This is a genomic window from Terrimonas alba, assembly GCF_042434975.1.
Taxonomy (GTDB): Bacteria; Bacteroidota; Bacteroidia; order Chitinophagales; family Chitinophagaceae; genus Terrimonas_B; species Terrimonas_B alba.
The window spans coordinates 779,338-837,008 of the sequence record NZ_JBHMQM010000001.1; the positions used below are offsets into that span (position 1 = coordinate 779,338).

The window sequence follows — 57,671 nt, forward strand, 5'->3', positions numbered from 1 at the left end:
CAGCTGCCGGCAGCCCTTCTTCCATATCCCTGATGATTTGCGCCGGATCCTCACTTCTTGGATTATCACTGGTGAAAATCACCCGGTCACTATGCTCGCAGGCCGCTTCACCCATAATAGGTCGTTTGGTTTTATCCCTATCGCCACCGCAACCCACTACCGTTATCACCTGCTCATATCCTTTTTTTAACTTCTTAATCGTTGCCAGCACATTCAACAAAGCGTCGGGAGTATGAGCATAATCAACAATAGCAATGATCCTTTCTTTAGGTGATACCATATAATCGAATCTTCCCTCAGCGCCGGTTAACAGGCTCAGGCATCTCAACACTTCCTGTTTCTCTTCACCCAGGCATATTGCCACCGCATAGGTGGCGAGCAAATTGTAGGCATTGAACTCACCGATCAACCTGAAGTGAACTTCCTGGTCATTTACCGTCATCACCAGCCCGGTCAAACTATTTTCAATGATCTTTCCTTTAAAATCAGTCAGCGTCTTCAAACTGTACAAATACTTTCGGGCATTTGTATTTTGCAACATCACAATTCCTCTTTTGTCGTCTGCATTGCTGATCGCAAATGCGGATGAAGGCAGCGAATCAAAAAAAGATTTTTTAACCCTGATGTATTCATCAAATGTCTGATGGTAATCCAGGTGATCATGCGTGATATTGCTAAAAACTCCGCCGGCAAAATTTAAACCCGTAATGCGATGCTGGTGCACTGCATGTGAACTGACTTCCATGAAAACATGTGAACATCCCTCATCCGCCATCTGCCTCATTAGTTGATTCAAACTGATAGCATCGGGAGTCGTATGCGTTGCCGGCACGATCTTATCACCGACATGATTTTCAACGGTACTCAACAAGCCACATTTATAACCCAATCCTGAAAAGAGCTTGAACAACAAGGTGGCAATCGTCGTCTTACCATTTGTGCCGGTTACACCAATCACTTTTAGGCTATCGGATGGCTGCCCAAAAAAATTGTGTGCTATCCATCCGGCTGCCACCGCACTGTTTTCCGCCTGTACATATACAATACCTTCTTTCAACGAAGAAGGTAACATTTCACACAGCACTGCTACAGCACCGTTTTCTATTGCCTTGTCAATGAACTGGTGACCATCTGCCCCTGATCCTTTTACCGCTATAAATAATGATCCTTGTTTTACTTTTCTTGAATCAACCTGCACATCATTCACCGTTATCGCAGTACTCCCTGCAACTGACCTGATCGAAACTTTATATAGAACATCCTGCAATAACACGGTCAACTTTTTAAACCTTTAACTTCAAACTTTTAATCAGCTCAATTCCAAAACCACAGTCATTCCCTTTGACAGGGCACTCCCAGCTTCAACAGATTGATTCGCTACTTTACCCTTTCCTTTCACCGAAACTTTTACTCCCATATTTTCCAACAGGTACAACGCATCTTTCAATCCCATTCCTTTCACATTGGGCATTACCTGCTTCCTGATCACACTTGTTTTTACCACCGGCTGGTAATCCACTGCAAACACGTTACTCCAATCGCCCTGCGTTGCCGAATCCCTGTACCCGATATTTAATGTTTGGAACACATTTTTTATGTCTGCATTATTCCCGGCATAGAAATAACCTGTACTATCTTTTTTCGCTGCATACATATGCGGTGCTTTTTTCTCCACATACATCGCATACAATTTTGTAGCTACTTCTTTAAACACCGGGCCTGCCAATGTCCCACCATAGTGCAAGGCTGCGTATGGCTTGGATCTGATTACTACTATACAGGTAAACTGGGGATCATTTGCCGGAAAATAGCCTACAAACGATGCCTGGTATACACCCGCACTGTATTTAATATTTCCATCTGCAACGTGTGCGGTTCCGGTTTTTCCTGCTACGGCAAAAGGCATGTCTTTAAAAGCAACTCTGCCGGTACCTTCGGTTACCACCGCTTCCATACTTTCTTTCGCCGCCTGTATTACTTCTGGCTTCGCAATACTTTCTTCCAACACAGTCGGCCCAAATTGTTTTATCACGATGCCATCCTGCTGAATGCTATTGACCAAATAAGGTTTCATCATTTTACCATTATTGGCGATAGCATTGTATAAGGTAAGGGTATGCATTGGGCTGACCTGGGCAGCATAACCAAAACTCATCGTGATCATATTCATTACGCCACCCTTATTTTTATCCAATGGCGCCAGTTGTGGCCTGGGGATATTTGAAAGATCGATGGGTGAACGAACATCCATGTGATACTTGTGTAAATAATCCCTATACTCCTTAGGGTTTTGAGCAAATGCTTTGTACGCCAATTTGCTCATTCCCACATTAGAACTATGTGCAAAACATTCCTTTACCGTCAATACGGGTTTGGGCGAACGTTCAGCATCATTTACATTTCGCGGGCCAACTACCATTTGTCCAGCACTGCCAACTTCTACCAGGTCATTCAATTTTGAAGTACCTTTTTCCAGCACTGCTAATAATGTCACCAGCTTAATCGTGGATCCGGGTTCTGTCACCCGTAGGGCATAGTTATCATCCTCCCAATAAGTTCCATCCGGCCTGCGGCCAAGATTGGCAATCGCTTTGATCTTACCGGTTTTTGTTTCCATCACTATACAGGTGCCATACAACGATTCGCTTGTGTCCATTTGTTTCAACAAAGCATTTTCTGCTATGTCCTGTATGTTCACATCCAGTGTAGTGAAAATATCTTTCCCGTTTTCAGGTTCTATTTGAAAACCTTCCACCGGGATAGCTCCGCCCGAAGCATATCTTACCAGCCGCTGGCCTTTTTGACCAGTCAGCAACGTATCATAACTTTTTTCAAGACCTACATTTTGCTTTTTCACTTTGCCATTGCTCGCAATATGTTCACGGGAAAGACCGATGGTCCTGTTAGCCAATAATCCAAATGGCGATAACCGTTTGCTGTTTTCCTCTACAATTACACCACTTTTATTTCTTCCTAATTTTACCAATGGAAACTGGCGGAAATTCTTATACTCTTCAAACGACAATTTCTTCTTCAGCAAATAATAGCGGCTTTTTTTCCTATACCCCTCCTGCAATTCTTTTTTATACTGTGCCGTGGTTTTATCACCAAAATATTTTGCCATGGCTATGGCAAATGAGTCTACGTTTTCTCTAAACACCTTTCCATTCTTATCACGTAAACCATCGGCCTGGAAATCAAGATAGATGTCAAATTCAGGCAAAGAGGTACTCAACATCTGGCCATCTTCACTATAGATGGTTCCCCTGTCGGCGTCTAGCTCAACAATGCGCTGGTGCATACTATCACTCATGTTCCGCCAGTGCTCACCCTGGAAACGCTGTATATAAAATGCTTTGCCAAGAATAAAGACACATAAGAGCACCATGCCGATAAAGCATAAATAAACCCGCCATAATATGTCACGCCTAACTTCCAACTCGCTATGATTGTTATTTATTTCTAATTGTCACTCTTACCCTCTGATTTTAGCACAATTGGTGACTCCATTAATTCCTTTAGGCCCAACGGCTCAACTGCTTTTACCAGTTCACTTTGCTTGCTCCGAAACATCACTTCACCCTTCACCGTTTTATATTCATGCTGCAACTCTCGTACCTCTCTTGTTGTCCTGCTGATATTCCGAACGGTTTTATCAGCTAAATGCCCATTATAGATATACAGCACCGCAAGAAAAGTCAGAAACGAAAAAAATGGGATCTGCCTTACTACCGACTGGTAATTAAGAAGCTTCTTCCAATTTGTTTTTGTTTCTTTTCCCTTATTTATTTCCTGCTCCTGCATTGTGTATAATAAACTTTAAACTTCAGTATCATTTATTTATCATTCATCATTCGCTACCCACCTCATTACACCATCATTATTTTTTCTGCCACCCTCAATCTTGCACTTCTTGATCTTGGGTTCTCTTTCATTTCCTTTTCAGTTGGCTGTATCGATTTTTTGGTGATAATTTTTAATTCATTCACCGGCTCGTCATTGATAAAAGGATTTGTTTCCGGTTCATCAAATGAACCACGACGAAAAAAAACTTTAACCAGCCTGTCTTCTAAAGAATGAAAAGTGATGATAGCCACCCGGCCACCGGGCTTCAGCAGTTTTGGGATTTGCTGCAGCATTTCTTTCAATGCTCCTATTTCATCATTCACTTCAATGCGCAACGCCTGGAAAACCTGGGCAAAATATTTATTGGGATTTCCTTTTACCACCTCACGGAGAGCATTTTTGAAAGCATTGATGGTTTTCAATGAAACGTGATTGCGAACATTGACAATCGTTCTCGCTAATGTTTTGGCATTCGTTACTTCGCCATACTGCTCAAACAGCTTGTGGAGTTGCTGCTCAGTGTAGGTATTCACAACATCAAAGGCAGTCAGGGTTTGGCGCTGGTCCATTCGCATATCCAGTGCTGCATCAAAGCGGGTCGAGAACCCTCTTGCTGCTTCATCAAACTGGTGACTGCTGACACCCAGGTCCGCCATGATGCCATCAACAGCGTTTATTTGGTGAAGCTTCAGGAACCGTTGCAGATGACGAAAATTATGCGGCACGAAAATGACACGATCATCGTCAGGCAGATTTCGTTTCGCATCCTCGTCCTGGTCGAAGGCAATCAGTTTTCCCTTGGTACTCAATTGCTCAAGAATAGCTCTCGAGTGACCGCCACCACCAAACGTACAATCGACATAGATGCCTTCCGGTTGAATAGCTAACCCTGCTATTGTCTCCTGTAGAAGAACAGGTATGTGATAGGCTTCAGTTGACGGCTTGGCTGGTTGATTAGTTAATAGCGGTTCTTCTTTTTTCAACTTTTTCTTCATGTCAACTATTTAACAATTTAACCTGCCAATCCGTTCCCTCCCCCTAATACTTTATGTACCATTTTGCTTAATGCTTCCGGTGAGATTGAATCAAAGAGCTGTTTGTACTTATTACTATCCCAGATTTCTAATTTATCGTCCGCCCAATGCATCACGAGGTCCTTTTGCAAACCGGCATGCTCCTTCAAATGTGGTGGTACCAGCAATCTTCCTGCACTATCCGGTTCTACGTAAGCGGCGCCATTTAAAAAAAATCGGCGGACCGGTCTTTCCTCCTCATTAAAATCATTCAAAGTCCTGATCTTCGCCGAAAAAGCTTCCCAATTTTTTAATGTGAATAACGTGACACAATTGTCCAAACCCCTGTTCATAACAAAGCGGGTACCCTCTTCTTCGGAGAGCTGCTTTTTGAAGGCAGCCGGCAGAAGAAAGCGACCTTTTGAGTCTAAAGTCGCCTGGTATTCGCCGAGAATATCTATCATTATCAGGTTCTTGGGTCAATTTTGTACTAATTAACACAAAATAACACTTTTTCCCACTTACCATCCAAATTTTGGTATTTTTATTTTGTCCACAGAGTCCTAATGCCTGAAAGGCCTTACTGTAGTGCATTTGCTCGGATTCTATCCGCTACTGATCAAAAAAGGCGTGGATTATTTGTGAATTGCGGTGGAAAAACGGTGAATGAAGCCATCACAATTGTGAATACGGATCGGCTACTGCGCATAATTTAAACCGGCATTCGTATTTTGGCACTATGGCAACTGCAGGCTATTCAGGCACACCCCTGACCAAAAAACTGGGTATCAAACCGGGCATGAAGATCCGGTTGATCAATACACCTTCGAACTATTTTGAATTGTTGGAAGCAGATATTAGTGATCAGCTATGCTCCAAAAATGAATTGCCGGACCTTATTCATTTATTTGCAGAAAGCTACAAAGTCTTTGAATCAGCAATAAAAAAACTACAGCCCTTGCTTTCAAAAAATCCTGCAATCGTTATCTGGGTCTCGTGGTATAAAAAATCGGCAAAAATTCCCACTGATATTACCGAAGACGCTATCAGAAATTATGCGTTGAAAAATGATCTCATAGATGTAAAAGTTTGTGCAGTGAGTGAGATCTGGAGCGGATTAAAACTCGTCGTGCCACTTGCGAAACGTTAGTATTTTTGCAACTCATCAAACTGCGACAGTTGGTCGCAATTGTTATGCACCCAAAGGATATTGCTATTGCTGATTTTACCTATTCACTTCCCGGGGATCGGATAGCCAGCTACCCCCTTCAAAAAAGAGATTCATCCAAATTACTTGTTTATAGAAACGGGGATATACAGGATGATATCTATGAAAATATTGCTTCGCATATTCCGACAGGTTCGTTGCTGATTTTTAATAACACCAAGGTTGTGGAAGCAAGGTTGTTGTTCCAAAAACCGACTGGCGGTGTAATAGAAATATTTTGTCTCGAGCCGCATGAGCAGTATGCGGATATTACGACTGCCATGCTACAACGCGGAAAAGTATATTGGCTATGCCTGGTTGGCGGCGCATCAAAATGGAAACATGGGCAGATACTTCAAAAAATAATTTATGCTTTCAATAAGGAGATAATTCTGGAGGCCATTTACCAGGAAAAGAGAATAGACTCTTTTGTAATCGAACTTTCCTGGAATGATCCTGAAATGAGTTTTGCGGAATTATTGCATCATGCAGGCGCTATTCCTCTGCCGCCATATATAAAACGAAAGGCAGAATCAAGTGACGCCGAAAGGTACCAAACTATTTATGCCCGTTACGATGGATCAGTGGCAGCGCCAACAGCGGGTCTTCATTTTACGGATTCTATCTTTAGAAGTCTGGATCGAAAAAATATTCAAAAAGAGTTTGTAACGCTTCATGTTGGCGCCGGAACATTTAAACCTGTGAAAAGTGAAACTATGCAACAGCATGAAATGCATGCGGAGTTTATCGATGTATCCGGTGAAGCAATTGAAAACATCATTCGACATCTTGACAAGACCATTATACCCGTAGGTACCACATCAATGCGAACAATTGAAAGTCTCTATTGGCTCGGAGTAAAGCTGTTAACAGCCAACGATCAATCATCTATTCCGGAACTAAATCAATGGGAGGCTTATGATATGCCTTCCCGGGATGTACAAGCGAAAGATGCATTAGCGTCTTTGCTAGGCTGGATGAAAAAAAATAAATTGAAAAAACTGGTCACCAGGACACGCATCATAATAGCACCGGGATACAAACTTCGGATTGCAAAAGGCTTGATCACCAATTTTCATCAACCACAATCTACCTTATTACTATTGATTGCTGCAATTATTGGTGAGGACTGGCGAAAAGTGTACGATCATGCCCTTCAAAATGGATTTAGATTTTTAAGCTACGGCGATGGTTGTCTTCTATACCCGCAGGTGCAGGAATAGGTGGAGAGGCATTTTAACCGTTTTTCTTCAATGGAAGATCTAGAATAAAGGTGCTGCCGCGACCCAACATACTGTCAATTTTAATTTCACCGCCCTGCGCCTGCACAATTGTTTTTACATAACTCAATCCTAACCCAAATCCTTTAACATTATGCAGGTTGCCGGTATGAGCCCTGTAAAAGCGTTCAAAAACCCGCTTCACTGTTTCTTTACTCATTCCAATGCCATTGTCTTCTACTTTCACTGTCAAATTTTTTCCATTGGATTGAGTAGTGACCCTGACAAGCAAGGGAACGTTATCTTTTGAATACTTGACAGCATTATCAATAAGGTTGTTAATCATATTGGAGAAATGAACCTCATCTGCCATCACAAGGTCATTGATTGCATTTAATACCAACTCAGCCCTTCCACCTTTTTCCTGTAATTGCAAAGCAAAATTATCTACCACGTCTTTAATCACTTCATGTACATGTAAGGGCTGCATATTCAATTCAATCTCCTGTTTTTCCAATTGAGATGCTTTAAGAATCGTTTCAACCTGGCGGTTCATGCGTTGGTTCTCTTCTTTGATGATAGCACTGAAATAACCCATCTTCTCCCTGTCCTGTAAAACTTTTTCGTTCTTCAGGGCATCAACAGCCAGTGAAATAGTAGCAATGGGGGTTTTAAATTCATGCGTCATATTATTGATGAAATCATTTTTGATCTCACCTAACTTCTTTTGACGAAGCATAGTACGAACTGTGAGATAGAAAGCTGTAATAATGATAATGGTAAAAAGAATAGAAGTAGCAATGCGTAAACGTAATTCTTTTAGTGCCGCAACCTTCCAGTCAAGAGCTACAATTATAAGACTTTCATCGGCAGCAAGGTTTTCTGCCGCCGAACCGCTCGGTGCAAACAAGGCGTAGCCTTTCGAGTAGTTGTTTATTGTGTCCTCATACTCTTCCGGAAAATTCTTTGACCGCTGTTCAATTGCGCCTATCGCTCCTGTCCTGGGACTTACAGTCGCCAGCATGAATTCAAATTTTAAATTATCGAGCTCCAGTGATTTAAAAGCTTTCTTTATTTTATCCTGTAATTCGGTAGCCGTAAACCGTTTGCCCACAGTAACAGGTCTTAGAAACTCCATCGTAAACTCATCCTGGAAAATTGTATTAGGTGAACTTATCTTGCTACTTAAATAATTTCCTTTGTATTGAGACAGCTCATTTCCCACCATTATTACCGCCTGCTCCACCTTTCCTTTAATTTGTTCTTCTTTCAGCAAGATCATATTCTTTAACCATGAAATCTGAATGATGATGATGCCGATTAAAGAAATTGTTATGAGTAAAGTAATTACGGTAAAAATGCGTTTCACAAAGAGAAAAATTATTTGTACTGAAAGATAAAGGGTTTTACCAACCCATCCTGCAAAAATACTACGTGTTGTTCTTTCATCTTTAATTTGACAGGTAAGACATGGATTTTTAACGCCTCTTTAAGGCCATTATTCTAACCAATTTTTTGGTGAAAGTATTTGAAACAAGATTTTTTTAAAAAAGATTTAATGTCCTAACTTGAAGTATGATTGAACCCGGACCAGGCATACTTTTAATAGCAGATCCTTTCCTGAAAGACCCTAACTTTCTGCGCACGGTAGTTTTTCTTTGCGAGCATAATGAAGATGGAAGTTTTGGTTTTGTGTTAAATCGAAAATATGAAAATACGCTGGATGAATTAATCCCTGATCTGGAGGGGTTTAAACTCCCGGTTTTTTATGGAGGTCCCGTACAAATGGATACTATTCATTTCCTGCATCAGTATCCTGAAGAAATTCCCGGCGGTGAAGAAGTGATGAAAGGCGTATTTTGGGGTGGCGATTTTAGTAAAACGGTTGAACTTATACAGAATGGCAAACTGGATGAAAACAAGATCCGCTTTTTTATCGGGTATTCCGGCTGGAGCAAAGACCAACTGGCCGAGGAAATAAAGGAGAAATCATGGCTCACTGTAAAGTCAAACCGAAAACTGATCTTCCAAACCAAACCGGAAGAAATATGGAAAGAGTCGCTTAAGCACCTTGGCGGCGATTATGAAATGATGATCCATTTTCCAACAGATCCCCAGCTTAATTAAATCGGAAAACTTCCTTTCTTTGCAACGCACTATGCCCAATTCTCATCCCTGAAAAAACAACACTATGAAACGTTTTTATCTTAGCTTAATTCTATGCAGTTCTATTTTTCTTTCTTCCTGTGATACATTGAAGCAAGTAGCATCACAACTAGGCATTACTGAATTTGAAATGGCAGCAGGTTTAAAAGATGCTTTGTCGCAGGGCCTTTTCAGGGGATTTGATGCTTTTGCAAATCCGGGCGGCAACCCGTTGGTTCGATTTGCGTTCCCCGGCGATGCGGCGAAAATTGAAAAAACTTTAAAGGATGTGGGAATGGATAAGGTGGTGGACCAGGTGACAGCAAAATTTACCCGGGCCATGTCTTCTGCTGTTGTTGCCGCTAAGCCCATTTTTTTAAATTCCGTCAAGCAAATGTCGATCAGGGATGCGGCAAGCATTTTAGTGACGGATGACATGCATGCTGCCACTGACTATTTCAAATCCACCATGTCGCCTGAATTGATGGTAGCCTTTCGGCCCATTGTAGACAGCACCATAAAAACGGAAGGAGCAAACAAAGAATGGAACAACCTTGTCACTATTTACAACAAGATCCCTTTTATCAATAAACCACTGGAAACTAATCTTACCGATTTTATTGCTGCCCGGGCTATCGATGCAATGTTTGTATCAGTCGCCAATGAAGAAGAAAATATCCGGACCAAATACGAATTTCGAAAAACAGATATGATGAAAAAGGCGTTTGCCTACGCAGACGAACAACTAAAGAAAAGAAAACAACAACAAAACTAGCTATGTAAAAGAGTAACAAAAAGAAGCCGGCTTAATTAAGCCGGTTTCTTTTTGCTTTAGCGTAGATTAAGTTTATAGACAATACAGCAATCAGTATAACCAATCCAAAAAACTCCCGGGTTTCTTCGATCCAGGGCTTGGTGGCTTTCATAGTAGCAGCTATATTTTCAGCATCATGTTTTTGAATCCAATCCAGGACGCCATCCCCGGTAAAAAAATAATACAATGCATAAGCGGCAAATGCGACGATTCCCAGAATATAAGCTTTAGGGTAAAACTTATTTCTAAATGCCAGCCAGCACAGGACTGCCCCATATAAATAAATGGGTATCCAAACATATGGATCGGGATCATTGTATTGCAGGCCGGCTGATACAAGGAAAAGAATACAAAATATGATATTGAAAATTTTCACCTGTTAAATCTTATGATTAAAAAATAATTGACCTTACTCTTTACTTCGTGGCAATATAACAATGTCTGGTGCTTGGGAAAAAACCGGGCACCATGGCCCCTGGCTGGCCGGTGGAAAATTCCTGGTAATAAGGCCAGTATTTGAAAGAAGAGAAATATCGGCTTACAAATCCATCCGTTTCTTTTTTAGTATAGCTATAGCAAAATCCGAACTCCGTTTTCATGATTCCGATTTGCTTTAACGGATTATGCCACCAGTTGTGAAAATCAAAAATGGCCTGGCCACCTTCCTTTAATGATTGTTGCATGCCATTCAGCAGCAAGCCTTCATGATAAGGCGAATAGATCAGCGTATCACCACAAATGATCAGGTCGAGAGTAGAATTAAACGGCGGCTTGGTATAATCAGCTCTTATAAAAATAAGATTGTCGATATGTTGAGCCTCCGCTCTTTTTTTTGCAAATAACAACGATTCAATACTGAGATCGCAATGAAAAACCCATTTGAACATTTTTCTCAGTTCGAATGTGTAATAGCCCGAACTTCCGGTGAAATCGCAAAGAACTTCTCTTCCGGGAATATTCTTTTCAATTATATTTTTTATAAACCCTACATGTTCATTTTTTTTCTTTAGCCATTTAGCCGGCACTTTGTCCGGGTTGGCCCAGGATGTCTCCGGGTCAACCTCCTCACGTTTAGCAGAAAAAAGCTGGTTGTAAACTTTCTCATGATAGCCGCTGCGTACATCAAAGGCATATTTGGAAGGTGTCTTTGGCAGTATTTCTAAAATGGCATTATCATAAAAAGGAAATTGACGTTGGCAATTATCACACCTAAAATGTGAGCCTTCGTACCTGATGCTTGTCTGGCAGTCAGGGCAGCAAACATGCTTTTTTATCAGTTCAATTTTATCGTTTGTATTTTCCATGAAGGATATTTTTATCCATAGTTTATTTTCTCTAAATGAGGTCGCCTGAAAACCTGGTCGTTCTGATCTGAAAACATACTCATTTTATTTTTTTTCTCAAAGCTTTTTGCTTGTTTGTTGGTCATCTAATATGAGCAGAAAAAAGGGAGAAAACAAAAGACTGGAATTGCCGGTTGCTCGTGTGTAATAAAAAACCCTCCCGAAATAAATCAGGAGGGCCAAGTAAGAACAGTTTTCACAATCCGGACAGGCTGGTTTTTCGCCAGTCTATTCTACCTCTCATGAATAAAGCCATTCAGTGGAGGAGGCGTCAGGTCTCAGGTAGTTTCCACCGGCACTGCCCCTTCAGCCAACACAGTCACTTTGTTGTTAAGCACTTCTACAAATCCACCTTGTATGTCGAAGTAAGCAAAATGATTTTGCCTGTCTTTTAATATTTTCATCCGGCCGGTTTTTAACGCACTCACCAGCGGAGCATGCTTGTCCAGCACTTCAAAACTCCCGCTGATACCCGGCATTTGCACGCCGTATACCTCGCCGCTGTATATTTTTTTTTCTGGTGTAAGTATTTCTAAGTTCATAAAACCCCGGCCTCCCTAAATCCCTTCGCCGCGGCGGAGGGACTTTGCCACTCACAGCCCTAAGAGCAGTAAGTGAACTATTTTTAATTGTTGAGTAAAGAACAGAACGTTGAAGAGTGCGATGCTTCGGCTTCGCTCAGCATAGGCTGCACGAAGATGGCATTAAAAACAAATGCTCGTTACATAGCAACCAACGAACTCGTATAAAGAACTACCAGTACAAATAATGACTAATCAACCTAAGTTCTCCGCCAACTGGCGGAGACAGAGGGTTCTATCCCTGCGCCTGCGCCGTTAGTTTCTTACCCTTTTCAATAGCATCATCAATAGTACCTACCAGGTTGAATGCTGCTTCCGGCAAATCATCAACTTCACCGTCCATGATCATGTTAAAACCACGGATCGTTTCTTCAATCGGAACCAACACCCCTTTCAATCCGGTAAAGGCTTCAGCCACATGGAAGGGCTGAGAAAGGAAACGTTGCACTTTCCGTGCACGGGCAACGATCATTTTATCTTCATCGCTCAACTCGTCCAAACCAAGGATGGCAATGATATCCTGTAATTCTTTATAACGCTGTAAGATCAGTTTCACACGGTTGGCACAATCATAATGCAGATCACCTACGATTTTCGGTGTAAGGATACGAGAGGTTGAATCAAGAGGATCTACAGCCGGATAAATACCAAGGTCGGCAATTTTACGACTCAAAACGGTGGTTGCATCCAGGTGTGCAAAAGTTGTGGCCGGAGCGGGGTCAGTCAGGTCATCCGCAGGTACATATACTGCCTGAACGGAAGTGATTGAACCATTTTTAGTAGACGTGATACGCTCCTGCATCAATCCCATCTCTGTTGCCAGGGTAGGCTGGTAACCTACGGCCGAAGGCATACGACCCAACAGGGCTGATACTTCGGAACCTGCCTGGGTGAAACGGAAGATATTGTCAACGAAGAAAAGGATATCACGACCCTTGCCCTCGCCATCACCATCACGATAATACTCAGCGATTGTTAAACCAGACAGCGCCACCCTTGCACGGGCGCCGGGAGGTTCATTCATCTGGCCGAATACGAAAGTCGCTTTGGATTCAGCCAATTCTTTCATATCTACTTTGCTCAGGTCCCATCCGCCTTCTTCCATGCTATGTTTAAAGGCATCACCATATTTCATGATGCCGGCTTCGATCATCTCACGCATCAGGTCATTTCCTTCACGGGTTCTCTCTCCTACTCCCGCAAATACGGATAAACCAGAATACGCTTTCGCAATATTATTAATCAGTTCCTGGATCAATACAGTTTTACCCACACCGGCGCCACCAAACAAACCGATCTTACCACCTTTTGCATAAGGCTCGATAAGGTCAATTACCTTGATACCGGTAAAAAGCACTTCAGAAGCTGTGCTCAGATTTTCGAACATGGGTGGTTTGGCGTGAATAGGACGTCCACCCTGCTTTGATACGGCTGGCAATCCATCGATAGGATCACCTGTTACATTAAATAAACGACCTTTTATAGCCTCACCGGTTGGCATGGCTATCCCTTTTCCTGTGTCAACTACTTCAGTACCACGAACTAAACCTTCTGTTCCATCCATGGCAATGGCACGAATACTATCCTCACCAAGATGCTGCTGTACTTCCAAAACCAGCGTTTCACCGTTTTCTCTTTTCAGTTCCAGGGCGTTATAGATATCGGGAAGGGTGCCATCGAATTGTACATCGATGACCGCACCAATGACTTGCTTTACTTTACCAACGTTAGCCATATATAAGGAGGGGTTTATTTCGGCCGCAAAGGTAAGGGAGCGGGGTGAATGTGCAAATACGAAAATCGGCAATTTTGAAAATGGATAAAAACTCACCCTCAACAGCCTGGCCAATGGTTTAAAGCCTAATCGTCAGAAATTTATAAGTCGTGCCTACGGGTATATATATTTAGTCATTCAACCTAATAAATGACCACTCCTCCATTAAAAAACCTTTTAGTCACCTCGTTTCAATTGCTTTGACCAATAACCTTTACCTTTCATATCAACCAAATAAGCCATTTATGAAACGATTTCTTCCGGCCTTACCGGTCATTTTCCTTTTTTCCTGTGCCAATAGCGATACCAAAGAGGAGACGCCAAAAGAAGTAAAGCAATACACCATTGAGCAATTTTACAAAAGTACCCAGGTAGGTGGCGGCGCCATTTCCTCAGATGATACCAAACTGCTGGTGAGCAGCAATGAAAGTGGTATCTACAACGCCTATGAAATAGATATTGCCAGCGACCAGAAAAAAGCACTGACCAATTCGACCAAGGAATCTGTTTTTGCCAACGACTATGTACCCGGCTCGGCAAATTTTATTTACAATGCTGATAAAGGAGGAAATGAAAACGATCACCTGTTTTTGCAAAAAACGGATGGAACGGTGAAAGACCTTACTCCCGGCGAAAAAGAGAAAGCCGGTTTTTGGGGATGGAGCAGGGACAACAAATTTCTTTATTATACCTCCAATAAAAGGGATCCACGTTTTTTTGATCTCTATAAAATGGATACCAGCACCTGGACACCCGTTATCGTATATAAAAACGAAAGTGGTTTCGATGTCGGCGCTATCTCTGATAATGAACAATATCTTGCCCTGGTGCAACCGGTAACAACGTCTTCCTCCAATCTTTTCCTGCTTGATCAGCAAACCAGGCAAATGAAAAAAATTAACGCTGACAGCATTGAGAGCAATAACGGTCCTTTGCAGTTTTCCATGGACAATAAAACACTTTTTTATACCACCGATGAGGGCAGCGAATACCAGCACGTAATGAAATATAATATACCCTCGGGCAATAAAGAAAAATTTTATGCCACCAATTGGGATGTCATGTATATGTACACCTCGCTGAATGAAAAATACAGGGTAGTAGGCGTGAACGAAGACGGCAGAAATAAACTTTACATCTTTGATCACAAAACCGGGGCGGCTATCGACTTTCCCAAAATTGAAAATGGCGACGTGCAGGCAGTAAACATTTCCCGCAGCGAAAACAAAATGCGCCTCACAATTGGTGATGGCAAATCTCCCACCAATATTTATGTATATGATTTTGGTACCAAAGAATTGAAAAAACTAACCAAAACACTTAATCCTGAAATCAATGGTGATGAATTGGTATCGGCGGAAGTAGTACGGTATAAATCCTTTGACGGTCTTGAGATTCCCGCCATTTATTACAAGCCCCATCAGGCTGGTAAAAAAAATAAAGTGCCTGCTTTGGTTTGGGTGCATGGCGGTCCTGGCGGTCAATCGAGAGTAGGTTATTTTTCACTGATTCAATACCTGGTTAATCATGGTTATGCAATCCTGGCCGTCAATAATCGTGGAAGCAGCGGCTATGGAAAAACATTTCATAAAATGGATAACCGCAATCATGGTGATAAAGATCTCAACGATTGTGTATGGGGTAAAAAATGGCTGGCCAACCAGGATTATATCGACTCGACCAAAATTGGGATTATCGGCGGATCATATGGAGGATATATGACATTGGCCGCTCTTGCTTTTAAGCCAGATGAATTCAATGTAGGCGTAGACATTTTCGGTGTAGCCAATTGGCTGCGTACGTTAAAAGAAATCCCTCCATATTGGGAGTCATTTAAGAAAGCACTATATGAGGAAATCGGCGACCCCAACACTACAGATACCATTCGGCTCAAACAATATTCGCCTTTATTGCATGCATCTAATATCAAAAAACCATTGATGGTATTACAGGGCGCCAATGATCCCAGGGTATTGCAGGTAGAGAGTGATGAAGTGGTAGCTGCTGTAAAGAAAAATAACGTCCCGGTAGAATATACGATCTTCCCCGATGAGGGGCATGGGTTTGTAAAGAAAGAAAATGAAATAAAAGGTTATGGCCAAATTCTGCAGTTTTTAGATAAACATTTGAAAGGCCAGCCTGGCAACCCTAAAAAGGATTAACAACTATTTTTTGTCTTGCAGAAAGGTGCTTTTCCAGGCACCTTTTTTTTATAGATGGCGCATAATTTCCACAGGCATAATCTTTGCAAAATAATAAGTATGAAAAAAATATTGATAGCCGTACCCTTTATTTTTATTGCCTGCAATAACGCAGCTGACACTACTGGAGAAAGCAGTAAAAAAAATAAAAAGCTATCATCCCGCAACTACGGTATTAACCGTTCTAATTCATACAGCGATCTTTTTTTTGACAGTGCTGCTGTAGAAAAAATCATTGGTGAGAAAAAAATTCCCGATTCCATCGCATGGCGTATCCGTAGTTTTTATAATACCCGTAACTACCAGTTTGCCTGGTTTTCCAGCGACGGTCTTACCGAACAGGCCCGTGGCTTTTGGAATTTACATAACAACTACACCAGTTCAACCAACGACACAACGCTCACTAACAAATCGCTAAAAAAAAGAATGGATAAGCTTATCTCAGAAGAAAACTTGTCGCCTTCGTCAACCAACAAAACTTATATCAATACAGAAGTTGAACTTACTTCTCAATTCATCCGCCATACTCTGCAAACCTATGACCGTGATTATGTAAAAAGGAAGGAGATGGAACGTTTTGTCCCCTTTCAAAAAAGAGATGCTCTTGAATATGCCGACTCCCTGGTTTCAAAAAAACATAAGGATGACAAATATTATGAAGACGTAAATCCAACGTATGGATTATTAAAAGAGCAATTAGCTAAATACACCGATATTCAGAAAAAAGGTGGGTGGCCGATCATCCAGGCAAAAAAGAAATTGTATAAAAAAGGAACTACGGCTCCGGAAATAGCTTCTGTTAAAAAGCGGTTACAACTCACCGGGGACATTGCTACCGCAGATACGACACAGGTTTTTGACAATACATTAGAAAATGGAGTCAGGCAGTTTCAGCAAAGACATGGCCTGAAGACAGACGGCGTTATCAACGAAACAACGTTGAAGGCAATGAATGTGCCGGTAATGCACCGGATACAACAGCTATTAATTAATATGGACAGAATGCGCTGGTTGCCTTCCCAGCCGAACGGCAACCTGATCGTCGTCAACATTCCAGAGTTCATGTTACATGTGATGGAAGGAAAACAAAAGGTTTTTGACATGAATGTAGTGGTAGGAAAGGATGGTCATGACACCCGAATTTTTACCGGTAATCTCAACCAGGTTGTCTTTAGTCCTTATTGGAATGTGCCACCAAGTATCGTGGAAAAAGAAATTATCCCGGCGATGGAAAAAAATCCCCATTACCTGGAAAAGGAAAATATGGAGATTACCGGGGAAGAAGACGGATTGCCTGTTGTTCGCCAATTGCCGGGAGAAAAAAATGCGTTGGGAAAAGTGAAATTTCTTTTTCCAAACAGCTTCAACATCTATTTTCATGATACGCCATCCAAAAGTTTATTCGCCAGCGATAAGAGAGCCTTTAGTCATGGATGTATACGGCTCAGCGATCCGAAAAAAATGGCTGAGTACCTGTTGCGCGACGATCCGAAATGGACGAAATCAAAAATTGAAGAAGCAATGAACAGTGGTGAAGAAAAGTTTGTGAAACTAAAAAAATCCGTGCCGGTGATCATTGCCTATTACACTGCCTGGGTTGATGAAAACGGATTGCTCAACTTCCGGGAAGATATCTATGGGCACGATGCAAGTCTGTATCAAAAGATGTTTACCAAAGTCTATTAAAATATCTCTACAACATTTGGTGAGTGGTAAGTTGTGCGTATACAAGACACCTTACGTCTTATTTCCCTCTGTTTTACTTTTCACTTTTCACTTTTCACGTTTTTCACCTCTCACTACTCACTTCTCCCTTTTCACAATTCTCACTTTCAGTTACTTTTGCCGTTCAAAGAATTATTTATGCAGTTGTTCGAGGTAAAAGATGAGCAGGCAGCAAAGGAATTTTTGGAGGTAAACAAGATCATAAACGGTAGCGATCCAAACTATATTCAACCGCTTGACAAGGACATCAATGATGTTTTTGACGAAAAAAAGAACAAAGCGTTTCGACATGGCGAAGCCATTCGCTGGATATTAAAAAGCGACGATGGAAAACCCGTTGGACGTATAGCCGCTTTTGTCAATAAAAAATACAAGAACAAAGGTGATGATGGCCCGGTCGGAGGAATAGGCTTTTTTGACTGCATCAACGATCAGCAGGCAGCAGACATGCTTTTTGACGTTGCCAGGCATTGGTTGCTGCAAAGAGGTATGCAGGCTATGGATGGCCCTATTAATTTTGGTGAACGTGACCGCTGGTGGGGTCTATTGGTAAAAGGATTTGAACCACCGGTTTATTGCTTGAATTATAATCCTCCCTATTATCAGCCGCTTTTTGAAAACTATGGTTTTAAAAATTATTTTAACCAGGTGTGCTTCGCATTAAAAGTGGGCAACCGCCTGCAGGAAAAATTTTATACCCGTCATGCTGAATGCGCAAAAAACCCCGATTTTAGTTCACAACATATAAAAAAGAACCAACTGGATAAATATGCGAAGGATTTTACCATCGTATATAATAAGGCGTGGGCAGGACACGGCGGCCTGAAACAACTGGAGGAAAAGGTGGTTCGCAAAATGTTCAATTCAATGAAACCGGTCATGGACGAACGCCTTAGCTGGTTTATCTATCACAAAGACGAGCCAATAGGGTTGTGGATCAACCTGCCGGATCTTAATCAATGGTTCAAATATCTGCACGGCAAATTCGGGCTATTGGATAAGCTGAAATTTTTGTGGGTGAAAAAAACAAAAAAATGCAACAAGTTCGTTGGGCTCGTATTTGGTATTGTTCCCGAATGGCAGGGCAAAGGACTCGATAGCTATATGATCGTTGAAGGCGCCCGGGTGATACAAAAACTAACCATTGAAAACGGTGTTTATTCAATCGGCAAGCCTATATACGAGAATTACGAGATGCAATGGATCGGTGAGTTCAATCCCAAAATGATCAATGTGGCCGAAAACCTGGGTACTTATCGCAGCCGGATATTAACAACCTACCGTTATTTATTCGATCAGTCAAAGGAATTTAAGCCGCATCCGATATTATTTTAATTTCCCGGGACAGGCATGGAATTTATTAACAGCAAAATCATCGTATGCCCGGAAATAATTCCCTTTCTTATCTTGCAGGTTCTGCTAAAGGGATTATAACTCCCCTTTAGGGTTTGGGGCTTATGGACAAATTCATCGTTTCAGCCAGGAAATACAGGCCGCAGCTTTTCGATACAGTTGTCGGGCAGTCGCATATCACTACGACATTAAAAAATGCGATTAAGCATAACCAACTGGCCCATGCCTTTTTATTTTGTGGTCCGCGGGGTGTAGGCAAAACCACCTGTGCCCGTATATTGGCGAAAACGATCAATTGCGAAAATAAAACCAAAGACGGGGAAGCCTGCAATCAATGCAACTCCTGCATTTCGTTTAACGAAGGCACTTCACTGAATATTCATGAGCTGGATGCCGCCAGTAACAACTCGGTGGATGATATCCGCACCCTGGTGGAGCAGGTACGGTTTGCACCACAGGCCGGCAATTATAAAGTGTATATCATCGACGAGGTGCACATGCTCAGCTCTTCAGCGTTTAATGCTTTTCTAAAAACATTGGAAGAGCCTCCTCCCTACGCCATTTTCATTTTGGCAACCACGGAAAAACATAAAATTTTACCAACGATCCTAAGCCGTTGCCAGATATTCGACTTCAAACGCATCACCACCAATGATACGGTTGAACACTTGCAGGAAATATGTGATAAGGAAGAAGTAAAAGCCGAAAAAGCGGCGCTGCAACTGATAGCTCAAAAAAGCGAAGGTTGTATGCGGGATGCCCTCAGCATCATGGATAAGATCGTCAGCTTTACCGGTGGAGAGCTTAACTATGCAAACACTCTTGAACATCTAAACATCCTTGATGCAGATTACTATTTCAAATTGCTCGATTGCATGCTGCAGCAGGATTTGGCCGGTGCCATGCTTTTATACGATGATATCAATCGCAAAGGATTTGAAGGTGATCTTGTGATTAATGGATTTGCCGAGTTTATCCGTAACCTCCTCGTTTGCAAAGATGGCAAAGCCGCTATCTTACTTGAGGTAGTAGAAAGCTTTAAAGACAAGTATACCGATACGGCCCGTAATGTCTCCACGGCAGTTCTCATCAGCTCATTAAATATTTTGAACGAAGCCGAGATCAATTATAAAGCAGCCCGCAATAAGCGATTGCATGTGGAGTTGGTTTTAATAAAACTCTGTTACCTGCAACAAGCAATTGAACTGAGTGCAGACGGAGCTTCGGTAAGTAAAAAAAAACTGGTTGAGTCAGCAAGACCCATTGCTTTCCGGCAAATAACACCGTTTGAAGTAAAAGGTCCGAAGCAGGAAACCGGGAGTCATCCTTCGGCAAGCTCAGGATCAGAAGTGAACCCTTCGACGTCGCCCGGGACGAATGAAAAGTCAGAACCCAAACTGATAATTGAAAGTACGGGAATCGAAAAAATGAAACTGGCGGAAGAAAAACCAGTTTACCCACAACCATCCACTAGTCCTGAACGACAGTCGAAGGACCAACAACAGGTACCGGGTAACCTGCCTACCGGACAGGCAGGGAGGCAACCGGCAACAAAGTTATCGGCCCTGGAAAGCATCCGGAAGCAATATAAAGGAAACGGAAAGAATGCGGATAGCCTGTTGAATCTTCCTTTACAGAAAGATGCTTTGCAAAAAGCCTGGGCCGGTTATGTAGAAAAACTAAAAGCTGCTAAAAATCCGGCTGCCCAGCCTTTTGAACTGGCTCAATTACAGATCAACGATGAAAACTCGTTTGAAGTCATTACGGCCAATAATATTGAACAAAAATTTATCGAGCAGGAACGGAATGAACTATTCTTCTTTTTGCAGCAGGAATTGAAGAACCGGTTGCTACAATTTATTGTAGTGGTCAACGAAAACCAGGAAGAAAGAGCTATCCCGGATGCACCACTTTCATCCAAGGAGCAGTTTATGAAGCTGGCCGAGCAGTATCCCCTCCTGATCGAACTCAAGGACCGGTTACGACTTGACCTCGATTGGGGTTAATATTATTACTTTCTTTCTGACGGCGTTCTTTAACCTACAAGTGGAATTGATGTATTTTATCAATATTCATCTGTAAAGCATCACCAAAATCAACAAGGCCCTGGGTATGAAATATTTCTACTCCAATTAACGAGTGTTATTGCCCGAATTCTCATTGGCCTATCATTCATCATTTTACCTTAATTTCGGCGAAAATTTAAAGCTACATGGCTGAAGTGATATTGATGCCCCGCCTAAGCGACACGATGACAGAAGGTGTGATCGCTGCATGGCATAAAAAAGTGGGTGATACAGTAAAAAAAGGTGACTTGCTGGCTGAGGTGGAAACTGACAAAGCTACAATGGAACTGGAAAGTTATAAGGATGGTACTCTTTTACATGTGGGTGCTGACAAAGGAAGCAAATTACAGGTAAATGACTTGCTGGCCATCATTGGGACAGCAGGAGAAGATATTTCAGGACTCTTGTCAGGAGGCAGCCAGAAGACTGAAGTCAGAAGTCAAAAGTCAGAAGTCAAAAGTGAAAACTCAAATAAAGCAATTCAAACCTCTGACATCAAACCTCAGACCTCTTCTCTTGATATTTCCAAAATGGAGGAAGTCGTGCTGATGCCCCGCCTGAGCGATACTATGACAGAGGGTGTAATTGCCGGCTGGTTGAAAAATGTTGGTGATACAGTGAAAAAAGGCGAAGTGCTGGCAGAGATAGAAACTGACAAAGCTACCATGGAGCTGGAAAGCTATAAAAATGGAAAGCTCTTATACCAGGGTGCTAAAAAAGGAGAAAAGATCGCTGTCAATGATTTGCTTTGTATCATTGGTGAAGAAGGAAAAGTAGATGTTGATGCTATCGTAGCTGCTGCCAAAGGTGGAACTGCAGCCCCTGCATCCAAACAAGAATCAGCCGATCAACCCCAACAACATGCTGCCGCAGCTGTCCAACCGGTTGAAGAAAATGGCCATGAAGTCAGCAGCTCTGTTGAAAATGGCCGGGTAAAAGCATCCCCGCTTGCAAAAAAACTGGCCGCTGAAAAAGGAATTGATATCAGCAAAGTGAGTGGCTCCGGCGATGGAGGCCGCATTATCAAAGCCGACATTGATAATTATCAGCCAGCAGCTAAAGCGGCGGCGGCCGAAGCTCCAAAACCAACAGCTGCGCCTGCCGCGCCAGCAGGACAAGTGAGCTTTACCGAAGTAGCGGTATCGCAAATGCGGAAAGTGATTGCTAAGCGTTTGGCTGAAAGTAAATTCTCCGCTCCCCATTTCTATTTGACCATGTCGATCGATATGGATGCAGCGGTTGCCAGCCGGGCAAAATTGAATGAAGTAAGCAAAGTAAAAATATCGTTCAACGATCTCGTATTAAAAGCTTGCGCCGTTGCATTGAAACAACACCCTGCTGTCAACAGTAGCTGGTTAGGTGATAAGATAAGAACCAATTATCATGTCAACATCGGCGTTGCAGTGGCGGTGGAAGATGGCTTGCTGGTACCGGTCGTTCGCTTTGCAGATACTAAATCGCTTTCACAAATCGCTACGGAAGTAAAAGATTTTGCGCAGAAAGCAAAAGATAAAAAACTACAGCCTGCCGATTGGGAAGGAAATACATTTACGATTTCTAACCTGGGGATGTTTGGCATTGAAGAATTTACTGCTATCATCAATCCGCCGGATGCCTGTATACTGGCAGTGGGCGGAATCAGCCAGGTGCCCGTGGTGAAAAATGGCGCAATTGTTCCGGGTAATGTGATGAAGGTAACGCTGAGTTGTGACCACCGTGTCGTAGATGGCGCTACCGGCTCTGCCTTCCTGCAAACATTAAAAGGACTGCTGGAAGAACCATTGAGGATGCTTGTCTGAACCGGGATTGCTGAGGTTTTTGAGATTTGAATAGATAATCCGTAAGCAACTCAGGGAGACCAACAATCTTTTTTGAATAATTTAAAAATTCCGTCTTGTTTATAGCGAGACGGTTTTTTTATAGCTTAAAGAGAAAAAGCAGGGAAGCTCTTTTGAATAATAAGCCCGCCAGTTAGACACTCTCATTGATATAGAATTAACCCTGTTCCTCCGCAATCCAAAAAGAAAAGGAAGGATAAACACGTTTCGTTATTTCTCCTTTCTTTCATCTCAGCCTGCATTTTTAGCAATTCGAACATCTTCTTGTTTTGGCTGCAATATCGCACCGATAGTTTTGATATACTTTAAAACTATTGATATGAACAGGAAGATCATCATTACATTATTAATTGCAGCCCTGCCCTTTGCCGCTGACGCCCAATTTTCAGGCATCCTGAATAAAGTAAAAACAAAAGCTAAACAAAGAGCTGATAATAAAGTTGACCGGGAGATAGATAAATCATTAGATGAGATAGAAGGAAAGAAAACAACAGCTCCTGCTTCATCACCAGCAAGTCCTGCATCCACCACCGAAACAAAAGAGGGAGCCGCAGAGGAAGCAGGGCCAAAGAGTTTTACCAAATATGATTTTATTCCCGGCGAGCAAATTTTATACTATGATAATTTTGAAGGTGAAGCATTGGCAGAACTACCTACCAACTGGAATACCAGCGGCACGGGGGAAGTAACTACGCTGGATAAATTTCCCGGCAACTGGCTTCGCCTGCACAAGCCTTTCACTTATCTCAGCAGCAATCAAAAACAGTTTGGCGAAAACTATACGATCGAATTTGACGTGATCCTCCAGCTAAAAAATACAGGCTGGATGTATCCTGAATTTTATTTCGGCTTATTCTCCTCCAAGGATGAATCCAATGGCGGCAACAATTTCTTAAAGGATCAAAAAAAGTATGCATCGGTTGTGACTACGATCTATCCTGCTGAATTTAAAAATTCGAAAGTAAGAGTGAACTCATACCTGGAAAGCAGATCTTATTTCACCGGCGACAACAAAATGTATGAGCGACTGGAAAAATCATATGGCAAACCGGTACATGTGGCCATCCAGGTGCAAAAGGAAAGATTGCGGATGTGGATCAATGAAGACAAACTGTTCGATGTACCTAAGGCAATACCTGTTGGTGTGCTCATGAACCAACTCTATTTTGAAGTGGGTCATACCAATTACAGCGAAGAACAATATGCCGTGTATGTAAGCAATATCAAAGTCGCTACCGGCAAGCCGGATACAAGACATAAGCTGATTGAAGAAGGCAAATTCTCCACTACGGGCATCCTGTTCGATTTTCAAAGTGCGGTGATCAAACCTGAATCTTATGCAGTAGTAAAAGATATTGCCGGCGTATTAAAAGAAAACGGATCGATCCGCGTAAAAGTGGTGGGGCATACCAGCAGTGACGGCGACGATAAGGCCAACATGGAACTCTCGGAAAAAAGAGCCGAAGCCGTAAAAGAATTACTGGTAAATGAATTTGGTCTTGATACAAGCCGTTTGGAAACGGAAGGAAAAGGCGAAACCCAACCCGTTGGTGACAACAAAACAAAAGAAGGCAAAGTGGCAAACCGAAGAGTAGAATTCATCAAACTATAAAAAAAGTTTCCTGTTACCAGTTACCGGTAACAGGAAACCTGCAACCAGCAACCAACACTTCATGCAACGCAGGCCATCCCTATTTCTTATTCTTGCGTTTACCGTTTTATCGGCTGCCAGCAACAGCAGCAAAATCAAGATGCCGGTACCCCCGAATACTGTTGTACCAAACATCGACCTACCCGGTTTTTTATACCCGGAAGAACTCAAAAGAATTTTGTTGGATCACAAAGCTGCACAATTCACTGTAGGCAAATCAAAACAGGGCAGGTCGATCAATGCATTCTTTTTTCCCGGTACAAGTGATAAAAGGGCATTGGTGATCGGGGGTATGCATGGATCCGAGTTATCATCTATTGAAATAGCCAATGAATTGCTTGATCAATTAAAAAAAGGTGACAGCATTTATTATAATGTCATCATCATCCCTTCTTTATTTCCCGACAATGCAGAACAGGCTAAACAAAATCCTTTATTGATCGGCAGTGTCGACAATATTGGCCGTTACAGTCATCCAGGCGCTGTTGATCCCAACCGGCAAATGCCAACACCCGGTAAACCTTTTGATGAAGATGACAGCCTTGATCACTTGGGAAGAAAAACAGAAAATGAAAATGCGATCCTGCTGGAACTGATCGATCAATACCGGCCTCAGCGCATTGTTAACCTGCATGCGATCCGCACTACGGAAAATGCCGGTGTGTATGCCGACCCAAGAACTGATCAAAATGGTATCGCATTAGGTTATGCATCAGACAGCAGCTTAGCAATCAGCATTGCCAAACATATTTATGAAAAAGGTGGTTATGTGCCGGGCAATCGTATCAGCAGCAAACCGACCGCCTTGTATTACAAAGATCCCGTGCCGGTAGCAAAAGGGCTTTTTCAAAAAAGAAACTTCAGTGGCTCACCCATGCCCGGTCATAAAAGTGGCGGAGTATCGATGGGTACCTGGGCCTCAACAGCCGTAATGGATGAAAACAATCCTGATAAGAACAGGGATGCCATTCGCCTGGTCACCATGGAATTTCCCGGCAGCAAAAGACCGGTTGACTACTTACAACGCCAACAAAGACAATATAGCCAGCAGCAAATTGAATGGTATGCAGCCGCCCTTAAAACAATTTTCCTTGGTGATTATTTTGTAGAGGACTCTTCTTCAACTATGGCCCGCCGTTAATTCTTCCACTTTGTTTTGCCTGTTAAACCCTGTCAATGATTTTGAAATCAAAGGCGCAATATTGTTAACCGCACCTATTGGCAAAATGGCTTCTCTTACTTCATCTGATAAGTCACCAAATATTTCCCAACGGTTAATCGGTGCATTGGCAAATAAAGCTGGCAATGAGGGTCCTGCATGTATCAAATGAGCTAGCAAAACTTCGGCGTTGCTGAATCCCTCTAGGATACCCTCTTCACCCTAAAAGAAAAAAGGAACTCTACAAATAACAAAAGCCTTATTATTTAAGTGTTACTGCTTACAATTCATCCCGCATTTGACGCAATCCAATCATGCTGCCGTTGACCCCGTCTTATTACCGGTCTATTTTGCATCACCATTTAAACTTTTAATCATGGAAATCAAAATCACCTTATTCATAACGCTGCTCCTCTATGCGTTTGTCATCAGCCAAAGCTTTTTCTATATCCTGGCTATGTCGGGCACATTGAAAAAAATGCAGGCTGAAACCTATATAGAAACCAGGAACCTGCTCACACAAAAACTGGAAACACCCTTGCAGGTTGTTTACTACTTAGCATTGGGTTCATCACTGTTGTTAGTCGCCTTTTGTGTGGTAAATCCATCCGGCTGGCTTTTTATCAGCTCCGTGACCGCTTTAATTACGCTTGTGGCTGATGCTTTGCTGGCAGTAAAGGGAAATATCCCGTTGAACAAATACATCAATAGCTGGACAACGGCTAACTACCCGGCCAACTGGCAGCAATACCGGTCCAAATGGTTTTCGCATTATCATACCCGCCAGGCCATCAACATCACCGGTTTTATCTGCCTGCTGGCAGGATGGATATTCGGCGCCTGATTTTTCAAACAACAAACTCAGCTTAGACAATAAACAATAAATATCAAGATGAAAAAGATCAGCCTTATCATGTTTTTCATGGCAGCTACTGTAGCAGTAGCCATCATTGCCTGCAATAACAAACCAACAGAAGCAACCGCCAAAGTAGAGATCTCGCAAGACAGCCTTATCAGCCGTGGCAGTTACCTGGTAAACAGTATGGGATGCGATGATTGTCATTCACCCAAAGCATTTGGACCGAACGGACCCGAATTAATTCCCGACCAGCGTTTCTCCGGTCACCATGCCGATGCACCTTTACCCAAAGCCGATACAGCCACCGCAAAAAAAGGATGGATACTGTTTGCACCTGACCTGACAGCAGCGGTGGGCCCATGGGGTATGTCATTTGCAGCCAACATCAGTTCTGATCAAACCGGAATTGGCAATTGGACCGAAGAACAATTTTTCCGGGCCATCCGCGAAGGCAAATCAAAAGGATTGAAAGAGACTCGTCCTTTACTGCCACCCATGCCATGGACGCAATACCGTAATTTAAAAGACGATGACCTGAGAGCCATCTTTGCTTTTCTGAAATCAACAAAACCTGTTGAGAACCGTGTGCCCGAATGGAAAAAATGGAATGAGTTGTAATTGTAAAAACACTAACTCTCATCATACATAACCTTAAACCTTATCACAAATGAAACAGAAATTGGAGATCGCCGGCTTTGTAGCTGTATGTCTTATCGTGATCACGTTTGCCATACAGGCAGGACGCCATCATGATCAATGCAGGGAATGTAACCTGGCAGTAAAAACAAAATAAAACTTGTTTGGGTAGGGCCGATGTAAAACCAGGATCAACGCAGAGCACAATGAAAGTTGTGCTCTTTTTAGACCTCACCCCAACCCCTCTCCGGGGGAAAGGGGCTAAAAACCCTACTGCAGAAAAAGTCTATATTATTTGAGGAAATCAATTAGACTTTTCATAAAACTTTCCACACAAACAATCATTCACCCTTCATCTCAACGATGCATAATTTTCCATTGATCTCCGCTTTGACCAGGGCGAAATGCTTTTCCGATTTCTTTTGTGTGGGATACCAGTTTCGTTGATCATTCACTACAATGAAGAGACCATTGTCATCACCCAGCGCTACAAAATCATCCGCAGGCGCCTGGCGGGAAAAATAAGAAAGGCCGTAATCAGTCATTAGTTGCTCACTGTATGTTTTAGCACTATCGCCCACCAGACCGATCTCACTGATGGACACAACAGATGAACCATCAAATGTTTTATCAGAACGATGCGACAGATCGAACCGGGCGATAAACTCGACAATGTTATTGTTATTATCAAAAAAATAAAAAGCCTTTGCGTTCCAGCTGCGAAAGTCGGCAACAGGATTGCCACTGGTAACAGGCAGCAATGAAACGGTCGTGCGGGCCCATTCAAATGCTTCCTCAAATTTATGCGGCGGAATATTGAATGCGAAATGATAAAAAGGATGGTTCTTATTGGCTTTTGTAAAGATCAGTGTCGAAAGCCCTGCGGATATTTTTAGTTCGTTGTTATTTGAGGACATCAGGTCCATACCCAACCTGCTATGATAGAACTGTTTTGTTTCTTCCAGGTTAGCGGTCTGGAGTTGTACTTCAAAAATGTTCATGCGTCTTGTTTAAATTATTGCCGGCATTATTCCCATCAAAATTAACTGAATCAGCGCCGCTTACTCGCTTGACGCCAGAAAATAACTCTGTAATTCCCGCTAGCGATCATGGCAGTTCACGCCATGCTTTATTCATAAAAATATTTTGCAAAGAGCAGTTTGCCGAAATTTTCCTTCCCATAAAGCTCCAATTTTCTCTTGTCCGGATCAAAAGTATGGAATGACTCACCGGCATCACGGTGTAAAATAAACTGCTTGCTTTTGGTATCATAGCGAAAGGTAATGATCCTGGTCCAGCGCCAGTTGCTGCCACCATAATGTTCGATCGAAAAGAAATTATTCTTAATGGTGATGCCGGCATAAGGATCGCCAAATACGCCACCACAACTTTTGCAGAGCACCACGCTGTCATTCCGGGCAAGAAGCTGGTATTGATCCCTGGCTGTTCCCATCAGCAACAACAATGGCCGGGTAGTATCGGCATGCTCCTCTTCTTCATCTGCCTTGAGTATAAGAACATAATCTTTCAATCTGTCCTTGTTGAGATCGCCGGAAGCACTATCCAGGATGGAATAGCCTGCCGGAATAAAGGATGTTATACCAGTAGATTGGCCAAATGTTTGACTCGAAAAATAAAACAATCCAATAACGATAAGAAAAAGTTTGGTCATGCAATAAAGTTAGCTGAACAATTTTAAGTAAAAGCCCAAGGACGATAGATTGAGGATTTAGATTCCTGATGTGCGGTGATGCACTATTTGAATAATTAGTATTTTAGCGTTGTAGCATGTAATAACAGCAATACAACACCGTCAGAGTGTGAAAAAACCTATTTTTCTTGTAAAAACAGTCTGTAGAACTTTTTTTAGTTCATTGTGCTGTTAATGGTTTTGCCCGTCAAAAAAAAGATCCGCAATGAGGGTAAAAAATTGATTGGCTCATTTTGGAGATAAATCCTTTTTATAAACAGGTTTTTTAAAGCGCAGATTACTCTTTTGTAATCTGGTTTCCAGTTTGCAATCGCTTTGATCAATTTTTCAAATCCAAGAATGGATAAAGTTCTTTTCATGTTATATACCAGCATGATCAGGTTCATTTCTCCATTTACCTTCTTTAATCCTTTCATCAGTGTGTAAGTGTATCCCCATTGTCGCTTGATGGTGCCAAAGGGATGTTCGCAGATGCTTTGCCTGCGTTTATAGTAAGCAGGGTTTTCCCTGATGTTTTTGTTATTGCGGTCAACTGCATCCTGATACTCGCTGCGGTGAATGATGCGCTTATTCAGTTTGGTGCAGTGTTTTTTTAATGAACAGGTTTTGCAACCATCGGTTCGATAAGTTTTAAACCGATAACTTGTTTCACCGGCGTCTCCTTTTTTATAATGCCATGTGTTTAGCGATGTCAATGTATGACCCGCCGGACAAGTGTAACTGTCGGTTTCATTATTATAAATAAAATGTGTGCTCAAAAATTCTTTTTTCAAATGTTTTACTGATGACTGTTCTTTAAAAGCTACATAGGTTTCAATGTTTTCATCATGACAGCTCTGGAGCTCTGCCCCGGTATGATAACCTTTATCGGACAACACATCAATGCTGTTTTGTTTTTTTAAGCCCATATTTTCTTTAGCCTGCACGGCGGCACGGTGCAGCGCCTTACCATCATTGGTATTGGTAGCTTCGGCATGAACAATTAAATTATGCTTTGCATCCACAGCGGCCTGTGTGTTATAGCTTACTTCTACAATGTTTTTATTGATGATGAGTGCACGGCTGGCGGCGTCTGTAGTGCTGATTTTTTTTCTTCGGTGTTATCCAACTGTTGCTGCAGGTCATCGTATTTTATTTTTCGTTCAGTCAGTCTTTGCAAAGCTGCTTCTACTTCTTCTTTGCGATAGGAAGAGCCGCTATCATCTGTATCATCTTTGTCAAATTCATCAAGCTCTTTTAAATACTGATCTGCTTTTTGCTTAATCATGGCCTGGTGCTTTTCTATCTTTCGCTGGTTGTAATTGTTCTTGCTGCTATTGACCGCTCTGAACTTGCTGCCATCTATGCCAATGGTTTGCTTACCTAATAAATCCAACTCATCTAAAAATTGCACATACAGTTTAACAAGATTTTTTAATGCATCGCTGTTGTTTTTTCTGAAGTCGGCGATGGTATGATAGTTGGGCGCCAGCTCGTGCATCAGCCAGCGCAACTCTATATTTCGCTGGCATTCCTGTTGCAGTTTGCGGCTGCTGCGGATCTTATTGAGATAGCCATAGAGGTATAGCTTTAACAGCAGTTGTGGTGCAAAGGGTGGGCGGCCCTCGCTTTTATGAACAGTATTGATTAAGCCCAGCTTTTGTAAGTCGAGCTTATCAACAAAGGCATCAATGATGCGTACAGCATTATTAGCTGTTACTTGCTGATCCAGCGTGGTGAAGCTGGTTTGATTGCGGTTGGTTCCTTGTTTGAATTGCATGACAACTGTGGAAGCAAAAAACATACGGAGTTTAGTCTATTCACAGGATGTGTATATTTGTTTGTAAACAACGGTTTTTTCACAGACTGCCGTTGGTGGCAATTATTTCAAACTCTCGTCGATAACTAAACAAATGGACAGATACTTGGACAACTTCAAACCGTCCATACAGGAAGTAAAGGAATGGGCTTATGACGATAGCCTTTATTTCACCCAACAAGATGAGGATTTAGCTCTTCATTCTACCGAATACATTTCTACTTTAATGGAGCTCGCCTCAGACCAGGAATGTCCCAAAAACGGCTATTGCCTTTCTATATTGACTTATTATTCGCAAATTCTATTAGCAAACAGAATGCTTAAAGAGATAAAAGAAGTCAAGCGACAAATAGCGAAGTATGATCTTCCTTTAAATGATAGTGTTGAGAATTGGAAGTCTGATTTCCTGTATTTGACTGATTTAATATACAATCCAAGACCAATTACAGAGAGCGAAGCTGATAAAGTTGCATGGCGGCTTACAGTCGGCGACTATTGTATTCGTGACTTTAAAAAGCTTGGTTTGTTATATTCTGACATTTTGGAATACAGTGCTTCAACCACCAGCTACATCGAATACTTTTACATCAATCCGAGAACGGCCAATTGGAAGTTATCTAAGTACTTTAGGCTATCCGATACTTTAAACTTATAACTGCCACCAACAACAGCAGGTTTGTCCAAAGGTCATGGTTCAATAGATTGTATCGAGAAATAGGTAATGAATAGCTGCTTGCTAATAATTCGTAGTTTTAATGACTTTAACATCTCTTACATTAGCACAGGCGTTAGTCGCTATTTTTCGTCCTATGTTCCAACATATCTTCAACACCGAACTCGCCGCTATTACCAGCGATAAAGACCTTATCGAAAATCTCTGGGAGGAAATCAAAAGATCCTATTCAAAACCGGGACGATACTATCACTCCTTATCTCACCTGGACAACCTGGTTTCAGAACTTATCCCGGTCAAAGACCAAATTGCCGATTGGCAGACACTGGTTTTTTCTATCGCCTATCATGATATCATTTATAACACAGTAAAAAACGATAACGAAGAACAAAGTGCAAAAATCGCCTATGACAGGTTATCAAAATTGTCAATACCAGCTTCCCAGAAAGAAAAATGCTTTAACCAGATTATGGCGACAAAGCGACATGCTATTTCTGATGACGATGATACCAACTTTTTCATCGACGCAGACCTGACAATTTTAGGTGCAGATTACGGCGTATATCATCAGTATTCGACGATGATAAGAAAGGAATATAAACTGTACCCTGACTTTGTTTATAAATCCGGCCGACAAAAAGTATTGCGGCACTTTCTCCAAATGAAAAACATTTACAAGACAGCATACTTTCGCAATAAATATGAAATGCAGGCAAGAAAAAATCTTACTGACGAACTGAAAGAACTTTCTTCCACGTAAACCGCTGCAATGGCTGAACTTTACAACCCATGCTAAACGGATAATTCATAATATCCATGCCAACTAATAAGCCAACAACGGTTACCGGATACATCAATGCTGCTCCCAAAGAAGCTCAAAAGAAATTGCGTGAGATGCGTGAAATTCTGAAGAAGGTTGCGCCAAATGCAAAAGAGTCGCTGAAGTGGGGATCGCCGGTATTTGAAGAAAAGAGAATACTTTTCGCATACACTGCATTCAAATCACATCTTAATTTCATGCCGACTCATTCCGCCATGGAACCCTTCAAAGAGGAATTGGCAAAGTACACAACAGGCAAAGACACCATTCAATTCCATTATGACAAACCACTTCCGAAATTGCTTATTCGTAAGATCGCTGCTTTTCGGGCTAAAGAAGTGAGGGAAAAAGATGCACGATGGATGTAGTTCTTTACCAACAAAACCTGATCATTAAAGTGTTTCCGTTTAAGCAGGCATGTACAAAGGTTATAGCCAATAGTTTGTATTGCTGCTATAAAAAATACAAAATGTATAATATTACTTTGCTCATTCTTAATAATTTGTATTTTTAGTACAATAGCATCTATTACATCAATACAGGTTTGTCGGCTATTAAGGACAGACTTGAATTGAACCAAGATTACGAACAAAATGAGCAATAAGAAGAATTGGATTAAAGACAATTGGACAGATCCGGTCTGGAGTAAAGTATTTGCTGGAATTATTTTGACAATATTGGGTGGCATTGGAACCTTATTAGTTTCTTTAGCTAAGAAAATTCCTATAGCCGATTTGTATCAAAAGTCCGTTAGCTCCTATATTCAAATCAACTACTTCACTATAGCTATAGTAGTTATAATTCTTCTTGCTTTATTAATTCCGGCTTTTCTTATGGATATAGTGCGTATTCAACTCAAAGACGTAATAAATAGGAAAAGGGGCATGATGGAAATTTTAAAAGAAAGGCAAATTGAAGCATTGTTTCCAGGAAAGTGGTTAAATGAGTATGAATTTAAAGACGGTCGTAAAGGGAAAGAAGTTGTTGAAATAAAAAACGGAAATGAATATCATACACTGGGACGACATCTTTTCACTTTAGATTCCGTGACAATTGACGAAAAAAATGGGATTATAAAATTCAACAAAAACGGAGTTGGCGACGACCATAGGCAAGCGTTTAACACTTTGCGCATTATTAATGAAAAACGTTATGAGGGCGATGAGGCCGACGGAACTAAAATTGTTTATACTCGAATCGAATAAAAACAGCCTACAACATGGGCCGTTACCTGCAAGCTATCTTAACTACATATGAAACAGCTATATGTTATAGGTTTCCTTTTTTCTTTTTTTTTTGTTCGTCATGTTCAAATGATGAAACGTCTCAAAGAAAACATGTAATAGTAGATATCCAACCCTTTGCTGGTTTTCCAAATGAGATGACTCAAAAAGTAGCAATTCAAATAAAGAATATTTATCCTCACATTTCTATTAAACCTGAAATCCCATTACCTTCTTCCTCCTTCTATTCTCCCCGAAATAGGTATAGGGCCGATTCCCCCATCCGATTCTTGAAACGAAGGACTGCCCCAGGACATGTAACAATCGGTTTGACAAATAAAGACATCAGTACCACGGATGGAAAAATCAAAGATTGGGGTATTATGGGACTTGGATTTCGACCAGGCAATTCATGTGTTGTATCTTCTTTTCGCTTAAATAAAGGGAAGGTAAGTAGCCAGTTTTATAAAGTTTGCATTCATGAGCTTGGTCATACATCTGGTTTAGATCACTGCCCGGAAAAGAATGTTTTATGAGAGATGCAGAGGGCGGCAATCCGACTGATGAAGAAAGAGAATTTTGCGGTAAATGTCGAAAGTATCTTGTCAAAAAAGGATGGACTTTAAATGATGCCGCCAGCAGGTGACAACGGTTTTGCCCAAGGGGAACTTAACTCAAATCTTCGGCGGCAATCTGGGCTACAGTTGATTAAATCGGTAAGCATGTTAAAACCGCTCCCAACATTAACTCCGCAAGTTCCGGGTTGCCGTCCCACTCTCCCCCATCGACCTTTGGTAAAAAATTATATGGCGGACTTTATCATTCAATCATTACCAAAGAAAGAATTTGAAAATTTGTTTTCACTCAATGACACCGAATTAAAAAAACAGGGCATCGTTAGAATGACCGCTGATACAAAACCCGGTTTCCCCTGCCGGGTTAGTTTGCAGGACGCTGATATTGGCGATGAAGTAATGCTATTGCCTTATGCCTTTCATCAAACCCAATCTCCTTACCGGGCCAGCGGGCCGGTCTTTGTGCGAAAAGATGCGGAGACTGCTCAATTGGAAAGCAATCAAATTCCGCTAATGCTGCAACACCGTCTGCTTTCCGTCCGCAGCTATGATGCCGATGGCATGATGAAAGGGTCAACCGTTATTGAAGGTAAAGAGCTGGCAGAACATCTCTCCACAATCTTTGATAACATCAATATTTCGTATATCCATATTCACAATGCAAAAGCCGGCTGTTATAATTGTGTTGCCAAAAGAGCGGTTATCGGATAATCCGGACTACATCAAAAAAATAAAAAAGTGATGGCTCTGATAGCGGCACCGCTGCAATGCCTGCTACTGCCATCACTACCCCGTTGCCCTGAGATTTTTTTTACAGCACCGGTCTGATGCTATTGAACATAGCTTTTCTTGCGTCTTCGTTTTTGACAGCGAGGTGAACGACTATAAAAGCGAGTTCAAAAAAGTGGATAATCCGTTGCATGGTATAAGGTTTAATAGGTTACCAGGTAGTGGGTTTAAATGAGCGTTGAGCATGGAGTATTGAACATTGAACATTTATTTCAACAACGGGAAATTCTCAATGCTCAATATTCAATGTTCAATTTTCAATGACTGCTAAACCACCATCGTTCCTTCCGTCAGGTTTTCCAGCAATTTGCGGAAACGATCATGCGGCAATTCTTTTTCCGCAATGCTGAAGAGGTTATTGAAAACAACTTCCGGCGCACTTTTCTCCACGGCTTTCAGCCAACCACTGATCTCAGTGTTGCTCAACCCACGCATCATCCACGCACTGCTTAGCGCCATTTCTTCGGCAGGAATAGAAGCAATAATTTTTTGATTGATCGCCAGCAACTCTTCGTCTGAATAATACCGCCACAACACTTTGTTCAACACGGCTTCTTCCTTGGCCATATGCTGCAGGTTGAAGATCATAAACTCCTGGAAGGCTAAGACAATGGCCTGGCTGGTTTCCATTTTTACCTGGCTTCTTTGTGCCATGCTATAAACGGTCAATAACCCACGGAGACGTTCAGTCAGCTCATGGTCTTTGATATGCTCGAGTTCGAAGGTATCAACCAACGATGGTTCATATTGCTGGATGGCAGGCAATACATAATTGTCTTCATGCTGGGCATGCTTGTCAAAAATGTCGACCACCATTTTCACTTTATCCAATGAAATTTCTGCTTCTTCGGCGTCACCAAACCATGTTTGCTGCAATGCCAGTGATGTATCATATAAAAGAGCCCTTAACGCTTTATGGATCTGGTTGAACATATTAAATCGTGTCATAAAATAGAATTTATAATTGCTGTTGCAATTGTTTGATTTGAATAGAATACTCTTATTAGTTAAAAGCGAGAAGTGAAAGGCGTTTCCTTTTTTGACTTTTAACTTTTCACTTTTGACATGCCTCTACGCCACTGCTTCGTTCGATAAAAACCTGGTCCTTGTGTTTGCTGGCTGCTCGAGTAAATACGCCGTATAGCTGGCACACAGTTCATTGGGATTGTATTGTTGAAATTCTTTGCTAAGCTTTTCTACATTACTTCGATACAGCGATGAAGCCATCAGTTGATTGACTGCCTGCTTTATTTGCCCGGCTTTTGGCTTTTCTGTTTTTAAATTGATACCAAGTTTGAAATAACCTACCCTGGCGCAGATCTCAATTTTTCCTTCATGCACACCGGCTACTACCATAGGTAATTTATTTTCTATACCGAGCATGACACCGCCATAACCGCCATTGGTGATATACACATTAGCATAAGGCATCACGCAGGCAAAGGGTATAAAATCTTCGATGATCAGGTTATTTTGCGGGAACCGCTGGCGCAATTCTGCTGTTTGTGACCCACCGGTGGTACAAATCACCAGGGTATCCGTATTCTTAAACGCTTCCAGCGTTGGCGCCAACAATTTTTCTACATCTTTCTCTACAGTGCCCTGTGTCACCAGTACGATGCGGTTATATTGTGTCAACCGGGCATCATGCCATGGTTTGAATTCTTTTTTGTTTGAATAAGGAAGCAGTGCGCCGATATAGCGAATATTTTTTCCCAGGTCACTCCGCTTGTATTCAAATCCAGGCGTACCGCTTTGCAAAAAGATGGTCGCTTTTTTTACCATCAGGTCAAAGATGTTGGAACCACCATGTTCCACTCCATGATTTTCCATGATCTGGTGCGTCAGCTTATTGGGTTTGCTAAACAAAATTTTGTCAGCCACATATCGCAGTATGCTATGCTTGATTTTACCAGCAATGCCGGGGATAGGTGTAATACCCAGGCCTGCGGGCGCCAGGTCTTTGGATGTTTCAACCAATGGTACGATACCGATACCGATCACCGGCAGGTTCATTGTTTTTTCGATCAGCGGGATGGCGGTAAAAGTAGATTCCGCTATTATTAAATCAAAAGGAAATTCCTGTCTTATTTCTTTCAGATCTTCTAAAAACCGGGGTGCCTGGCCGATAAAAAAGTGGATCATATCAAATACCAGCTTTTTAACCTGGCTTTTGATCTTCTCCCGGCCGGGAAACACTTCTTCCAAATTGGCTGCATTCACGTCGACGGCCCTGCGATAACCATAAAGAGGAATACCAAGTTTATCCATCTTCTCCTGGTAAGAAGAGCCGGTGTACCAGCGAACATCCGCACCGAGGGATTGAAGATGTTTCGCAAGACCTGTTAGCGGATTCACATGGCCTTCGGCAGGCATGCTGGCAAAAAGAATTTTTCTTCCGGCTAATGCATCAATGTTGGTACTACTTTGCATGATTGATAAGGTTTAAAGCCTGCCTGTCGGCAGAAAGGTTAATGATCTTGATCCGTTGTGCCTGCTTCTTGTCATGTTGAGCTTGTCGAAACATGACAAGAAGCATTCGAAAAATTATTCTACAGCACAAACATTTTATTTATTAGTCTCTATGAAGCCTGGCGATAAACAAATCCCTCCAGTACAATATTGGTTACACCATTTATTTTCTCTATACGCATCTTCGTTGGATAGTAGCCGGATTTTTTAAATTTAGCAGGCGCCGGGAAATCCCTGGTAAACGATGGGTTGGCATCTAAAAATGCTTTGGTGATCATGGGCTCGTAAAAAGTAACCTCGCTATTGTAAGTTCCATATATGAAGGTCTGTGTGAACGTTCCGCCATTTATTTCGGGAGTGGTCACATCTATCCAATGCGTACCCATTTGTGGCACACCACCCGGCGTAGGAACATAGATCGCAGGCATATATCCTTCTGCAGGAAACTTGAGGAAACCGGTATTATCAACATCAAAGGGTGGGATTGCTTTTCTGTCCGCTTCGCTTGTCATATAAAAATGAAAATCGAAATGGGGCAATGTGTAAACACCTGCTGGTTCGTGACCATGGGGATTCCAGTCTAACAGGGCATGCACAAAGGGTGTCACATTTGCTTTTGGATGAAAGGTCAGTGAGAGAGCATTGGCATGATTATGTCCGCCATTGTGTTCATCACCGGGATCAAGGCTGTTCATCGCTTCCGCATCAATTGAAATGCCGATACGTTCTGGTTTATTATCCTTGTCTATTTGAACCCATGTCCAGGCTTTACCATGTTGAAACTCCTGGACCGGTCCTTTAAAAATGCCTCCATTTTCGTCTCTATCTTTTTTACAGGATGTCAAACTAATGCCAGCTACAAGGGCAAGGAATAAAAATCTTCTCATTGTTAATGTTTAAAAGGTTTAATGATTAATGGTTTGATGGCATAAAGTTGATATAAGAACCTTCCGTTGGCAACCGACTCTTGTATGAATTGAAAATTCGGCAGGATGAAACCGTCACTACACAAACGTTTTCTTCACAATTCATACCCTGTTTTATACAATTCATCTTCACTGCATCTAATCCATCTTTACAAATACTCAATTTGTAGCATCATTGGCTATATTTGGGAATATCAAATTCCTGCTGTTGAAAAAGTATTGGCTGCATATTTTTTGTTTGTTAGGGCTGGCTATCACTGCCGGTGCTCAACAGGAGAGGCAATACTCCTTCACTCACTACGGTGTATCATCAGGTTTAGCTTCCAATGAAGCTACTGCCAGCTTACAGGATGAGCAGGGCTTTATCTGGGTAGGTACCAACCGGGGATTACAACGTTTCGATGGACAACGATATTTAAATTTTATTCATCAGAAAGACGATCCAACTTCCATTCCCAACAATTATATTGTACAGTTGCTCCTTGACAAAAAAAAGAATTTGTGGGTATTGACCGGCGATGGTAAAGCAGGCATATTTAACACCAAAACATTTAGGTATGAAGAGATACCGGTCCGGGTAAAAGATAAAAACATCCTGTTTGCTGACCGGGTATTGACCATGGATGAAGAGGGCCATTTATATATTATCTATGCTCATCTTGCCTTTCTTACCTGGAGCGAAACACATCGTGAATTTTCCTCGGCTCATAACTTCATCCCTTTACCACCCGATTGGCAAACGTCATGGTGCGTACAACAACAGGGTACTAAAAAATATTGGATCGCTGGCCCCAAAGGATTAGCCGTATACGATGCGCAGGCAAAACAATTAAGCTATAAAGGGCACAATGTTGCCAAAGAAGCTATCATCGATTCACTGGGTGATGTACAGGGCGCCACCCGGATCATGATCGATAAACAGGAACGGCTTTGGTTTGATGCCTGGTTGGGCGCAGCCTGCCTGTATGCATTTGACCTTAAAAAAAAAGAAGTTATTCTGAATAAGTACAGCTTTGTTCCGATCATTGATGGATATCACGAACTCCGGGGATTACTACAACAAAAAGATGGCACCATCTGGATAAAGGGACTAAATGTTTTTGCCCGTTATATTGAAAAGGAAAGAAAATTTCAACAGGTCTATAATGGCTATCAAAATGAGCAAAGTATCGATTATGACCGGGTCAATGATATTTTCGAGGACCGTGACCGTAATATTTGGGTTTGCACCAACAACAATGGCCTGTATTCTTTCAATCCTGCAGAGCAATTTTTTTCCAATATCCGTCATATCAACCGCTCTACCAGGTTACCGGGTAAAGGTGCGATGATGTCGTTTATTTTGACAAAGCAACGAACCCTATTAGCAGGAGCCTGGGGTGATGGACTTTATCGCTTTGATAGTAACTACAGGATGTTGCCGTTAAATATCCGTGGCATTGATGAGAAAGGCACGCCATGGGTGTGGAGCATGTGTCTATCGCCCGACAGTAGTACCATTTGGATGGGAGCGCAGCCCGGCATTTATGCGTTGAACCAGGCCACACAAACTGTTACAGGTCACAACCCGCCAATCATGAAAAACAGGACGGTAAGGCAAGTGGCAGCAGACAGGTTTGGCAACCTGTGGATGGGAACACAAAGCTTGGGTGTTTTTAAATGGACCGCAGCCAACGGTCAAAAAAGATTTGATAATGGTGTGGAGGCATATAATGCCATCCCCGTCAACCAGATCTTGAAAATATTTGTCTGCAGCAAGGGATTTGTGTGGGTAGGTACTTCCAATTTTGGTGTTTATGTCATTGACCCTGTCACCGATAAAATAGTTTTTCATTTAAGCACGACAGAACCTCCCGAAAGAAGATTGTTAGGCGATTGGGCGCCGGGTATTACACAATATGATGATTCGACCATCGTCATTGCGGCTAAAGGTGTTCATCTTTTTAATACCAAAAGAGGAAAGATTACCAAAACCATACAATTACCCCAATCCAGTACGGGTAATCTTGCCGCCGTAGAAAAAGATAAGAATGGTTATATCTGGCTGTCGTTGAGTGATGGGCTTTTCCGTCTCAACCCGCGCAATGAAATATTTGTTCATTTTGACCGCATGGATGGCATGATGAATGATCATTTCGTGACGGCTGCATCTTACAAGTTACCCAGCGGACGATTGGTGTTTGGCGCCGATAACCAGCTTATCCTTTTTGATCCCTTGAAGGTGATGCTGAATGACCCCGCACCCAATATTGTGATCACTGGTTTTAAATTGCGCAATAAACCGCTACTGGTAGACTCACTGATAAAAAACGACCAGGTAACCCTGGGGCCGGAAGAGAATTCTATTACCGTTGAGTTCTCGGGATTGGGTTATGGCCGTGCATATATCATCAAATACATGTTGCAGGGTCTTGATAAGGATTGGATCGTGGCCGATAATAATAACCAGGCTGTCTATTCTTATTTACCGGCGGGCAATTACACTTTTTTAGTAAAAGCAGAAGATGCGGAAGGAAATCCTTCGAAAAACATTACCCGGTTGGTAATGAAAATAAAACCTCCATTTTGGCGTACCTGGTGGTTTCTTGGCCTGGCGGTCTTTGCCACAGTAGGCTTATTTTATTGGATCGATAAACAACGAACACAAAAGATAAGAGCCACAGAAAGTATCCGCACCCGGATTGCTACCAGCCTTACCGAAGACATGAGTAATTCATTAAGCAGCATTAACATCTCCAGTGAGCTGGCTAAAAACAAAATTGACACCGACACCGCCCGTACCAAAGAGTATATCGCCCAGATCAGTGATGCCAGCAACCGGATGGTACAAGCGATGTATGATATGGTGTGGAGCATTAATCCCGGCAATGATAATCTGCCCGATACCATTGCCCGCATGCGGGAGTTCGCCGCAGAGATCGAAAATTCATATGATGTAACAGTTGTTTTTGATATTGAACAACAGGTGATGAAACTGAAGCTGGATATGGAATACCGTTATGAATTGCTAGGCATTTTCAAAGAAGCAGTTACCAACGCTGCCCGTCATTCACTGGCAAAACATATTCAACTTAGTCTTCGGTTACGAAATAACAAACTGATCATGCTGGTAGAAGATGATGGAAAAGGGTTCGACCTGGAAACCGGCGTATTGGGCCGCGGCATCAGCGACATGCGTCGCCGTGCATCAGCCATCGACGCTTCTTTCTACATTGAGTCGAATGTGAATACAGGAAGTATTGTAAAGTTGGAGATGAGTGTTTAAAGAAGTATGAGGTATGAAGTAAGACGTACGATGTCAGAACTTCCGCTTCATCCGGGTTCCCGTAATTCACGTCATTAACCTCCGGCATCGGGCCTCCGATCTCTTTGCTATTTCCCCATCCATTTTTTAAAGTCGGCTACTTTTTCGCGACTTACGATCGATTCTTTATCCACTGCTGGTTTGAGATTTAATAAAAGCCGGTTGCCAAAATAATCATGTATCTGGTCGATGCTGCCAATAGAGACATAGAAGGAACGGCTGATGCGGAAATACCGGTCCGGATCCAGCATATCTTCCAGCTCATCCATGGTATAATCCACTACATATTTTTTATTGTCGTTGGTCTTGAAAAAGTTTAGGCGCCCGTCGCTATAGAAGTAAGCGATGTCCTGCACTTCAATACTAATGAGCTTTTGGGCATGTTTTACTAAAAACCGTTTGCGGAATTCTTTGGGTTGCAATTTTTGCCTTAATTCCTTCACCAGGCTGTCTACATTCAGCGGATCAGCAGACGTATTATTGCCGCCATACATGGATTGGAGGTTTTTAAGCTTATTCAACGCTATCTGCAGGTCCTCTTTTTGTACAGGCTTCAGCAGGTAGTCCACGCTGTTTACTTTAAACGCCTTTAATGCATATTCGTCGTAGGAAGTAGTGAAGATAACAGTGCTTTTCACTTCAATTTTATCAAATATCTCGAAGCTCTGTCCATCGGCCAGCTCGATATCCATCAGGATCAGGTCGGGAGTCGGATTTTGCTCCAACCAGCTTACAGAGGAACGGATGCTGTCGGCAACACCGACTACTTCAGCAGAACTATCAACGCTTTCCAACGTCTTACGCAGCTTTTTTACCGCCAATTCCTCATCTTCGATGATTAGTACCTTCATAGCTCAGTTTTTTTGTGTGTTTAAGCAAGATACTTCAACCAAGCTTATTACAAAACAGCAAGGCTTTTTATTTGCCATATTCTGAGGATGAACTGATCTTTTCAGGTATGAGTTGTAAAGAAATGTTACCAGTTTCCAGTTACCGGTAACAGGAAACCGCTAACGGAAACAATTTATGCTAAGGCTGTATAAGCGGGACCACAACAGCGAACTCCTTTCCGTCATCTCTTACACTGATCTCTTCCTTTTTCATCAGGCGGTATTTTTTTACAATGTTGGTTAACCCCACTTTATTGGAAGACACCATGCGGTCTTTTCGCTGCAGGTTATTCGTAACCACCAGTTTCCCGCTATTGGTGGTCATGATGAGGATATGGAGAGGGCTGTCTTTTAAGATCATATTATGCTTCACGGCATTTTCTACCAGCATTTGCAGGGTAAGTGGCGGTAACTGGTAGCCACTGTATTTATCATTGATGCGGATCTCCATCTCCAGCCCATCGCCGTACCTTGTTTTTAGCAGGTGAAAATAAGAATGGATGAATTGCATTTCGGCTTCGAGGGTTGTCAAGCCCTCTTCGTTGGTGCGCAGCAGGTAACGGTACACTTTACTCATCTCATCCAAAAACTTTTCTGCCTGTTCGGGATCCACACTGATCAGTGAAGAAAGAGAGTTCAAACTATTAAAAAGAAAATGCGGGTTCACCTGTCCCTTCAATCCTTCCAACTGGCTTTGCAGGTTTTCTCTTTTTAACTGGTCCGACTCATCCACCACTTCCCGCCATTTTTCAAAAAAGGCAGCGCCTTCGTTAAAGCTGGTAGCAAGCAGGTTGCAGGTAGCGCCGACGAGCAATACCCACCAATAGTTTTCCATTTTTACGGGCATGCCCTGTATGTCGATATACTCGTAGCCGAAAAACAAAATAGTGATGGCGGCTACCGTTATACCTACAAAGCATAATAGTTCAATACCTATTCGTTTAAATGTCTGGTGATATTCGGGAAAACGATTCAGCAGTATCGTGGCGATCATCCCACAGAGTATATAAATGATCAACACTACGATGCTGGTGACTAAAGTGGGAACCAGGAAATAACCCCATTCCTCAAAATAGATCGTCCCAAATACAAAATAGTTGATCACAATGGCTACCGGCGGTATGATCAAAACACCGATTAGCTTTTCTTTACTACTGTAGCTCAATGCCTTCATATTGTAAAATAACTCACTCATGCGCTGTATATCTAAATTATCTTTTTGAACCCCGCAGAGGCCTCAGGCGCAGCATGAATTGTTATTATTGAGGATGAATTGTTATTTTTTAGGATGAACTGTAGAAAGCAAATTATTAATTAAGATCGGATTTGCGGGCAGAAAAAAGCAAGGTTTTCCTGATTTTTTTGCCCCTTCAATAAACATTTGTTTGTTCCAATCATTGTCGTATTCTCTCCCTTCACCGCTTTCAGTGACAAATCACACAGGATCGGTGATTGTCCGGCCTTCGTTTTTGAAACATTTTTACAGTGTCAATTAACAAACAAACCATTAAAACTTTATTTATGAAACAGAAACTTTTTTCAACACTGGTGGCTGTCGCCATTGGCATTTTATCAGTCGCTGCGGGTGAGCCCGAAAAATTGAATTTGAATGTCGGCAACATTGAAAACATCCATATCGTGGACGGTATCGATGTCGTATTGATCCAGGCCCCCTATGAAGACAATGCCATCGTGCTTGATCAGTTAACATCAGAAAAGCTGAATGTAGAGTTGAGCAACAAAACACTTTATATCGGCAAAAGAGCCGGTAAGTCAAAGGAGAAACCCGTTGTTCACATCTATGTCAACAACCTGAAAAACCTGACCGTCAATGGCGGCAGCGATGTAAAAACCTTTGGCACATTGAAAACCGGCTTGCTGGATGTATTTGTTGAGGGCAATAGCAAAGTGCATATTAAAACAACGGGTATTGTAAGACCTCATTCATTGAATGACGCCGAGTTAAAAGTAACCTACTTATCGAAAGCAGAACCTGCTAAAAAACCTTATTAGTTGGTTTAAATAATCTGCAGGTTAACGTGGTGGTCTCAAGATGCTTAAATATATATTGACAGCTTGAGACCACCTTTTCATTCTATCATTCAACCGCCGCGGTATAATAACACTACCGAACGCTGAATATCTTTCTCCTCCCATCATTTTGGTGTAAACCCCGCTCTCCGAAAAGATCAACTAACAGTGACGATTCATAACAGCCAGGAAAAACCATGCAGAAAGGCAGTTTGGGTTGAATGGTGGTGCTTTTAGATGATCCCGGTCCAGGCCGGGATTTTTTATCCCCGGATTCGGGGATACCCTGGCACATAGATGGGGGTGGTTTGATTGACTATGGCCAGTGACATTTGCCTTCGATTTTTCAAAAACCTCCAATCATTAAACCTTCGTTATGAAAATCAGAAATTCAATCAAGGGTGGCATCGTTGCCGCAGTGCTATCAATCCTTTTGCTGATCGCCTGTTCTAAACACGACGAAACCAGTAAAGAAGAGGATGTAGTGGTAATGACTGCAACCGGAGACATTAATCCCCGTCTCAACGAATTCAGGCAATTACTAGGTGATCAATTAAACACAACACCCGGTGTGGTTGGTGGCCGCCGGGAGATCAATTGGGATGGCGTGCCGGATGAATTATTGAATCAAAGCCTTCCGGTTGACTTTTTTAATCCTACTCATGCGCAGGCATCCGTTTCCAATCAACGTGGCCTCGTGTACACTACCGCGGGTAATTTCCAGGTAAGCAAAACCAATTTTTTGGAAGTAAATCCAAATGCATCCAGCCAGTTCAGCAATTTTAGTGGCAGTAAAAGTTTTGCAAACATCAGCAGTTCGTTGTGGGATGTAGAGTTCCGTATAGCGGGAAAATCTATACCAGCCGGCGTAAAAGGATTCGGAATCGTTTTTTCAGATGTAGACCTGGCCAATAGTACCTCACTTGAATTTTTTAATAAGGAAAAAAGCCTGGGCAAATTTTTTGTACCTGCCAAAGCGGGAAGCAATTTTTCTTTTCTCGGTGTTTATTTCAAAAATAAACAGGTAAGTCGTGTTCGTATTTCGCATGATGGGCATCTCGACAGTCAGCAAAAAGATATCAGCGATAATGGTCAATCGGACCTGGTAACCATGGATAATTTCTTATACAATGAACCGGCAAAAGCCATCGATTAATAAAGTTGTTATCCAAATAACAGCCAACAAAGACCTATATTTAATACATGGTATTACTATCGTCCCGCCGCAACGGGACGACTTTTTTTAAGACCTTTGTAAACTCACTATTCAACCAGCTACGGATTAAAGCCGGCAGATGAAAGCTTTTTTTTCATACCTGTTTTGCATTCTCTCCTGCATGGCCGGTGCGCAACCGGCAACATTATATTTCCGCAATCTTACAGCGGCTAACGGGCTTTCACACAATAAAGTGAATTGCATTATCCAGGATAAAAGAGGCTTTACCTGGATCGGGACCGACGATGGACTGAACCGTTATGATGGCTATCGCTTCCAGGTATTTCGTCACGATCCGGCCAATGCTACGTCTGTGTCCGGCAATATCATTACCGATTTGCTGGAGGACAACAAGGGTATATTATGGATCGCAACAGCTGATGGCGGTTTGACAAAATATGATTATCGCCTCGCACCGCAACAACAATTTAGACAATATAAACACTCCTCTACCGACACTACCTCCATCCCGTTAAACATCATCAATGCCTTGGTGGAAGATCCGGCTGGTTACTTGTGGCTGGCAACAAGCGGACATGGTGTATTGCGCTTTGACAAGCAAAAAGAAATTTTCTCAGAACCTGTGAGCCGCAGATCCAGAACCTATCTCGACCTGGCCATTGATCCGAACGGAAAAATTTGGGCGGGGCGCCAGGGCGGCGGATTAATAAAGATTGATCCGAAGACCTTGTCGTTTGAAGAAGATCAACGGTATTTTAATGTGTATGCGCAACTACCGCACATGACGGTGGCTTCTATTTTCAAAGACAGTAAAAAAAATATGTGGCTGGGATCCTGGGACAAAGTAGTGTACCGGGTAAACACGCTACAAAAAAAAGAAGATGTGTTTTCCAACACGGCCGATCCTTTTTCTTTTCCTGGCGATGATCCGCTTGCCTTTGCGGAAGATCAGCATGGACATATCTGGATCGGCGGCCGTTACAATGGTCTTTATTTTTTTCATCCTGCCACACAAAAATTCTTTCACTACAAACATGATCCAACAAAAGAAGGATCATTGGCCGATAACCAGGTCAACTGCATTTATATTGACCGGTCCGGCATTGTCTGGGCAGGAACAACAAGAGGGCTCAGTATCTATAACCCACTACAACAAAAATTTGCACAAACTTTTTTGCCATCAGTCAATGCGGCTGGTCACACCATATATGATTTTTATAGAGAAGGTGACGGTGAGCTTTATATTGGCAGCAATAGGGGCATTTATATAAAAAACAAAAGTGGCATACAGCATTATCCCATCTCTTATAAAGAAGATCCATTGGCGATTACCAAATTCTTCAAAGATGCTTCCGGCGTTCTGTATGCTGGAAGCAATATTTCTCTTTTTCGGTTCAATAAAAACAATTTCACGGTAGAGCCATTGCCCAATACGGAAAAGGATATCGTCATGAACCGAATCATTGAGTCGAGGGTGGTGTCGATGATAACCGATACTATCGAAGGGCATCCGGTCTTGCTGGTTTCGCCGTACGGTCATTATATCGCCTATTATGATTTCACCCTGCAACAATGGGTGTCAAGACAGGATAGCGTAAGGCAGATCATAAAAAATTTCAACATAAAGGATAATCTCGTCCGGAAATTTTTCAAAGCCAGTGACGGAAAAATATGGATCGCTAATGCCAAGGCTGGCTTGGGTGAATGGGTGCGATATTCTTCACCGGTTATCAACTACTACTATAATATTCCGGGCAACGGGCAATCGATCTCTAATAATCATGTATATGATATTGCCGAAGATTCCAAAGGAAATTTTTGGGTAAGCACATACGGCGGTGGCCTGAATTATTTTGATACCCATAAGAAAACATTTCAGCACATCACTGCCTCGCACAACCTGACCGAGGGTATTCAAACCGATAGTAAGGGAAATGTGTGGATGATCGCTAATGGCGACCTCCACAAATATGATCCCTATCATAAATCTTATACCACCTATCAACTACCCGATCTTGAAAAAACAGGGGGTGTGAAAGGTTATATTTTCAAAGATGAAACCGGAAAGTTGTATGTGGCCGGGTCCAACTATTTCATAGCCTTTGATCCCAATGCAATCAGGGATATGAATACAAAAACAAAAGTCTTCCTGACTGATTTTAAAATTTTCAATGTCTCCTACAGTCATTTGCTGTTTAATAAAGAAATCAGGTTAAAATACAATCAAAACTTTTTCTCACTCGATTATGCCGCACCCGCTTACCAGACTGGTTATCCCGTGCAATATGCACACAAACTGGAAGGGGTTGATAAAGCTTGGGTACTGGATGGTACCAACAATTCCATCAACTACACCAACCTCGATAATGGCGAATATGTTTTTAAAGTAAGGGCCACGATAAGGCCGGGTGAGTGGAGCGATGACATAGCCAGCATTGTTATCCGGATAAATCCGCCGTTTTGGAAAACATGGTGGTTCTACAGCTTGTCGGCCTTGATTATTTCGCTGATCGTATATGCCATTTATCGCTATCGTATCAATGAACTGCTGAAACGCCAGGCCATCCGCAATAAGATCGCACAGGACCTGCACGACAATGTCGGTTCTACCTTAAGTAGTATTTCTGTTTATAGCCAGGTGGCCAAAATCTATAAAGAACAAAACCGGATGGAACCGCTGCAGGAAACATTGGAAAAAATCAGTACGACTTCCAGCGAAATGATATCAGAGATGAATGACATTGTGTGGGCCATCAATCCGCGTAATGATAACATGGCCACCATCCTGCAACGCATGGAGTCGTATGCCCGGCCGCTGCTTACATCACAGGAAATAAAATTTCATTTCAGTTATGAATTAAGTGTGCAACACCAACACCTGGAAATGAACAAGCGGAAAAATTTCTACCTCATTTTTAAAGAAGCAGTGAACAATGCGCTGAAATATTCCAATTGTAAAAATATATGGGTGGAAATTGTACTGAAACATCATCATCTTGAATTATCCGTAAAAGATGACGGGAAAGGTTTTGATCCCCTAAAGGCAAAATCTGCGGCTACGCTGTCGGGCAACGGCGTTCAAAATATGAAAATGCGGGCCAGGGAAATGAAAGGCGCCTGCAAAGTAGAAAGTGAACCGGGAAAAGGCACGACGATCGTGTTGAGTTTCCCGATCCCGTGATTCTCATCCTCTCTCCCCGTATTCGGGGATTGCCGGTCCTAAAATTTAACGGACATTTGTATAAACATCATTACATGAGTCTGCGTATAGCCATTTTTGACGATAATAAAAACATCCGTGAAAGCATCGGCCTGTTACTGGCAACAGTGCCGCAGTTTGAAGTAGTGGGTTCGTTTAGTCATGTATTGGATTGCATTGAAGATATCAGGGAATGCAAACCAGATATTGTATTGATGGATATTGAAATGCCGGGGATGACCGGTATCGAGGCCGTGTCGCAGATCAAAAAAGAATTTCCGCATATACAGGTACTGATGCAAACTGTTTTTGAAGATGATGACCGGGTTTTTGATTCGATTTGTGCAGGCGCATCAGGGTATATTCTCAAAAATTTTCTCAACACCAAACTGGTTGACTCGATCAATGAACTGCAATATGGCGGTTCACCCATGAGCCCTTCCATTGCGAGAAAAGTGTTGAACAAAATGCAGTCGGTTGCAACCATTATCAAACCTGAAGAAGCGCCGGACTATCATCTTACTGCAAGAGAAAAAGAAGTACTAAGCTGCCTGGTAAATGGGTTAAGCTACAAGATGATCGGCGCCGATTTGAATATCAGTTATGAAACGGTACGATCTCATGTAAAAAAGATCTATGAAAAATTGCATGTAGCTTCTTTAACCGAAGTAGTAGCTAAAGCCATCAACCAAAAGATTGTGTAATGGTTAACTCCGCCCTTTCATCAGGAAAAAAATTATTTATATCTCTTCTGCTTTTCACTTTTGCATTTTCACTTTTCACTACACAACTCCGGTCCTCACCTATCTACAATCATTCCAAAAAAGATACAATCATCGTAAAAGATGGTTTTGAAAAAGAAAGATTATCTGCGATCTGGAAAAATGCATTGGTTACAAGGATAAGCAAAGAGCAGTTGGACTCCTTCTCGCAGTTACGAAGAGAAATAGTTGCCGGCGAAATCGCCTGGAAAAAATTGATTGAATCAAAAAGCAGGTATTGGAATAGTTTCAGGGATTCGTTGGCCATTCCGTTCTCCAACCTGAAACTACCTGACACTATCCCGGTGCTGCTGGGACTGTTCGGCAGCGATGATGGATTCACCTACGGTTCGCAAACAGTTTGTCTTGACCTGACGGCCTTACAAACTGCTTATGGTTCTGCTTCTCTACCTGAAAACAACAACAGGATCGACAGGATATTTGCCCACGAATACACTCACCTGCTGCATAAAGCATGGAAACAGCAACATAATTTATCACTCGCAAATTTCAGGGACAGCATACTATGGGAATGCTTGTACGAAGGCATTGGCATGTACCGGTCTTTGAATCCAAAGTGGATTCCCATTCATGGCGAGTTGCCGGAGCTGTCAAAAAAATCGTTGGATAATCTTTACCCTGTCTTCGTGGACCGACTCATAACCATTGAGCAAAATTCATTGCTTACCACGGAGGAAAAAGAGCAATTAAATAAAAATCTTTCCCGGGGAAACGTGAATCAAAAATGGGGAGCTTTCCCCGTAGCCATTTGGCTTTCACTGGTAGCTGATAGTGATGATGAAAAATTACAGAACTGGGTCAATAAAGGCCCTGTTGCTGTTATCGAACTGGCAAAAAAATACCTACCGGCAGAATTGAATCAAAAATTCAGTGCAGTGTTTAAATAAATGCATCTCTTCTTCTCCCCTTATTTGGGTATGCTGCTTACCATTTCGGTTATTGATAAAACTTTTGATGAATCGCAAGTTTGCATCCTAAATTTTATTTTATGAAGTCAAACAAGTTCATCGTTATGATCATCGCCGTAATGGCAACAACCGGGATTATATCCTTTACCAATCCCGACAAAACGGGGAAATCAATTGAAAAGCTTTCAGGTTCCGTCGTATTACAATGGAATGAGATTGCCTTCAAGGCCTTTGATGGCCCTGCTTACCAACATTCACTAATGGCTGCCCGTATCAATGCCATGACGCATCTCGCTATGCATGATGCAGTCAATGCTATCTATCCAAAGTACGCCACTTACAAATTCAAAGAGAGAGATGCGGCGGCAGACCCCATTGCCGCAGTGGCAACCGCTGCTTATGCCGTATTAGTTCATGAAATACCGGCGAAAAGAAGTTTCCTCGACTCGGCCTGGCAAATTTCATTGTCGTTGATAAAAAAGACTGAAGCAAAAACACGTGGCATTGCACTGGGGAAAAAAGCAGCACAAGCCATCCTTGATGATAGAGCTGATGATGGTGCTGCCGGTAATCCACTTGGTGAAATCCCTGCCTCTGCCGTCCCTGGGGTTTACCAGGCGGTACCACCCTTCAATATTGTGTTTGCACCGCATTGGGAAAATGTAAAACTATTCAGCCTGCAATCTAAGAGCCAGTTTCGTCCCGGTCCGCATCCATCGTTAAGCAGTGCCGAATATGCAGCCGGTTTTAATGAGGTGAAGGAAAAAGGAAAGTTAAATAGTTCAGTTCGCCAGGCCGATCAAACAGCTTATGCAAAATTCTGGTATGAATTTTCTGAAGCAGGCTGGAACCGTGTAGCAAGAACTGCGATCATTAACAAGAAATTGAATTTGCCAGATGCGGCCCGTGTGTTGGCCCTGGTAGATATGGCGATGGCTGATGCATATACCGCAGGCTGGGATGCGAAATTTTATTATAACTTCTGGCGGCCCTATACGGCTATCAGAAACGCAGAGTCAGATAATAATCCAGCCACTGCGCCTGAAAAAAATTGGGAACCTGCAGAGCCAACACCGCCGGTGCATGATTATCCATCTACGCACAGTGCATTAGGAAATGCCGGAGCCACAGTGCTGGCAAGATTGTTAGGGGACAATACTTCTTTTACGATGACATCCTTTACAGCTGTTCCATCCGGCAGCACCCGAACATTTACAAGTTTTAGCCAGGCTGCCAATGAAAATGCCGATTCAAGAGTAATGGCGGGCATACATTTTCGTTTCTCGTGTGAAGCGGGACAGGAATTAGGAAATAAAATTGGCAACTGGACGGTGGATAATTATTTAAAACCCCTGAAGTAATTCTTTTCGTAAAATAACAAGAGCCTTTCAATGAAGGCTCTTGTTTATTAATATCAGAATGTAAAACTGGTTTTTATTTTTTACTGATCCTGTACAACCTCCCACCATCCGTAATCGCATATAAAGCACCGTCTTTTCCTTGCGTTACATCACGGAAACGCTGTCCTTCTTCGGATAATAATCTTTCTTCGCCCACGACTTTATTATTTTCAATTACCAACCGGGCAATATGGGTACTACTTAAACCGCCAATGAATAAATTATTTTTCCATTCAGGAATGCTATCACTGCTATAAAAAGTGATACCGCTGGGTGATAACACCGGGTCCCAATAATATACGGGCTGTTCCATGCCTTCTTTCTGCTGAATAGCGTCACCAATCTTTTCACCACTATACTCAATTCCATAAGTAATGGTAGGCCAGCCATAATTTTTGCCTGGCTCAATACGATTTAATTCATCACCACCCCGGGGTCCAAATTCAGTTTCCCATAAGTCCCCGGTAACCGGATGAAATGCCAGCCCCTGCACATTACGATGACCATATGAATACAATTCAGGTCTCGCCGACGAGTTATTCAAAAATGGATTGCCGGGCGCAGGTTGCCCATCTTTTGTAATGCGAATGATTTTGCCCAAGCCTGACTTAAGATCCTGTGCCTGGGGTCTTGTTTCTTTATCAGATCGTTCGCCGGTACTGATGACCAGGTTACCTGTTTTATCAACAAGTATTCTGCCACCGTAGTGCAAACTGCCATCATACGCCGGCTCTGCCCGGTAAATGACCGTGGCATTTTCTATTTTCTTCTCATCGGCTGATAATTTTCCTTTGGCTATCGCTGTAAGATTCTTACCGGCTTTCTTTTCAGAAAAAGACCAATATACCATTCTATTGTTAGAAAAATCAGGATCAATGGTCAATCCTAACAAGCCACCCTGTCCGCTGGCATCAACGGCAGGTATACCTGTAATTGGTGCACTGGTAGTACCATCGGCGCTGGCAATACGCATTGTTCCCTCCTTTTCTGTTATCAAAAACCGGCCGTCCGGAAGTGAAGTGATTCCCCAGGGCATTTTCAATTCCCTGGTAATTATTTTAGCTTCAAAAGCGGATTTTGTTTTTACCGCTGCAATTCTTGTCTGCCCGGCAAATGCGGGTTTATAATCCGTATTCCCTTTTTTTGTTTCAACAGATGCGGAAGCAGAGTCGGTTGTAGTTTGTTTATTTTCCTGCTGGCCTTGATTGCCGCAGGCAGTTAAAAAAAAACTGGTCGCGATTGCAAGACCTGGCAATATTTTATTCACGATTGACATATTTTGATGAATTAATTTGGCAAATTTAAAGATAATGAGTCTTGGGCTGTACATCTTTCCTTTTACCACAATTCGGTACCTGTCTTTGCCACCACAATCATGCCTAATCATTTTTTGCTTTTAAAAGCATTTGCTGCATTAAAAGATTCGTCACCCAATTCGGTGACCGGTTTAACAGCTTTGGTTATTTTTTCAGCCATCACTCAATAAGAAATTTGACTTCTTCTTTAATTATTAAAACGCTTAACATGAAAAACAGGGTTGTTCATTTTCTTTTATTGCTTATGTGTGGCATTAGCACTACAACAATGGCCCAATCATCATTTCACAGAATGGGCGCCAGTTCAAACGCTGTCGTCGTAAAAACAATAAAGCTTTCCACCGGTGTCACATTGGAATATGCAGAACAGGGAGACCCGGACGGTGAACCCGTAATTTTTTTACACGGTATTACTGATTCATGGCATTCCTTTGAATCCACCTTCAAACATTTACCCGCTTCCATACATGCCTTTGCTGTTTCTCAACGCGGACACGGTGATTCAGAACGTCCGGCCGATGGCTACACGCCGAAAGATTTTGCGGCCGACATCGCTGATTTCATCAAACAAAACAAACTGGGTCCCGTCATCATTGCCGGTCACTCGATGGGCGGAGTGAATGCCCAACAGTTTGCCCTGGATTATCCGCAATTGACAAAGGGACTCGTCATCATCGATTCAGATCCTGCCATGAAAGAAAATCCGGGTATGCCTGAATTTTACCATCAGGTGATGCAATTGAAAGATCCTGTTATTGATAAGCAGTTTATGGATGAATTCCAGAAGTCAACACTTGTCAAACCTATTGATCCGGCCTATTATGAATTATTAGTGGAGGAAGGATTAAAAGTTCCTACCCGGGTTTTCAAAGCTGCATTAACAGGATTGATCAATGTTGATTATACTAAAGACCTGGAAAAAATCACAGTGCCTGCTCTTATCTTCTGGGGAGATAAGGATGCCTTTTGTTTAGAAAAAGATCAACAGGTATTTATTGACAATATCCGGAACGCAAAATTGATTACTTACGAAAACACAGGTCATGCATTGCATTGGGAAGAACCGGTTCGTTTTGCCACTGATCTGGTCAATTTCATCAACAAGTTCTTTTAAAAGGCTCATCATGGTTTCCAAAATACTGATGATCATTTTGCTTGCATTATTTATTAATTGCAGGAAAAAAGACAACTTTCCGAACAGGTCAGAATTACTGACCCGTGCTCCACGGGTGTTATACTCACTGCTCCACTGCTCCGGGTACCTCATTTTATCCCATTGTCGCTAAAGTGACAATTTGAATCAATCCTTGTTGCTACATTTCCACATTCATTAACTTTATAAGGCAATCTTTTTTGAAACCCTGATCTATGGCCAAAGCCGCCGCCAACAAGAAGCCTGATATCTTACATACAATTTCCGAAGCCACATCCGGACTGGTAGGGAAGGATTTGCTGGAAGAGCTTTGTCGCAATTTTACCCGTGCATTGCATATGCAGTTTGCGCTGATCGCGGAATGTAGTGAGGAAGACAGCACCCAGGTGAGGACCCTGTGCATGGTCAACGGCGATTCCGTCATGGATAATATCGAATATGACACTACTGGCCGCCCCTGTGAACTCATCCTGCAGGGAAAAGAAATTTTTGTACCAAGGGATGTCTATAAAAAATTCCCGGAAGCCCGGGGCATTGAAGCAGCTACTGGTGTACCCATCCATAGCTCCGTGACGGGCAAGATTATCGGCCACATCATTATCTCCAATTTACAACCGATTACCGAAGAAAGTAATCAAACTACGATTCTCAAAATTTTCGCTTCCCGCATCGGCGCCGAAATTGAGAGGATGAAAGCCGAAAAAAAACTGGAGAAAAAAAATGCGGAACTCCACCAGCGATTATACGAAATTGAATTGTATGATACCACGTTAAAAAATCTCCGGGAACAAGTGTACTGGTTGGACAGCGATGGAAAGTTTATCCGGGTAAATGCTGCCGTCTCCAAAGAAACAGGATACAATGAAGGCGAACTGCATACAATGACCGTATTTGATATCAACCCTGCATTAACCCGGGAAGAATGGGATGCGCATTGGAAAGAAACAAAGCAGCTTGGCCACCAGGTGCTGGAAACAGAACACCAATCAAAAGATGGCCGGCGCTACCCGGTTGAAGTGACCAATAATTTTTTGGAGCATGATGGCCATGAGTACTTCTGCAGCACGGTAAGAGACATTCGTCAAAGAAAAATGGAAGAGGAGCTGCTGCGCACTGTTTCAGAAGCCACTTCCGGATTGACCGGTGAAGATTTTTTAGTAGAACTGGCCAGGCATATCACCATCACGCTAAAGATGCGTTATGCATTAATTACCGAGTGTGCCAACGAAGAAAAAACAAGACTGCGAACTCTATGCTATGTTGATGGCGAAAAAATCCTGGATAATATAGAGTACGATACGGCCGGCATTCCCTGCGAAATCATTATGACGGGAAAAGAATTTTTTATGGCCCGTGATGTGCAATTGAATTATCCCAAAGAAAAAGGAATTGAGTCAGCTGTTGGCGTACCGATCTACAGTAGCAAAAGCGGCGAGATCATAGGGCATATTCTTGCACTGGATCCCCAACCGGTAACCACCGAAAAAAACCAAACTTCCATTCTGAAAATATTTGCAGCCCGTATCGGCGCCGAAATGGAAAGAATGAAAGCCGAAGAAAAATTAAAAATCGCTAATGCCGAATTACAGATATTGCTGAAAGAAAGTGATCAACGCTACCGTGATCTTTTTGAAGAAGCACCTATTGCCTATGTTCATGAAGGGCTCGATTCAAAATTTATCAAAGCTAATCGTGCCGCTTTGCGCATATTGGGTGTAAGACCGGACGAGGTCCCTTATACATATGGAAAGACATTGGCGCCCGATACGCCGGATGCACAGCGAAGATTGAAAGAAGCTTTCGACTCTATCGGCAGAGGCACCGATACGAGTGGCGTTGTTCTCGAACTGAGACGAAAAGACAATGGCAAGCCAATCTGGATACAGTGGTGGTCAAACCCTGATGCAGGCGGACAATTTACCCGCACCATGTTTGTCGATATCACCGACAAGGTGTTGATGGAACAGGAACAGGCCAGGCTGCAGGCGCAGAATAAATACCTGCAGGAAGAAATAAAGCTTACGTACAATTTTGAAGAGATCATCAGCAAGAGCAACAACTTTCAAAAAGTATTACAACAGATCGAGCAGGTGGCATCCACCGATGCCACGGTTTTGATCTTGGGTGAATCGGGAACCGGCAAAGAATTAATTGCAAGAGCTGTTCATAATGTGAGCAACCGGAGCAAGCGGCCATTGGTAAAAGTAAATTGTGCTACGTTGCCGGCTAACCTGATCGAAAGTGAATTGTTTGGTCATGAAAAAGGCGCTTTTACCGGCGCCATGGAAAGAAAGATCGGCCGTTTTGAACTGGCTGATGGTGGTTCTATTTTTTTAGATGAAATAGGTGAATTGCCGGTTGAATTACAGGCCAAACTGCTCCGGGTATTGCAGGAAGGAGAGTTTGAAAGATTAGGTAATCCAAAAACAATGAAGGTGAATGTACGGGTGATCGCCGCCACCAATCGCAACCTGCAACAAGCCATTGAAAAAAAAGAATTCCGGGAAGACCTTTATTATCGCCTGAATGTTTTTCCGATCATTTGTCCTCCGCTACGAAAAAGAAAAGAAGATATTCCATTATTGATAAAACATTTTTGCCAAAAACATGAAGGCAAGATCGGCAAGAAGGTTACCAATGTACCTGCCGATGTCATTGAAGCGCTGATGACTTACGATTGGCCGGGCAATATCCGTGAGTTGGAAAACATCATTGAACGGGCCATGATACTAAGCCGCAATGGTTCGCTGGAGTATGGCGATTGGATACCCACAGAAAAAATAGACGACTCAACCAACGGCGTCACTGCTACCACCGCAAGATTGGAGGATGTAGAGAAGGAACATATTATCGAAATACTCAAAAAAACAGGCTGGAAAGTAAGTGGTGAAAAAGGCGCGGCAAAAATATTAGGTCTCAATGCCACCACCTTGGAAGCAAGAATGAAAAAGCTGGGAATAAAACGAGAGACACATAATCTTTAACGGGCAATATACCCCGACATCACTCATATTATTGAACATTGAAAATTGAGCATCGACCATTGAAAATTTTCTTTATCTCTACATTTCAAATTGGTTCGAGGCTTAGTGA

50 protein-coding genes (1 of these 50 running past the window's edge) are annotated in these 57,671 nt (G+C 42.3%); 29 read left to right on the forward strand and 21 right to left on the reverse strand.

Annotated elements, in window-relative coordinates:
• From ACFEL9_RS03125 to mraZ, 5 genes are all read right to left on the reverse strand, one after another.
• Positions 1-1,273, reverse strand: partial view of a UDP-N-acetylmuramoyl-L-alanyl-D-glutamate--2,6-diaminopimelate ligase gene (locus ACFEL9_RS03125; RefSeq protein ID WP_385886045.1) — the 5' portion only. The gene continues 191 nt to the left of window position 1, outside the view; the window shows 1,273 of its 1,464 coding nt (coding positions 1-1,273); it begins with the start codon at positions 1,271-1,273; the stop codon falls past the left edge of the window.
• A gap of 36 nt (positions 1,274-1,309) precedes the next feature.
• Complete coding sequence (locus ACFEL9_RS03130) at positions 1,310-3,388, reverse strand: PASTA domain-containing penicillin-binding protein (protein ID WP_385886047.1); 2,079 nt, start codon at positions 3,386-3,388, stop codon at positions 1,310-1,312.
• 74 nt (positions 3,389-3,462) lie between these two features.
• The gene (locus ACFEL9_RS03135; protein WP_385886049.1) at positions 3,463-3,804 is read right to left on the reverse strand and encodes an FtsL-like putative cell division protein; all 342 of its coding nucleotides are present in this window, start codon (positions 3,802-3,804) and stop codon (positions 3,463-3,465) included.
• A gap of 65 nt (positions 3,805-3,869) precedes the next feature.
• Positions 3,870-4,841: a 16S rRNA (cytosine(1402)-N(4))-methyltransferase RsmH gene (gene rsmH / locus ACFEL9_RS03140; RefSeq protein ID WP_385886050.1), complete on the reverse strand. Its 972-nt coding sequence runs from the start codon at positions 4,839-4,841 to the stop codon at positions 3,870-3,872.
• A gap of 17 nt (positions 4,842-4,858) precedes the next feature.
• Positions 4,859-5,323: a division/cell wall cluster transcriptional repressor MraZ gene (mraZ, locus tag ACFEL9_RS03145; protein WP_276500411.1), complete on the reverse strand. Its 465-nt coding sequence runs from the start codon at positions 5,321-5,323 to the stop codon at positions 4,859-4,861.
• Positions 5,324-5,598: 275 nt separating this feature from the next.
• On the opposite strand from mraZ, the gene ACFEL9_RS03150 reads away from it, so the two are divergent.
• The gene (locus ACFEL9_RS03150) at positions 5,599-6,009 is read left to right on the forward strand and encodes a hypothetical protein (RefSeq protein ID WP_385886052.1); all 411 of its coding nucleotides are present in this window, start codon (positions 5,599-5,601) and stop codon (positions 6,007-6,009) included.
• Between the two features lie 29 nt (positions 6,010-6,038).
• The gene (locus tag ACFEL9_RS03155) at positions 6,039-7,289 is read left to right on the forward strand and encodes an S-adenosylmethionine:tRNA ribosyltransferase-isomerase (RefSeq protein ID WP_385886054.1); all 1,251 of its coding nucleotides are present in this window, start codon (positions 6,039-6,041) and stop codon (positions 7,287-7,289) included.
• Positions 7,290-7,302: 13 nt separating this feature from the next.
• Here the strand turns inward: ACFEL9_RS03155 and ACFEL9_RS03160 are convergent, their stop codons facing one another.
• The gene (locus tag ACFEL9_RS03160; protein ID WP_385886056.1) at positions 7,303-8,655 is read right to left on the reverse strand and encodes a sensor histidine kinase; all 1,353 of its coding nucleotides are present in this window, start codon (positions 8,653-8,655) and stop codon (positions 7,303-7,305) included.
• Positions 8,656-8,861: 206 nt separating this feature from the next.
• Between ACFEL9_RS03160 and ACFEL9_RS03165 the strand changes: the two genes are divergently transcribed.
• Together ACFEL9_RS03165 and ACFEL9_RS03170 are read left to right on the forward strand one after the other, a co-directional pair.
• Positions 8,862-9,413 carry a YqgE/AlgH family protein gene (locus tag ACFEL9_RS03165; RefSeq protein ID WP_276500407.1) on the forward strand — a complete coding sequence of 184 codons (552 nt, stop codon included), beginning with the start codon at positions 8,862-8,864 and terminating at the stop codon, positions 9,411-9,413.
• 64 nt (positions 9,414-9,477) lie between these two features.
• Positions 9,478-10,206, forward strand: coding sequence for a DUF4197 domain-containing protein (locus ACFEL9_RS03170; protein ID WP_385886058.1), 729 nt, complete (start codon positions 9,478-9,480; stop codon positions 10,204-10,206).
• 31 nt (positions 10,207-10,237) lie between these two features.
• Here ACFEL9_RS03170 and ACFEL9_RS03175 read toward each other — a convergent pair whose 3' ends face one another.
• The 4 genes from ACFEL9_RS03175 to atpD form a co-directional block, all read right to left on the reverse strand.
• A complete protein-coding gene (locus tag ACFEL9_RS03175; protein WP_385886060.1) occupies positions 10,238-10,621 on the reverse strand; it encodes a transmembrane 220 family protein in 384 nt (127 codons plus the stop codon).
• Between the two features lie 40 nt (positions 10,622-10,661).
• Positions 10,662-11,549 carry a class I SAM-dependent methyltransferase gene (locus ACFEL9_RS03180; protein WP_385886062.1) on the reverse strand — a complete coding sequence of 296 codons (888 nt, stop codon included), beginning with the start codon at positions 11,547-11,549 and terminating at the stop codon, positions 10,662-10,664.
• Positions 11,550-11,866: 317 nt separating this feature from the next.
• Complete coding sequence (gene atpC / locus ACFEL9_RS03185; protein WP_385886064.1) at positions 11,867-12,130, reverse strand: ATP synthase F1 subunit epsilon; 264 nt, start codon at positions 12,128-12,130, stop codon at positions 11,867-11,869.
• Positions 12,131-12,404: 274 nt separating this feature from the next.
• Positions 12,405-13,904: a F0F1 ATP synthase subunit beta gene (atpD, locus tag ACFEL9_RS03190; protein WP_385886066.1), complete on the reverse strand. Its 1,500-nt coding sequence runs from the start codon at positions 13,902-13,904 to the stop codon at positions 12,405-12,407.
• A gap of 284 nt (positions 13,905-14,188) precedes the next feature.
• On the opposite strand from atpD, the gene ACFEL9_RS03195 reads away from it, so the two are divergent.
• The 7 genes from ACFEL9_RS03195 (at position 14,189) to ACFEL9_RS03225 (ending at position 25,918) form a co-directional block, all read left to right on the forward strand.
• On the forward strand, positions 14,189-16,105 hold the full coding sequence (locus tag ACFEL9_RS03195) for a S9 family peptidase (RefSeq protein WP_385886067.1): 1,917 nt from the start codon (positions 14,189-14,191) through the stop codon (positions 16,103-16,105).
• Positions 16,106-16,204: 99 nt separating this feature from the next.
• The gene (locus ACFEL9_RS03200) at positions 16,205-17,830 is read left to right on the forward strand and encodes a L,D-transpeptidase family protein (protein ID WP_385886069.1); all 1,626 of its coding nucleotides are present in this window, start codon (positions 16,205-16,207) and stop codon (positions 17,828-17,830) included.
• Between the two features lie 177 nt (positions 17,831-18,007).
• Positions 18,008-19,204 (forward strand): hypothetical protein, encoded by a 1,197-nt coding sequence (locus ACFEL9_RS03205; protein WP_385886071.1) that lies wholly within the window; start codon positions 18,008-18,010, stop codon positions 19,202-19,204.
• Between the two features lie 122 nt (positions 19,205-19,326).
• On the forward strand, positions 19,327-21,228 hold the full coding sequence (locus ACFEL9_RS03210) for a DNA polymerase III subunit gamma/tau (protein WP_385886073.1): 1,902 nt from the start codon (positions 19,327-19,329) through the stop codon (positions 21,226-21,228).
• A 206-nt stretch (positions 21,229-21,434) separates the two neighbouring features.
• On the forward strand, positions 21,435-23,087 hold the full coding sequence (locus ACFEL9_RS03215) for a pyruvate dehydrogenase complex dihydrolipoamide acetyltransferase (protein ID WP_385886075.1): 1,653 nt from the start codon (positions 21,435-21,437) through the stop codon (positions 23,085-23,087).
• Positions 23,088-23,445: 358 nt separating this feature from the next.
• Positions 23,446-24,738, forward strand: coding sequence for an OmpA family protein (locus ACFEL9_RS03220; protein WP_385886077.1), 1,293 nt, complete (start codon positions 23,446-23,448; stop codon positions 24,736-24,738).
• 61 nt (positions 24,739-24,799) lie between these two features.
• Positions 24,800-25,918, forward strand: coding sequence for a M14 family zinc carboxypeptidase (locus ACFEL9_RS03225; protein WP_385886078.1), 1,119 nt, complete (start codon positions 24,800-24,802; stop codon positions 25,916-25,918).
• On the opposite strand, the gene ACFEL9_RS03230 is transcribed toward ACFEL9_RS03225, so the two are convergent.
• Positions 25,898-26,116 carry a hypothetical protein gene (locus ACFEL9_RS03230; RefSeq protein ID WP_385886080.1) on the reverse strand — a complete coding sequence of 73 codons (219 nt, stop codon included), beginning with the start codon at positions 26,114-26,116 and terminating at the stop codon, positions 25,898-25,900. The genes ACFEL9_RS03225 and ACFEL9_RS03230 overlap by 21 nt on opposite strands.
• A 196-nt stretch (positions 26,117-26,312) precedes the next feature.
• Between ACFEL9_RS03230 and ACFEL9_RS03235 the strand changes: the two genes are divergently transcribed.
• Genes ACFEL9_RS03235 through ACFEL9_RS03245 form a run of 3 tightly spaced genes read left to right on the forward strand, consistent with a single transcriptional unit; the run spans position 26,313 to position 27,588 of the window.
• A complete protein-coding gene (locus ACFEL9_RS03235) occupies positions 26,313-26,780 on the forward strand; it encodes a hypothetical protein (RefSeq protein WP_385886082.1) in 468 nt (155 codons plus the stop codon).
• Between the two features lie 48 nt (positions 26,781-26,828).
• Positions 26,829-27,413: a c-type cytochrome gene (locus tag ACFEL9_RS03240; RefSeq protein ID WP_385886083.1), complete on the forward strand. Its 585-nt coding sequence runs from the start codon at positions 26,829-26,831 to the stop codon at positions 27,411-27,413.
• Positions 27,414-27,462: 49 nt separating this feature from the next.
• Entirely contained in the window at positions 27,463-27,588 is a 126-nt protein-coding gene (locus ACFEL9_RS03245; RefSeq protein ID WP_385886085.1) for a hypothetical protein, read from the forward strand.
• Positions 27,589-27,772: 184 nt separating this feature from the next.
• Here the strand turns inward: ACFEL9_RS03245 and ACFEL9_RS03250 are convergent, their stop codons facing one another.
• From ACFEL9_RS03250 to ACFEL9_RS03265, 4 genes are all read right to left on the reverse strand, one after another.
• Positions 27,773-28,432, reverse strand: a complete 660-nt coding sequence (locus ACFEL9_RS03250) for a VOC family protein (RefSeq protein WP_385886087.1) — start codon at positions 28,430-28,432, stop codon at positions 27,773-27,775.
• 128 nt (positions 28,433-28,560) lie between these two features.
• Entirely contained in the window at positions 28,561-29,103 is a 543-nt protein-coding gene (locus ACFEL9_RS03255) for a hypothetical protein (RefSeq protein WP_385886088.1), read from the reverse strand.
• A 194-nt stretch (positions 29,104-29,297) separates the two neighbouring features.
• Positions 29,298-30,227, reverse strand: a complete 930-nt coding sequence (locus ACFEL9_RS03260) for a transposase (RefSeq protein ID WP_385886604.1) — start codon at positions 30,225-30,227, stop codon at positions 29,298-29,300.
• Positions 30,173-30,925: a transposase gene (locus ACFEL9_RS03265; protein WP_385886089.1), complete on the reverse strand. Its 753-nt coding sequence runs from the start codon at positions 30,923-30,925 to the stop codon at positions 30,173-30,175. Before ACFEL9_RS03265 ends, ACFEL9_RS03260 begins: the two co-directional genes overlap by 55 nt.
• Positions 30,926-31,034: 109 nt before the next feature.
• Between ACFEL9_RS03265 and ACFEL9_RS03270 the strand changes: the two genes are divergently transcribed.
• From ACFEL9_RS03270 to ACFEL9_RS03295, 6 genes are all read left to right on the forward strand, one after another.
• Complete coding sequence (locus tag ACFEL9_RS03270) at positions 31,035-31,595, forward strand: hypothetical protein (protein WP_385886090.1); 561 nt, start codon at positions 31,035-31,037, stop codon at positions 31,593-31,595.
• A gap of 100 nt (positions 31,596-31,695) precedes the next feature.
• A complete protein-coding gene (locus tag ACFEL9_RS03275) occupies positions 31,696-32,373 on the forward strand; it encodes an HD domain-containing protein (RefSeq protein ID WP_385886092.1) in 678 nt (225 codons plus the stop codon).
• Positions 32,374-32,429: 56 nt separating this feature from the next.
• Positions 32,430-32,801: an iron chaperone gene (locus ACFEL9_RS03280; RefSeq protein ID WP_385886093.1), complete on the forward strand. Its 372-nt coding sequence runs from the start codon at positions 32,430-32,432 to the stop codon at positions 32,799-32,801.
• Between the two features lie 225 nt (positions 32,802-33,026).
• Complete coding sequence (locus ACFEL9_RS03285; protein WP_385886095.1) at positions 33,027-33,638, forward strand: hypothetical protein; 612 nt, start codon at positions 33,027-33,029, stop codon at positions 33,636-33,638.
• Between the two features lie 14 nt (positions 33,639-33,652).
• Positions 33,653-34,192, forward strand: coding sequence for a hypothetical protein (locus ACFEL9_RS03290; RefSeq protein WP_385886097.1), 540 nt, complete (start codon positions 33,653-33,655; stop codon positions 34,190-34,192).
• 186 nt (positions 34,193-34,378) lie between these two features.
• Positions 34,379-34,942, forward strand: coding sequence for a DUF1203 domain-containing protein (locus tag ACFEL9_RS03295; protein WP_385886098.1), 564 nt, complete (start codon positions 34,379-34,381; stop codon positions 34,940-34,942).
• Between the two features lie 345 nt (positions 34,943-35,287).
• Here the strand turns inward: ACFEL9_RS03295 and ACFEL9_RS03300 are convergent, their stop codons facing one another.
• The 3 genes from ACFEL9_RS03300 to ACFEL9_RS03310 all read right to left on the reverse strand — a co-directional run bounded on the left by ACFEL9_RS03300 (position 35,288) and on the right by ACFEL9_RS03310 (position 38,379).
• Positions 35,288-35,968: a hemerythrin domain-containing protein gene (locus ACFEL9_RS03300; protein ID WP_385886100.1), complete on the reverse strand. Its 681-nt coding sequence runs from the start codon at positions 35,966-35,968 to the stop codon at positions 35,288-35,290.
• Positions 35,969-36,091: 123 nt separating this feature from the next.
• Entirely contained in the window at positions 36,092-37,453 is a 1,362-nt protein-coding gene (locus tag ACFEL9_RS03305) for a glycosyltransferase (RefSeq protein ID WP_385886102.1), read from the reverse strand.
• 149 nt (positions 37,454-37,602) lie between these two features.
• The gene (locus ACFEL9_RS03310) at positions 37,603-38,379 is read right to left on the reverse strand and encodes a hypothetical protein (protein ID WP_385886103.1); all 777 of its coding nucleotides are present in this window, start codon (positions 38,377-38,379) and stop codon (positions 37,603-37,605) included.
• Positions 38,380-38,626: 247 nt separating this feature from the next.
• Between ACFEL9_RS03310 and ACFEL9_RS03315 the strand changes: the two genes are divergently transcribed.
• The gene (locus ACFEL9_RS03315) at positions 38,627-41,683 is read left to right on the forward strand and encodes a ligand-binding sensor domain-containing protein (RefSeq protein WP_385886105.1); all 3,057 of its coding nucleotides are present in this window, start codon (positions 38,627-38,629) and stop codon (positions 41,681-41,683) included.
• A gap of 107 nt (positions 41,684-41,790) precedes the next feature.
• Here ACFEL9_RS03315 and ACFEL9_RS03320 read toward each other — a convergent pair whose 3' ends face one another.
• Together ACFEL9_RS03320 and ACFEL9_RS03325 are read right to left on the reverse strand one after the other, a co-directional pair.
• On the reverse strand, positions 41,791-42,573 hold the full coding sequence (locus ACFEL9_RS03320; RefSeq protein WP_385886107.1) for a LytR/AlgR family response regulator transcription factor: 783 nt from the start codon (positions 42,571-42,573) through the stop codon (positions 41,791-41,793).
• Positions 42,574-42,751: 178 nt separating this feature from the next.
• Positions 42,752-43,807, reverse strand: a complete 1,056-nt coding sequence (locus ACFEL9_RS03325; RefSeq protein WP_385886109.1) for a sensor histidine kinase — start codon at positions 43,805-43,807, stop codon at positions 42,752-42,754.
• Between the two features lie 326 nt (positions 43,808-44,133).
• On the opposite strand from ACFEL9_RS03325, the gene ACFEL9_RS03330 reads away from it, so the two are divergent.
• The 6 genes from ACFEL9_RS03330 (at position 44,134) to ACFEL9_RS03355 (ending at position 52,070) form a co-directional block, all read left to right on the forward strand.
• The gene (locus ACFEL9_RS03330; protein ID WP_385886111.1) at positions 44,134-44,625 is read left to right on the forward strand and encodes a GIN domain-containing protein; all 492 of its coding nucleotides are present in this window, start codon (positions 44,134-44,136) and stop codon (positions 44,623-44,625) included.
• A gap of 394 nt (positions 44,626-45,019) precedes the next feature.
• A complete protein-coding gene (locus ACFEL9_RS03335) occupies positions 45,020-45,799 on the forward strand; it encodes a hypothetical protein (protein ID WP_385886113.1) in 780 nt (259 codons plus the stop codon).
• Positions 45,800-45,938: 139 nt separating this feature from the next.
• Positions 45,939-49,001, forward strand: coding sequence for a two-component regulator propeller domain-containing protein (locus ACFEL9_RS03340; protein ID WP_385886114.1), 3,063 nt, complete (start codon positions 45,939-45,941; stop codon positions 48,999-49,001).
• 74 nt (positions 49,002-49,075) lie between these two features.
• Positions 49,076-49,723 (forward strand): response regulator, encoded by a 648-nt coding sequence (locus ACFEL9_RS03345; protein WP_385886115.1) that lies wholly within the window; start codon positions 49,076-49,078, stop codon positions 49,721-49,723.
• On the forward strand, positions 49,723-50,688 hold the full coding sequence (locus tag ACFEL9_RS03350) for a hypothetical protein (RefSeq protein ID WP_385886117.1): 966 nt from the start codon (positions 49,723-49,725) through the stop codon (positions 50,686-50,688). The genes ACFEL9_RS03345 and ACFEL9_RS03350 overlap by 1 nt, the downstream gene beginning before the upstream one ends.
• Before the next feature lie 101 nt (positions 50,689-50,789).
• Entirely contained in the window at positions 50,790-52,070 is a 1,281-nt protein-coding gene (locus ACFEL9_RS03355) for a vanadium-dependent haloperoxidase (protein ID WP_385886118.1), read from the forward strand.
• Positions 52,071-52,143: 73 nt separating this feature from the next.
• Here the strand turns inward: ACFEL9_RS03355 and ACFEL9_RS03360 are convergent, their stop codons facing one another.
• On the reverse strand, positions 52,144-53,496 hold the full coding sequence (locus ACFEL9_RS03360) for a PQQ-dependent sugar dehydrogenase (RefSeq protein ID WP_385886120.1): 1,353 nt from the start codon (positions 53,494-53,496) through the stop codon (positions 52,144-52,146).
• Positions 53,497-53,633: 137 nt separating this feature from the next.
• Here ACFEL9_RS03360 and ACFEL9_RS03365 point away from each other — a divergent pair, with 137 nt between their 5' ends.
• Positions 53,634-54,539 (forward strand): alpha/beta fold hydrolase, encoded by a 906-nt coding sequence (locus ACFEL9_RS03365; RefSeq protein ID WP_385886121.1) that lies wholly within the window; start codon positions 53,634-53,636, stop codon positions 54,537-54,539.
• 254 nt (positions 54,540-54,793) lie between these two features.
• A complete protein-coding gene (locus tag ACFEL9_RS03370) occupies positions 54,794-57,562 on the forward strand; it encodes a sigma-54-dependent Fis family transcriptional regulator (RefSeq protein ID WP_385886122.1) in 2,769 nt (922 codons plus the stop codon).
• Positions 57,563-57,671: the final 109 nt, after the last annotated feature.

Bases quoted from the DNA above. Each gene is read 5' to 3' on its own strand.
- ACFEL9_RS03130 (WP_385886047.1), bottom strand. From the start codon at position 3,388: ATGGTGCTCTTATGTGTCTTTATTCTTGGCAAAGCATTTTATATACAG.
- ACFEL9_RS03135 (WP_385886049.1), bottom strand. From the start codon at position 3,804: ATGCAGGAGCAGGAAATAAATAAGGGAAAAGAAACAAAAACAAATTGG.
- rsmH (WP_385886050.1), bottom strand. From the start codon at position 4,841: ATGAAGAAAAAGTTGAAAAAAGAAGAACCGCTATTAACTAATCAACCA.
- mraZ (WP_276500411.1), bottom strand. From the start codon at position 5,323: ATGATAGATATTCTCGGCGAATACCAGGCGACTTTAGACTCAAAAGGT.
- ACFEL9_RS03150 (WP_385886052.1), top strand. From the start codon at position 5,599: ATGGCAACTGCAGGCTATTCAGGCACACCCCTGACCAAAAAACTGGGT.
- ACFEL9_RS03165 (WP_276500407.1), top strand. From the start codon at position 8,862: ATGATTGAACCCGGACCAGGCATACTTTTAATAGCAGATCCTTTCCTG.
- ACFEL9_RS03170 (WP_385886058.1), top strand. From the start codon at position 9,478: ATGAAACGTTTTTATCTTAGCTTAATTCTATGCAGTTCTATTTTTCTT.
- ACFEL9_RS03180 (WP_385886062.1), bottom strand. From the start codon at position 11,549: ATGGAAAATACAAACGATAAAATTGAACTGATAAAAAAGCATGTTTGC.
- atpC (WP_385886064.1), bottom strand. From the start codon at position 12,130: ATGAACTTAGAAATACTTACACCAGAAAAAAAAATATACAGCGGCGAG.
- atpD (WP_385886066.1), bottom strand. From the start codon at position 13,904: ATGGCTAACGTTGGTAAAGTAAAGCAAGTCATTGGTGCGGTCATCGAT.
- ACFEL9_RS03195 (WP_385886067.1), top strand. From the start codon at position 14,189: ATGAAACGATTTCTTCCGGCCTTACCGGTCATTTTCCTTTTTTCCTGT.
- ACFEL9_RS03200 (WP_385886069.1), top strand. From the start codon at position 16,205: ATGAAAAAAATATTGATAGCCGTACCCTTTATTTTTATTGCCTGCAAT.
- ACFEL9_RS03205 (WP_385886071.1), top strand. From the start codon at position 18,008: ATGCAGTTGTTCGAGGTAAAAGATGAGCAGGCAGCAAAGGAATTTTTG.
- ACFEL9_RS03210 (WP_385886073.1), top strand. From the start codon at position 19,327: ATGGACAAATTCATCGTTTCAGCCAGGAAATACAGGCCGCAGCTTTTC.
- ACFEL9_RS03215 (WP_385886075.1), top strand. From the start codon at position 21,435: ATGGCTGAAGTGATATTGATGCCCCGCCTAAGCGACACGATGACAGAA.
- ACFEL9_RS03220 (WP_385886077.1), top strand. From the start codon at position 23,446: ATGAACAGGAAGATCATCATTACATTATTAATTGCAGCCCTGCCCTTT.
- ACFEL9_RS03225 (WP_385886078.1), top strand. From the start codon at position 24,800: ATGCAACGCAGGCCATCCCTATTTCTTATTCTTGCGTTTACCGTTTTA.
- ACFEL9_RS03235 (WP_385886082.1), top strand. From the start codon at position 26,313: ATGGAAATCAAAATCACCTTATTCATAACGCTGCTCCTCTATGCGTTT.
- ACFEL9_RS03240 (WP_385886083.1), top strand. From the start codon at position 26,829: ATGAAAAAGATCAGCCTTATCATGTTTTTCATGGCAGCTACTGTAGCA.
- ACFEL9_RS03245 (WP_385886085.1), top strand. From the start codon at position 27,463: ATGAAACAGAAATTGGAGATCGCCGGCTTTGTAGCTGTATGTCTTATC.
- ACFEL9_RS03250 (WP_385886087.1), bottom strand. From the start codon at position 28,432: ATGAACATTTTTGAAGTACAACTCCAGACCGCTAACCTGGAAGAAACA.
- ACFEL9_RS03255 (WP_385886088.1), bottom strand. From the start codon at position 29,103: ATGACCAAACTTTTTCTTATCGTTATTGGATTGTTTTATTTTTCGAGT.
- ACFEL9_RS03265 (WP_385886089.1), bottom strand. From the start codon at position 30,925: ATGTTTTTTGCTTCCACAGTTGTCATGCAATTCAAACAAGGAACCAAC.
- ACFEL9_RS03270 (WP_385886090.1), top strand. From the start codon at position 31,035: ATGGACAGATACTTGGACAACTTCAAACCGTCCATACAGGAAGTAAAG.
- ACFEL9_RS03275 (WP_385886092.1), top strand. From the start codon at position 31,696: ATGACTTTAACATCTCTTACATTAGCACAGGCGTTAGTCGCTATTTTT.
- ACFEL9_RS03280 (WP_385886093.1), top strand. From the start codon at position 32,430: ATGCCAACTAATAAGCCAACAACGGTTACCGGATACATCAATGCTGCT.
- ACFEL9_RS03285 (WP_385886095.1), top strand. From the start codon at position 33,027: ATGAGCAATAAGAAGAATTGGATTAAAGACAATTGGACAGATCCGGTC.
- ACFEL9_RS03290 (WP_385886097.1), top strand. From the start codon at position 33,653: ATGGGCCGTTACCTGCAAGCTATCTTAACTACATATGAAACAGCTATA.
- ACFEL9_RS03295 (WP_385886098.1), top strand. From the start codon at position 34,379: ATGTTAAAACCGCTCCCAACATTAACTCCGCAAGTTCCGGGTTGCCGT.
- ACFEL9_RS03300 (WP_385886100.1), bottom strand. From the start codon at position 35,968: ATGACACGATTTAATATGTTCAACCAGATCCATAAAGCGTTAAGGGCT.
- ACFEL9_RS03305 (WP_385886102.1), bottom strand. From the start codon at position 37,453: ATGCAAAGTAGTACCAACATTGATGCATTAGCCGGAAGAAAAATTCTT.
- ACFEL9_RS03310 (WP_385886103.1), bottom strand. From the start codon at position 38,379: ATGAGAAGATTTTTATTCCTTGCCCTTGTAGCTGGCATTAGTTTGACA.
- ACFEL9_RS03320 (WP_385886107.1), bottom strand. From the start codon at position 42,573: ATGAAGGTACTAATCATCGAAGATGAGGAATTGGCGGTAAAAAAGCTG.
- ACFEL9_RS03325 (WP_385886109.1), bottom strand. From the start codon at position 43,807: ATGAGTGAGTTATTTTACAATATGAAGGCATTGAGCTACAGTAGTAAA.
- ACFEL9_RS03330 (WP_385886111.1), top strand. From the start codon at position 44,134: ATGAAACAGAAACTTTTTTCAACACTGGTGGCTGTCGCCATTGGCATT.
- ACFEL9_RS03335 (WP_385886113.1), top strand. From the start codon at position 45,020: ATGAAAATCAGAAATTCAATCAAGGGTGGCATCGTTGCCGCAGTGCTA.
- ACFEL9_RS03340 (WP_385886114.1), top strand. From the start codon at position 45,939: ATGAAAGCTTTTTTTTCATACCTGTTTTGCATTCTCTCCTGCATGGCC.
- ACFEL9_RS03345 (WP_385886115.1), top strand. From the start codon at position 49,076: ATGAGTCTGCGTATAGCCATTTTTGACGATAATAAAAACATCCGTGAA.
- ACFEL9_RS03350 (WP_385886117.1), top strand. From the start codon at position 49,723: ATGGTTAACTCCGCCCTTTCATCAGGAAAAAAATTATTTATATCTCTT.
- ACFEL9_RS03355 (WP_385886118.1), top strand. From the start codon at position 50,790: ATGAAGTCAAACAAGTTCATCGTTATGATCATCGCCGTAATGGCAACA.
- ACFEL9_RS03360 (WP_385886120.1), bottom strand. From the start codon at position 53,496: ATGATTAGGCATGATTGTGGTGGCAAAGACAGGTACCGAATTGTGGTA.
- ACFEL9_RS03365 (WP_385886121.1), top strand. From the start codon at position 53,634: ATGAAAAACAGGGTTGTTCATTTTCTTTTATTGCTTATGTGTGGCATT.
- ACFEL9_RS03370 (WP_385886122.1), top strand. From the start codon at position 54,794: ATGGCCAAAGCCGCCGCCAACAAGAAGCCTGATATCTTACATACAATT.